Origin of the sequence: Streptomyces sp. TRM68416 (assembly GCF_014596915.1) — a bacterium.
Classification (GTDB): Bacteria; Actinomycetota; Actinomycetes; order Streptomycetales; family Streptomycetaceae; genus Streptomyces.
The window spans coordinates 1-57671 of the sequence record NZ_JACVWU010000020.1; the positions used below are offsets into that span (position 1 = coordinate 1).

The 57671-nt window shown below is 71.2% G+C and carries 48 protein-coding genes, 1 tRNA gene and 1 pseudogene; 22 read left to right on the forward strand and 28 right to left on the reverse strand.

From position 1 onward, the window contains the following. Window positions 1-71 precede the first annotated feature (71 nt). The gene (locus ICC28_RS28330; protein WP_188291578.1) at window positions 72-806 is read right to left on the reverse strand and encodes a uracil-DNA glycosylase; all 735 of its coding nucleotides are present in this window, start codon (window positions 804-806) and stop codon (window positions 72-74) included. A gap of 54 nt (window positions 807-860) precedes the next feature. Here ICC28_RS28330 and ICC28_RS28335 point away from each other — a divergent pair, with 54 nt between their 5' ends. After that, window positions 861-1337: an RNA-binding S4 domain-containing protein gene (locus tag ICC28_RS28335; RefSeq protein WP_188291579.1), complete on the forward strand. Its 477-nt coding sequence runs from the start codon at window positions 861-863 to the stop codon at window positions 1335-1337. Between the two features lie 140 nt (window positions 1338-1477). Here the strand turns inward: ICC28_RS28335 and ICC28_RS28340 are convergent, their stop codons facing one another. Together ICC28_RS28340 and ICC28_RS28345 are read right to left on the reverse strand one after the other, a co-directional pair. Beyond that, window positions 1478-1924 carry a DoxX family protein gene (locus ICC28_RS28340; RefSeq protein WP_188291580.1) on the reverse strand — a complete coding sequence of 149 codons (447 nt, stop codon included), beginning with the start codon at window positions 1922-1924 and terminating at the stop codon, window positions 1478-1480. A 66-nt stretch (window positions 1925-1990) separates the two neighbouring features. Further along, on the reverse strand, window positions 1991-2914 hold the full coding sequence (locus ICC28_RS28345) for an acyltransferase domain-containing protein (RefSeq protein ID WP_188291726.1): 924 nt from the start codon (window positions 2912-2914) through the stop codon (window positions 1991-1993). Between the two features lie 71 nt (window positions 2915-2985). Here ICC28_RS28345 and ICC28_RS28350 point away from each other — a divergent pair, with 71 nt between their 5' ends. Next, a complete protein-coding gene (locus tag ICC28_RS28350) occupies window positions 2986-3246 on the forward strand; it encodes a DUF6343 family protein (RefSeq protein ID WP_188291581.1) in 261 nt (86 codons plus the stop codon). A 155-nt stretch (window positions 3247-3401) separates the two neighbouring features. Here ICC28_RS28350 and ICC28_RS28355 read toward each other — a convergent pair whose 3' ends face one another. From ICC28_RS28355 to rpsA, 4 genes are all read right to left on the reverse strand, one after another. Further along, window positions 3402-3782 (reverse strand): tetratricopeptide repeat protein, encoded by a 381-nt coding sequence (locus ICC28_RS28355; RefSeq protein ID WP_188291582.1) that lies wholly within the window; start codon window positions 3780-3782, stop codon window positions 3402-3404. Between the two features lie 28 nt (window positions 3783-3810). Beyond that, window positions 3811-4449: a dephospho-CoA kinase gene (gene coaE / locus ICC28_RS28360; protein ID WP_188291583.1), complete on the reverse strand. Its 639-nt coding sequence runs from the start codon at window positions 4447-4449 to the stop codon at window positions 3811-3813. 31 nt (window positions 4450-4480) lie between these two features. Then, window positions 4481-5419, reverse strand: a complete 939-nt coding sequence (locus tag ICC28_RS28365) for a PAC2 family protein (RefSeq protein ID WP_188291584.1) — start codon at window positions 5417-5419, stop codon at window positions 4481-4483. Window positions 5420-5616: 197 nt separating this feature from the next. Beyond that, complete coding sequence (gene rpsA / locus ICC28_RS28370) at window positions 5617-7116, reverse strand: 30S ribosomal protein S1 (protein WP_188291585.1); 1500 nt, start codon at window positions 7114-7116, stop codon at window positions 5617-5619. A 367-nt stretch (window positions 7117-7483) separates the two neighbouring features. Between rpsA and ICC28_RS28375 the strand changes: the two genes are divergently transcribed. Continuing rightward, a complete protein-coding gene (locus ICC28_RS28375; RefSeq protein ID WP_188291727.1) occupies window positions 7484-8296 on the forward strand; it encodes a class I SAM-dependent methyltransferase in 813 nt (270 codons plus the stop codon). A 4-nt stretch (window positions 8297-8300) separates the two neighbouring features. Beyond that, window positions 8301-10805, forward strand: coding sequence for an ATP-dependent helicase HrpB (gene hrpB, locus ICC28_RS28380; protein ID WP_188291586.1), 2505 nt, complete (start codon window positions 8301-8303; stop codon window positions 10803-10805). Here the strand turns inward: hrpB and ICC28_RS28385 are convergent. The 5 genes from ICC28_RS28385 to ICC28_RS28405 all read right to left on the reverse strand — a co-directional run bounded on the left by ICC28_RS28385 (window position 10787) and on the right by ICC28_RS28405 (window position 19041). After that, on the reverse strand, window positions 10787-15070 hold the full coding sequence (locus ICC28_RS28385) for a caspase family protein (RefSeq protein WP_188291587.1): 4284 nt from the start codon (window positions 15068-15070) through the stop codon (window positions 10787-10789). The genes hrpB and ICC28_RS28385 overlap by 19 nt on opposite strands. Then, window positions 15067-15951 carry an alpha/beta fold hydrolase gene (locus ICC28_RS28390; RefSeq protein ID WP_411158632.1) on the reverse strand — a complete coding sequence of 295 codons (885 nt, stop codon included), beginning with the start codon at window positions 15949-15951 and terminating at the stop codon, window positions 15067-15069. The genes ICC28_RS28385 and ICC28_RS28390 overlap by 4 nt, the downstream gene beginning before the upstream one ends. Before the next feature lie 39 nt (window positions 15952-15990). After that, entirely contained in the window at window positions 15991-16983 is a 993-nt protein-coding gene (locus tag ICC28_RS28395) for a DUF3068 domain-containing protein (protein WP_188291588.1), read from the reverse strand. A gap of 21 nt (window positions 16984-17004) precedes the next feature. Further along, window positions 17005-17139: an SPW_0924 family protein gene (locus tag ICC28_RS28400; RefSeq protein WP_188291589.1), complete on the reverse strand. Its 135-nt coding sequence runs from the start codon at window positions 17137-17139 to the stop codon at window positions 17005-17007. 138 nt (window positions 17140-17277) lie between these two features. After that, window positions 17278-19041, reverse strand: a complete 1764-nt coding sequence (locus ICC28_RS28405) for a lytic transglycosylase domain-containing protein (protein WP_188291590.1) — start codon at window positions 19039-19041, stop codon at window positions 17278-17280. A gap of 281 nt (window positions 19042-19322) precedes the next feature. Between ICC28_RS28405 and ICC28_RS28410 the strand changes: the two are divergent. Next, window positions 19323-20163 (forward strand): annotated as a pseudogene (locus ICC28_RS28410) (DUF4184 family protein). On the opposite strand, the gene ICC28_RS28415 reads toward ICC28_RS28410, so the two are convergent. Then, window positions 20096-20461 (reverse strand): hypothetical protein, encoded by a 366-nt coding sequence (locus ICC28_RS28415; RefSeq protein WP_188291591.1) that lies wholly within the window; start codon window positions 20459-20461, stop codon window positions 20096-20098. The pseudogene ICC28_RS28410 and the gene ICC28_RS28415 sit on opposite strands and share 68 nt — an antisense overlap. Before the next feature lie 519 nt (window positions 20462-20980). Next, window positions 20981-23707: a DNA polymerase I gene (gene polA, locus ICC28_RS28420; protein WP_188291592.1), complete on the reverse strand. Its 2727-nt coding sequence runs from the start codon at window positions 23705-23707 to the stop codon at window positions 20981-20983. Window positions 23708-24469: 762 nt separating this feature from the next. Here polA and ICC28_RS28425 point away from each other — a divergent pair. From ICC28_RS28425 to ICC28_RS28465, 9 genes are all read left to right on the forward strand, one after another. Next, complete coding sequence (locus ICC28_RS28425) at window positions 24470-26749, forward strand: FdhF/YdeP family oxidoreductase (RefSeq protein ID WP_188291593.1); 2280 nt, start codon at window positions 24470-24472, stop codon at window positions 26747-26749. A gap of 44 nt (window positions 26750-26793) precedes the next feature. Beyond that, complete coding sequence (locus tag ICC28_RS28430) at window positions 26794-27288, forward strand: PaaI family thioesterase (protein ID WP_188291594.1); 495 nt, start codon at window positions 26794-26796, stop codon at window positions 27286-27288. Window positions 27289-27358: 70 nt separating this feature from the next. Then, entirely contained in the window at window positions 27359-27745 is a 387-nt protein-coding gene (locus ICC28_RS28435) for a hypothetical protein (RefSeq protein ID WP_188291595.1), read from the forward strand. Then, window positions 27742-28428, forward strand: a complete 687-nt coding sequence (locus tag ICC28_RS28440) for a Tat pathway signal sequence domain protein (protein ID WP_188291729.1) — start codon at window positions 27742-27744, stop codon at window positions 28426-28428. The genes ICC28_RS28435 and ICC28_RS28440 overlap by 4 nt, the downstream gene beginning before the upstream one ends. Before the next feature lie 285 nt (window positions 28429-28713). Continuing rightward, a complete protein-coding gene (locus tag ICC28_RS28445) occupies window positions 28714-29943 on the forward strand; it encodes a branched-chain amino acid ABC transporter substrate-binding protein (RefSeq protein WP_188291596.1) in 1230 nt (409 codons plus the stop codon). A gap of 113 nt (window positions 29944-30056) precedes the next feature. Further along, window positions 30057-30989 carry a branched-chain amino acid ABC transporter permease gene (locus ICC28_RS28450; RefSeq protein WP_188291597.1) on the forward strand — a complete coding sequence of 311 codons (933 nt, stop codon included), beginning with the start codon at window positions 30057-30059 and terminating at the stop codon, window positions 30987-30989. A gap of 5 nt (window positions 30990-30994) precedes the next feature. Further along, window positions 30995-32824, forward strand: coding sequence for a branched-chain amino acid ABC transporter permease (locus ICC28_RS28455; RefSeq protein ID WP_188291598.1), 1830 nt, complete (start codon window positions 30995-30997; stop codon window positions 32822-32824). Window positions 32825-32829: 5 nt separating this feature from the next. Beyond that, a complete protein-coding gene (locus ICC28_RS28460; protein ID WP_188291599.1) occupies window positions 32830-33738 on the forward strand; it encodes an ABC transporter ATP-binding protein in 909 nt (302 codons plus the stop codon). After that, complete coding sequence (locus ICC28_RS28465; protein WP_188291600.1) at window positions 33735-34451, forward strand: ABC transporter ATP-binding protein; 717 nt, start codon at window positions 33735-33737, stop codon at window positions 34449-34451. The genes ICC28_RS28460 and ICC28_RS28465 overlap by 4 nt, the downstream gene beginning before the upstream one ends. Before the next feature lie 68 nt (window positions 34452-34519). Here ICC28_RS28465 and ICC28_RS28470 read toward each other — a convergent pair whose 3' ends face one another. After that, window positions 34520-35176 (reverse strand): ANTAR domain-containing response regulator, encoded by a 657-nt coding sequence (locus tag ICC28_RS28470; RefSeq protein WP_188291601.1) that lies wholly within the window; start codon window positions 35174-35176, stop codon window positions 34520-34522. Window positions 35177-35270: 94 nt separating this feature from the next. Between ICC28_RS28470 and ICC28_RS28475 the strand changes: the two genes are divergently transcribed. Continuing rightward, window positions 35271-35353, forward strand: a tRNA-Leu gene (locus tag ICC28_RS28475). Between the two features lie 89 nt (window positions 35354-35442). Continuing rightward, window positions 35443-36231: a helix-turn-helix domain-containing protein gene (locus ICC28_RS28480; RefSeq protein ID WP_188291602.1), complete on the forward strand. Its 789-nt coding sequence runs from the start codon at window positions 35443-35445 to the stop codon at window positions 36229-36231. Window positions 36232-36237: 6 nt separating this feature from the next. Here ICC28_RS28480 and pyk read toward each other — a convergent pair whose 3' ends face one another. Continuing rightward, window positions 36238-37674 carry a pyruvate kinase gene (gene pyk, locus ICC28_RS28485; protein WP_188291603.1) on the reverse strand — a complete coding sequence of 479 codons (1437 nt, stop codon included), beginning with the start codon at window positions 37672-37674 and terminating at the stop codon, window positions 36238-36240. Window positions 37675-37810: 136 nt separating this feature from the next. Next, a complete protein-coding gene (locus tag ICC28_RS28490; RefSeq protein WP_188291604.1) occupies window positions 37811-38539 on the reverse strand; it encodes an SIMPL domain-containing protein in 729 nt (242 codons plus the stop codon). 172 nt (window positions 38540-38711) lie between these two features. Between ICC28_RS28490 and ICC28_RS28495 the strand changes: the two genes are divergently transcribed. Continuing rightward, the gene (locus tag ICC28_RS28495) at window positions 38712-40517 is read left to right on the forward strand and encodes a bifunctional metallophosphatase/5'-nucleotidase (RefSeq protein ID WP_188291605.1); all 1806 of its coding nucleotides are present in this window, start codon (window positions 38712-38714) and stop codon (window positions 40515-40517) included. A 62-nt stretch (window positions 40518-40579) separates the two neighbouring features. Here the strand turns inward: ICC28_RS28495 and ICC28_RS28500 are convergent, their stop codons facing one another. From ICC28_RS28500 to ICC28_RS28525, 6 genes are all read right to left on the reverse strand, one after another. Further along, window positions 40580-42037, reverse strand: coding sequence for a lysine N(6)-hydroxylase/L-ornithine N(5)-oxygenase family protein (locus ICC28_RS28500; protein WP_188291606.1), 1458 nt, complete (start codon window positions 42035-42037; stop codon window positions 40580-40582). Then, window positions 42034-43608, reverse strand: coding sequence for a pyridoxal phosphate-dependent decarboxylase family protein (locus ICC28_RS28505; protein ID WP_188291607.1), 1575 nt, complete (start codon window positions 43606-43608; stop codon window positions 42034-42036). The genes ICC28_RS28500 and ICC28_RS28505 overlap by 4 nt, the downstream gene beginning before the upstream one ends. A 109-nt stretch (window positions 43609-43717) precedes the next feature. Next, entirely contained in the window at window positions 43718-46204 is a 2487-nt protein-coding gene (gene pepN, locus ICC28_RS28510; protein ID WP_188291608.1) for an aminopeptidase N, read from the reverse strand. A gap of 56 nt (window positions 46205-46260) precedes the next feature. Further along, window positions 46261-46806 carry a two-component system response regulator gene (locus tag ICC28_RS28515; RefSeq protein WP_188291609.1) on the reverse strand — a complete coding sequence of 182 codons (546 nt, stop codon included), beginning with the start codon at window positions 46804-46806 and terminating at the stop codon, window positions 46261-46263. A 141-nt stretch (window positions 46807-46947) separates the two neighbouring features. After that, window positions 46948-47379, reverse strand: a complete 432-nt coding sequence (locus ICC28_RS28520) for a chorismate mutase (RefSeq protein ID WP_223189716.1) — start codon at window positions 47377-47379, stop codon at window positions 46948-46950. A 167-nt stretch (window positions 47380-47546) separates the two neighbouring features. After that, window positions 47547-48344, reverse strand: a complete 798-nt coding sequence (locus ICC28_RS28525) for a S1 family peptidase (protein ID WP_223189717.1) — start codon at window positions 48342-48344, stop codon at window positions 47547-47549. 162 nt (window positions 48345-48506) lie between these two features. Here ICC28_RS28525 and ICC28_RS28530 point away from each other — a divergent pair, with 162 nt between their 5' ends. After that, on the forward strand, window positions 48507-49391 hold the full coding sequence (locus tag ICC28_RS28530) for a hypothetical protein (RefSeq protein WP_188291610.1): 885 nt from the start codon (window positions 48507-48509) through the stop codon (window positions 49389-49391). 503 nt (window positions 49392-49894) lie between these two features. Here ICC28_RS28530 and ICC28_RS28535 read toward each other — a convergent pair. Both ICC28_RS28535 and ICC28_RS28540 read right to left on the reverse strand, forming a co-directional pair. Beyond that, on the reverse strand, window positions 49895-50806 hold the full coding sequence (locus tag ICC28_RS28535) for an SDR family oxidoreductase (protein ID WP_188291611.1): 912 nt from the start codon (window positions 50804-50806) through the stop codon (window positions 49895-49897). 1 nt (window position 50807) lies between these two features. Continuing rightward, complete coding sequence (locus ICC28_RS28540) at window positions 50808-51548, reverse strand: SDR family oxidoreductase (protein WP_188291612.1); 741 nt, start codon at window positions 51546-51548, stop codon at window positions 50808-50810. 53 nt (window positions 51549-51601) lie between these two features. Between ICC28_RS28540 and ICC28_RS28545 the strand changes: the two genes are divergently transcribed. The 4 genes from ICC28_RS28545 to ICC28_RS28560 are packed head-to-tail and all read left to right on the forward strand — an operon-like array spanning window position 51602 to window position 55015. Further along, window positions 51602-52426 (forward strand): enoyl-CoA hydratase family protein, encoded by an 825-nt coding sequence (locus ICC28_RS28545; protein WP_188291613.1) that lies wholly within the window; start codon window positions 51602-51604, stop codon window positions 52424-52426. Further along, complete coding sequence (locus tag ICC28_RS28550) at window positions 52423-53229, forward strand: CoA transferase subunit A (RefSeq protein WP_188291614.1); 807 nt, start codon at window positions 52423-52425, stop codon at window positions 53227-53229. The genes ICC28_RS28545 and ICC28_RS28550 overlap by 4 nt, the downstream gene beginning before the upstream one ends. Next, entirely contained in the window at window positions 53226-53942 is a 717-nt protein-coding gene (locus ICC28_RS28555; protein WP_188291615.1) for a CoA-transferase subunit beta, read from the forward strand. The genes ICC28_RS28550 and ICC28_RS28555 overlap by 4 nt, the downstream gene beginning before the upstream one ends. Then, window positions 53942-55015, forward strand: a complete 1074-nt coding sequence (locus tag ICC28_RS28560; RefSeq protein ID WP_188291616.1) for an NAD(P)H-dependent flavin oxidoreductase — start codon at window positions 53942-53944, stop codon at window positions 55013-55015. The genes ICC28_RS28555 and ICC28_RS28560 overlap by 1 nt, the downstream gene beginning before the upstream one ends. A gap of 18 nt (window positions 55016-55033) precedes the next feature. Here ICC28_RS28560 and ICC28_RS28565 read toward each other — a convergent pair whose 3' ends face one another. The 3 genes from ICC28_RS28565 to ICC28_RS28575 are packed head-to-tail and all read right to left on the reverse strand — an operon-like array spanning window position 55034 to window position 57630. Then, window positions 55034-56191, reverse strand: a complete 1158-nt coding sequence (locus ICC28_RS28565; protein WP_188291617.1) for an acetyl-CoA C-acetyltransferase — start codon at window positions 56189-56191, stop codon at window positions 55034-55036. Between the two features lie 26 nt (window positions 56192-56217). Beyond that, window positions 56218-56829 (reverse strand): TetR/AcrR family transcriptional regulator, encoded by a 612-nt coding sequence (locus ICC28_RS28570; protein ID WP_188291618.1) that lies wholly within the window; start codon window positions 56827-56829, stop codon window positions 56218-56220. A 15-nt stretch (window positions 56830-56844) separates the two neighbouring features. Continuing rightward, the gene (locus tag ICC28_RS28575) at window positions 56845-57630 is read right to left on the reverse strand and encodes an SDR family oxidoreductase (RefSeq protein ID WP_188291619.1); all 786 of its coding nucleotides are present in this window, start codon (window positions 57628-57630) and stop codon (window positions 56845-56847) included. Between the last annotated feature and the right edge of the window lie 41 nt (window positions 57631-57671).

Sequence of the window (57671 nt, forward strand, 5' to 3'; positions counted from 1 at the left end):
TGCTCGGCCGCTTGGCCAGCGACTGCGGCTGCGGCTGCGGCTGCGGCTGCGGCTGCGGCTGCGGCAGGAGGTCATCGCGGGCCGGCTCCGTCCCGGCGGCCCTGACCGTCGTACGGCACCGTCGTCAGGCCCGCCTCCGTGGCCGCCGTGCGCAGCACCCCCCGCAGCATCTCGGGGGTCAGCCGGCCGGTGAAGGTGTTGCGCTGGCTGACGTGGAAGCAGCCGAAGAGGCCGAGCCCGTCGAGGGGGACCCGTGCCCCGTGGGCGAAGACCGGGCGCGGTCTCGGCACTTGCCGGCCCGCCTCCGCCAGCGCGGGCAGCGTCGCCTGCCAGCCGAACGCGCCGAGCGCGACGACCGCCCGCAGGGTCGGCCGGAGCAGCCGCAGCTCCTGGACGAGCCAGGGGCGGCAGGTGTCGCGTTCCCCGGGTGTCGGCTTGTTGGCGGGCGGCGCGCAGTGCACGGGCGAGGTGACCCGCACGCCGTGCAGCTCCAGGCCGTCATCCGCGGCCACCGATGTGGGCTGCGACGCCAGACCGAGGTCGTACAGCGCCCGGTACAGCACGTCCCCGGACCGGTCGCCGGTGAACATGCGCCCAGTGCGGTTGCCGCCGTGCGCGGCCGGGGCGAGCCCGACGATCAGCAGCCGGGCGTCGGGCGGCCCGAAGCCCGGTACCGGGCGCCCCCAGTACGTCTGGTCCGCGAAGGCCGCCCGCTTGGTGCGGGCCACCTCCTCGCGCCAGGCGACCAGCCGAGGGCAGGCGCGGCAGCCCGCGATCCGCCGGTCCAGCTCGGCGAGAACGTCCATGCCCCCACCGTAGGGCCCGGCCGGGCGCCGGGCTCAGCGGCTAAGGTCGGGAGCATGACGTTGCACGGTGACGAGGACAAGTCCGCGGCCGACCGGAAGAGCGCCGCAGCCGCTGCCGCCGACGCCGCCGGTCCGCAGTCCGGCGAAACCGTGCGCATCGACAGCTGGATCTGGGCCGTGCGGCTGATCAAGACGCGTTCGCTGGGCGCCGCCGCCTGCAAGGGCGGGCATGTGCGGGTGAACGGCGAGCGGGTCAAGCCCGCGTACGCCGTGCGCGTCGGCGACGAGGTGCGGCTGCGGCACGAGGGCCGCGAGCGGATCGTCGTGGTCAAGCGCCTGATCCGCAAGCGGGTCGGCGCCCCGGTGGCGGTCCAGTGCTACGTCGACAACTCCCCGCCTCCCCCGCCCCGCGAGGCCGTCGCACCGGCCGGCATCCGCGACCGCGGCGCGGGCCGCCCGACCAAGCGCGACCGCCGCGACCTGGAGCGCCTGCGCGCCCTGGAGAAGGGCGGCCGCCCCGGGGCACGGTGACGCCGGCCGGACACGCGATGACGGGGACGTACATGCGGTGACGAGGACGTACGTGCGGTGACGGGGACGTACGTGCGGTGACGGCCGCGCCCGCGGGACAAGTCCCCTGCCGGGCGCGACCGTCACCGTACGTACGCCGCTCACGCGCCGCGCCGCACCAGCCGCAGCAGCTCCGCGTTGTGGCCGCGCCGCGCCCAGGCGATCAGGGCGAGCGGGACGATCAGGATGAGCGGGGTGGCCGCGTTCTCCCCGTCGAGGAGGGAGAGCTGGACGACGAACGCGCCGACCATGAGCGCGCTGAGCGCGATCCCCGCCAGCGACCGCAGCACCGGGATCAACAGGGCGACGGCTCCGGCCAGTTCGAGCAGGCCGATGGTGTACATGCCCGCGCTGCCCCAGCCCATGTCGGCGAACACGTCGACGGCCGAGGAGTGCGCGATCAGCTTCGGCATCGCGCCCGCGACGGCGAAGAACAGCGCGAGCAGGATCTCCAGGCCGCGCAGGGCGATCCGGGCGCGGCGGCCGCGGGCGGTCGCGGACTCGGCGACGACGGTACGGGCGGGGGCGGGAGCGGTGGTCTCGGACATGAGGCTCTCCTGGGGCAGTCGGTCCGTGGTGCTGTCGGAGAGGTAGACCGTCCCCCGGGGCGGAACTCATCGCTGTCCGCCGGAAGTTGCTGACCCGTCCGACCGGGCGAGCGGGAACCACCCGTGTCCGACGTACCAGTGACCGCCCGCCCGCAGATGGTCTCCCACGGCCCGCTCGACGGCCGTACGCCGGGGCAGGCGCTCGACCGCCGACTCCGGGTCCCCGAACACGAATCCGACGGGATCGGTGTCGGCCGGTTCCGTGTCCTCGTGGGTGGGGCGGAAGCGCTCCTGGAAGCGGACGATGTTGGAGTCGGCCGGCAGATACCGCTTGAGCTGCGGATCGAGCAGCCAGGAGTGGCAGGTCACCACCCGGTGCTTCTCCTCCGGGTAGTACCGGGCGAAGAACTCCCCGGCCAGCGCCACGGACCGGTCGCAGGCGGCCGGGGACAGCGGTCCGTGGCAGTCGGGGACGTGCACGTTCAGACACGGCGTGCCGGGCGCAGAGCCCACTCCCGCCGCGGTCCGCCCGCCCAGCCGCGTCCGCTCGAACTGGAGCCGCCCCAGCTGGTACAGCTCCCCGCGGAAGTGATGCGTCAGCCAGCGCGGGACCAGCACGCCCGCGCTGCCGTGCCGCCTGCGGTGCAGCGCCATGTTCCGCCCGAGATCGGCGAGGGTACGCCGGGACACGTCGGCGGGGATGCCGCGCTCGCGGTGGTACGCGCGCGTGTACGGCAGCGTCGCGACGAAGACGTAGAGGGGGAAGCAGCGCTGCAGCGGGCCCGAGGGCCAGTCCGGCTCCAGCAGTTCGACGGCCGCGCCGGTCTCTCCCATTCCCCGGACGAGTTCCTCGACCGACGCCTCCAGAAAGCGCCGCAGCTCCGGATCGTCGGTGACGCGGCGGCCCATGCGGGCGAGTTCGTTGATGTCCTCGTGCGGGACGCCCAGGTCGATCAGGATCTCGGGCAGAGCGTCGCCGTCCGGCAGCAGCACGACAGAAGTCCCCTCTTTGTGAACGCCTCCTTCGCAGAGTACGGTCCACAGCAGGAGCGGTGACGGCGATGCGTACGGGCAGTGAGCCCAGGACCGCGCGCAGTGCCCTGCGGATGCGGTTCTGGCTGAGCGTGTGGGGGCTGGTCTGGGCGCTCTTCGGGACGGTGGCGTTCGCGCTGGCCGGGCGCATCGGCTGGGCCGTGGCCTGCGGGGTGCTGACGCTGGTGGTCACCGTCGACATGGCCGTGATCGTCCGGCACATCCGGCAGGGCCCGCACTACCAGCCGGGCCCGGACATCCCGCCGTACCGGCCGCTGGACGACCGATGACACCGCCCGCCGGAGGCCCACCGGCACCACCGCCCGACCGAGGTCCACCGGCGCCACCGCCCGACCGACACCACCGCCCCCCCGAGGCCCACCGGCACCACCACCCCGGGATGCCCGCCGGCACCACCGGCACCACCGGCACCACGGCCCTCCCCTCACGACTCGAACCGCGCCGCCTTCAGATACTGCGGGTTCGGGTCCAGCGCGGCGGCCAGCCGGAAGTGGCGTACTGCCTGCTCGTCGCGCCCCTGGCGCTCGTAGGTGCGGGCGAGCGCGAAGTGCGCGAACGCGTTGTCCGGCTCGCGCTCCAGCACGATCGTGAACTCCAGCTCGGCGGGCCGCAGTTGAGCGGCGGCGAAGAAGGCGCGCGCCCGCAGCAGCCGGGCAGCGGTGTTCTCCGGGTGCGCGGCGATCACGCCGTCGAGCAGCTTCACCGCACCCCGCGGGTCCCGCGCGGCCAGCAGGTGCTCGGCGGCACGGAAGTCGATGACATGCGTCTCCGGAGTACGTCCGGTCGAACCGCTGTTCTCGGGCACGGCAGAGTCCTTCCCTTGCTGGAAGGGTTCAACGCCCCGACGGGGTGCGGCTATTCCCGCCCGCCCCGGGGCCGTGCGCCCTGCGCACCAGCTCCGCCCACACGTCGTTCACCCGCTGCTCCAGCTCCGGCAGGGGTACGTCGTTGTCGATGACGATGTCGGCGACGGCCCGGCGCTGCTCGCGGGTCGCCTGGGCGGCCATGCGCGCGCGGGAGTCCTGCTCGGTCATGCCGCGCAGCCGGACCAGTCGGTCGAGCTGGGTCTCGGGGCTCGCGTCGACGACCACCACGAGGTCGTACAGGGGCGCCAGGCCGTTCTCGGTGAGGAGCGGGACGTCGTGGACGACGACGGCGTCCTCGGCGGCGGCCTCCTCCAGCTCGCGGGAGCGGGCGCCCACCAGGGGGTGCACGATCGCGTTGAGGACGGCGAGCTTCTCCGGGTCGGCGAAGACGATGGAGCCGAGCTTCGGCCGGTCCAGGCTGCCGTCGGCGGTGAGCACCTCCTCGCCGAAGGCGTCCACGACCGCGGCGAGGCCGGGTGTCCCGGGCGCCACGACCTCGCGTGCGATGCGGTCCGCGTCGATCAGCACGGCCCCGTGCGCCACGAGCAGCCGCGACACCTCGCTCTTGCCGGCGCCGATGCCGCCGGTCAGGCCCACTTTCAGCATGACCGGCAGCTTACGGCCCGGCCCGCGGGCGTCAGCCGTCGCCCTCCCGCTCCGCCAGGAACTTCTCGAACTCCCGCCCGATCTCGTCCGCCGACGGGATGTCCACGGGCTCGGCGAGCATGTTCCCCCGCGTCTCGGCCCCGGCCGCGGCGTCGTACTGGTGCTCAAGGCCCTGCACGAGCGCCACGAGTTCCTCGTCGCCCTCGCGGATCTGCCGGTCGATCTCGGTCTGCGTGCGGTGGGCGTCGGTGCGCAGGGCGTGCGCGACGCCGGGGAGCACCAGGCCGGTGGCGGCCGTGATGGCCTCCAGGACGGTGAGGGCCGCGTCCGGGTACGGGGAGCGGGCGATGTAGTGGGGCACGTGCGCGGCGACGCCCAGGACCTCGTGCCCGGCCTGCATCAGGCGGTACTCCAGCAGCGACTCGGCGCTGCCGGGGACCTGTGCCTCCTCGAAGGGGCTGCGGTGGCCCGGGACGAGGTCGACGCGGTTGCCGTGCGGGGTGAGGCCGACGGGGCGGGTGTGCGGGACGCCCATGGGGATCCCGTGGAAGTTCACGGAGAGCCGGACGCCGAGCCGCTCCACGATCTGCTGCACGGCGGCCGCGAAGCGCTCCCACTCCACGTCGGGCTCGGGGCCGGACAGCAGCAGGAAGGGCGCCCCGGTGGCGTCCTGGACCAGCCGTACCTCGATGGCCGGCACCTCGTAGTCGGTCCACTGGTCGCGCTTGAACGTCAGCAGCGGGCGGCGGGCGCGATAGTCCACGAGCCGGTCGTGGTCGAACCGGGCCACGAGCTGGTGGGGCAACGAGTCGAGCAGCCGGTCGACGATCTGGTCGCCGGTCTCGCCCGCGTCGATGTATCCGTCGAAGTGGTAGAGCATGACAAGTCCGGCCGACTCCTGGGCGAGCGCCATGTCGACGACGGCCAGGCCCTTCGGCTCCCAGGCGTACAAATCCTGCGGATCAAGCACAGTGACCGCTCCTCCTCGTGTTCACAGTGAACAACGCGGAGGACCGGACGGGCATTCCCGTGATCTTGGCCGTCGGGGACCTTCTTGACCGGAGTCGACCGGAGGTCGAGGGACTCTCCCGGGGAACGACCGAGGGGCCGCACCCTTTCGGGTGCGGCCCCTCAAGCCGTCAACTGCCCATCAGCCAGAAGCTGACGTCAGCTCTGACCACCGGCCAGCTTCTCGCGCAGCGCGGCCAGCGCCTCGTCCGAGGCCAGCGCACCGGAGTTGTCCGGGCCCTCGGAGGAGTACGAGCCACCACCGGACGCGGCCGGAGCCGCACCCGCCGCGTCGCCGCCCTCGGCCGCGGCAGCGGCGTCGGCCTCGCGGGACTTGATGACCTGCTGCTGGTGCTGCTCGAAGCGGGACTGCGCCTCGGCGTACTGGCGCTCCCACTCCTCACGCTGCTTCTCGTACCCCTCGAGCCAGTCGTTGGTCTCGGGGTCGAAGCCCTCGGGGTAGATGTAGTTGCCCTGGTCGTCGTAGGACGCGGCCATGCCGTACAGGGTCGGGTCGAACTCGACCGCGGCCGGGTCGGCGCCGAAGGACTCGTTGGCCTGCTTCAGCGAGAGGCTGATGCGGCGGCGCTCCAGGTCGATGTCGATGACCTTGACGAAGATCTCGTCGTTGACCTGGACGACCTGCTCCGGGATCTCCACGTGGCGCTCGGCCAGCTCGGAGATGTGGACCAGGCCCTCGATGCCCTCGTCCACGCGGACGAACGCACCGAACGGAACGAGCTTGGTGACCTTACCCGGGACGACCTGACCGATCTGGTGGGTCCGGGCGAACTGCTGCCACGGGTCTTCCTGGGTCGCCTTCAGCGACAGGGAGACACGCTCGCGGTCCATGTCGACGTCGAGGACCTCGACGGTGACCTCCTGGCCGACCTCGACAACCTCGGACGGGTGGTCGATGTGCTTCCAGGACAGCTCGGAGACGTGGACCAGACCGTCGACGCCACCCAGGTCCACGAAGGCACCGAAGTTGACGATCGAGGAGACCACACCGGAGCGGACCTGACCCTTCTGGAGGGTCGTGAGGAACGTCTGGCGGACCTCGGACTGGGTCTGCTCCAGCCAGGCACGGCGGGACAGGACCACGTTGTTGCGGTTCTTGTCCAGCTCGATGATCTTGGCTTCGAGCTCCTTGCCCACGTAGGGCTGGAGGTCGCGGACGCGGCGCATCTCGACCAGGGAGGCCGGGAGGAAGCCACGGAGGCCGATGTCGAGGATGAGACCACCCTTGACGACCTCGATGACGGTACCGGTGACGATCCCGTCCTCTTCCTTGATCTTCTCGATGGTGCCCCAGGCACGCTCGTACTGGGCGCGCTTCTTCGAGAGGATCAGGCGGCCTTCCTTGTCCTCCTTCTGGAGGACCAGGGCCTCGATCTCGTCACCGACGGCGACGACCTCGTTGGGGTCGACGTCGTGCTTGATCGAGAGCTCGCGGCTCGGGATAACGCCTTCGGTCTTGTAACCGATGTCGAGCAGGACCTCGTCCCGGTCGACCTTCACGATGACGCCGTCGACGATGTCGCCGTCGTTGAAGTACTTGATCGTCTCGTCGATCGCGGCGAGGAAGGCTTCCTCGTTACCGATGTCGTTGACCGCTACCTGCGGGGTGGTGGCGGTGGTCTCGGTGCTGCTCGTCATGTGGGAAAGGGCTCCGGTACGGACATTGAAGTCGTAGGTACTGCTACGCCGGGAGCCCGTATCGCTCTGAAGACGCCGGACAGCCAAGGAAGCGCCCCACCGGCGAACCGGTGATGCGCCTCGACAACCGAGGGGACATACAACAGATGCGAGCGCAGCCTGCTACGTCTGAGGTGCGCAGGCCCGCAGCGCAACTTGTAGCATACGGGGGCAGCCGGACAGGGTCAATGCGCGAAGGCGCACACCCGGGGCGGATCGCCGCATTCCCGGCACAAGAACCGTCTCTGGAGGCCGCACAGGCCCGAGACACCCCTCCCGTGACACCCCGTGGGAACGAGTTGGAGGGAAGAGTACGACGAGGGAGCCGATCATCCAAGAGCGTGAGTCGTTCGAACCGGAAGCCACCCGTCGGGCGGCCGACGTCGCCGAGAGCTCCCGGGCCAACCGGGGCTGGTGGGACCGGAACGCGGACGAGTACCAGGTCGAACACGGCACCTTCCTCGGCGACGACCGCTTCGTGTGGGGTCCCGAGGGTCTGGACGAGGTGGAGGCCGAGCTGCTCGGCCCGCCGGAGGAGCTGAAGGGCAAGGACGTCCTGGAGATCGGCGCGGGCGCGGCCCAGTGCGCGCGCTGGCTGGCCGCGCAGGGCGCCCGGCCCGTCGCCCTGGACATCTCGCACCGCCAGCTCCAGCACGCGCTGCGCATCGGCGGCTCGTTCCCCCTGGTGTGCGCCGACGCCGGCGCCCTCCCCTTCGCCGACGGCTCCTTCGACCTGGCGTGCTCGGCGTACGGGGCGCTCCCCTTCGTCGCCGACCCGGCGCTGGTGCTGAAGGAGGTGCGCCGGGTGCTGCGCCCCGGCGGCCGCTTCGTCTTCTCCGTCACCCACCCCATCCGCTGGGCCTTCCCGGACGAGCCCGGCCCGGAGGGGCTGAGCGTCTCCGGCTCCTACTTCGACCGCACGCCGTACGTCGAGCAGGACGACCAGGGCCGGGCGGTGTACGTCGAGCACCACCGAACCCTCGGCGACCGGGTCCGGGACGTGGTCTCGGGCGGCTTCCGCCTGCTCGACCTGGTCGAGCCGGAGTGGCCGGCCTGGAACACCTCCGAGTGGGGCGGCTGGTCCCCTCTGCGCGGGAACCTGATCCCGGGGACGGCGATCTTCGTCTGCGTACGAGACTGAGCGTGTGATCCGTTACGACGCCCTGGACGCCCTTCCCGTACGCAGTGCCCTTCCCGGGCTGACCGACGCCCTGGAGGGAGCCGGTGCGGCGGTCCTCGTGGCGCCGCCGGGCACGGGCAAGACCACCCTCGTCCCCCTGGCGCTCGCGGGGCTGCTGGGCGGTGACGTGCCCGCCCGGCGGGTCGTCGTGGCGGAGCCGCGCCGGACCGCCGCCCGCGCCGCGGCCCGGCGGATGGCGTGGCTGCTGGGCGAGAAGGTCGGCGAGAGCGTCGGGTACACCGTCCGCGGGGAGCGGGTCGTCGGGCGGCACGCGCGCGTGGAGGTTGTCACGACGGGTGTGCTGGTGCAGCGCCTCCAGCGCGACCAGGAGCTGGCCGGTGTGGACGTCGTGGTCCTCGACGAGTGTCACGAGCGGCATCTGGACGCGGACACGGCGGCGGCCTTCCTGTGGGACGTACGGCAGGCGCTGCGGCCCGAGCTGCGGCTGGTGGCCGCTTCGGCGACGACCGACGCGGAGGGCTGGGCGCGGCTGCTGGGCGGGGCGCCGGTGGTGGAGGCGGCGGGAGTGTCGCATCCGGTGGAGGTCGTGTGGGCGCCGCCGGCCCGCCCCGTACGGCCGCCGCACGGCATGCGTGTGGATCCGGCGCTGCTGGCGCATGTGGCGTCGGTGGTGCGGCGGGCGCTGGCCGAGCGGGAGGGGGACGTGCTGTGCTTCCTGCCCGGCGTCGGGGAGATCGCGCGGGTGGCGGGTCAGCTGGGCGACCTGGGCGGGGTGGAGGTGCTCCAGGTGCACGGCCGAGCCCCGGCTGCCGTGCAGGACGCGGTGCTGTCGGCCGGTGACCGGCGCCGGGTGGTGCTGGCGACTTCCGTGGCCGAGTCCTCGCTGACGGTTCCCGGGGTCCGGGTGGTCGTGGACTCGGGGCTGGCGCGGGAGCCTCGTGTCGACCACGCGCGCGGACTGAGCGCGCTGACCACGGTACGGGCCTCGCAGGCGGCGGCGCGGCAGCGGGCGGGGCGGGCCGGGCGTGAGGCGCCGGGGGCGGTGTACCGCTGCTGGTCGGAGGCGGAGGACGTGCGGCTGCCGCGTTTCCCGTCCCCGGAGATCAAGGTGGCGGACCTGACGGCGTTCGCGTTGCAGGCGGCCTGCTGGGGAGATCCGTCGGCCTCGGGTCTGGCGCTGCTGGACGCGCCGCCGGCGGGCGCGATGGCGGCTGCCCGCGCGGTGCTGTCGGCGATCGGGGCGGTGGACGAGTCGGGGCAGGCGACCGACCGGGGAGCGCGACTGGCCGGGCTCGGCCTGCACCCGCGCCTGGGGCGGGCTCTGCTGGACGCCTCCGGTGGCGGGGCGGAGGTCGTGGCCCTGCTGTCGGAGGAGGCGCCTCGGGAGTACGGCGACGATCTGGCGGCCGCGCTGCGTGCGGCTCGGCGTGGGGGTGATGCGTACTCGGGCCGGTGGCGGGCGGAGGTGCGGCGGCTGAAGGGGGTCGGCGGGGAGGCGGTTTCCGGAGGTTCCGGAGCGGGGGATGACGCGCTGGCCGGAACCGTCGCCGCACTGGCGTTTCCCGAGCGGGTCGGCAAGGTCGAGGGCGGGTCGGTGCTGATGGCCTCCGGGACGCGGGCCGAGCTGCGCGAGGGCTCGCCTTTGCGCGGGGCGCCCTGGCTGGCGGTCGCCGTGGCGGACCGTCCGGTGGGCAAGGGGCACGCGCGCGTGCAGCTCGCCGCGGTGGTGGACGAGGAGACGGCCCGCAAGGCTGCCGCCCCTCTCCACTCCGAGGGCGAGGAGGTCCACTGGGCGGACGGGGACGTGACCGCACGCCGGGTGGAACGCCTGGGCGCGATCGAACTGACCGTACGCCCCCTGCGGGACCCCGACCCCGCCCTCGTACGAACTGCGCTGTTGGAAGGGCTGCGGCAGGAAGGGCTGGGTCTGTTGCGTTGGTCGCCGGAGGCGGTCGTACTGCGGCAGCGGCTGGCGTTTCTGCGGATGCGGTTGGGCGCCCCTTGGCCCGATGTGTCCGACGACGCGCTCCACGCGCGCGTGGAGGAGTGGCTGGAGCCGGAGCTGAGCCGGGCGCGGCGGCGGAGCGATCTGGGGCGGATCGACGCGGGGGCCGGCCTCGGCCGCCTGCTGCCCTGGTCCTCCGGGGACGCGGCACGGCTGGACGAACTGGCACCCGAGCGGCTGACCGTCCCCAGTGGGTCCAGAATCCGAATCGACTACAGCGACCCCGAACAGCCCGTCCTCGCCGTGAAGCTGCAGGAGATGTTCGGGCTGCACGAGTCTCCGACGGTGGCGGGGCTGCCGGTGCTGGTACACCTGCTGTCCCCGGCGGGGCGCCCCGCGGCAGTCACCGCCGACCTCGCGTCCTTCTGGCGGGACGGGTACCGGGGCGTGCGGGCGGAACTCCGGGGGCGGTACCCGAAGCACCCGTGGCCCGAGGATCCGACGACGGCCGAGCCCACACGCCATACGGCGGCCCGGGCTCGGCGTCAGGGGGGCGGGAGCTGAAGGGCGAAGAGGCCGTTGGCGGTGGCTACGCCTATGACCTGGTCGTCCACGGGGGCCACGGACCAGATTTCCGAGCCGACGTAGACGTCTCCTACGGGGGTGGCGGAGCCCGGTGCGAACAGCAGGAGTCGTTCGTCCCGGGTGACGGCTACCAGGACGTCACGGGTGCCGACGAAGATCAGGTCGGTGATGTGCACGGCTGGGAGCTTCCAACCCTCCACGCGTCGGGGTTCGGCGAGGTCCTCGACGAGCAGTGATCCGCGGTCCTGGTCGCTCAGGTACGCAACGGAGGCTCTCCCCCGCCATTTGCCGAGGTCCAGGGCGCCTATGGATCTGTCCTCAAGGGGAATGGGATTCCCCCGCCGGACAGTGCTCTCTTCCGGGTAGCGGAAGACGGACACGACTCTCCTCGCTGTGATGAGCGGCCTCTGTACGTGGCACAGCCAAAGGACTCCTCCGGCTTCCACCGTGCGGAGGTCCGTGTCCCAGAGCGAAGCGTCTCCGGTCCACCGCTGGACCTCCTTGCCCTGGAGGTCCCACAGCACCACGGCCGCCCCTTTGTCCTTCACCCCGGCGAGCAGCCTACGCCCGCCCGAGCGAACGACGGTCAGGTGGGAGACGTTCGCACTCCTGCTCCCGTCGAGCCGGATCCGGCTCCCGCCGTCGGTGTCCAGCACCCTGGCCGCACATCTGGACAGGGTGCCACCCAGCGTGTCATGGAGCACCGGCGGCAGATCAGCGTCGGCGGTCCGGCCCAGCCAGTACGGTGCGCCATGGAACGCGCCCACTTGTCGGCCGGTGTACGCATCGTGGAACCTGACCCCCGCACCGCCGACAGCCAGCACCCGCTTGCCCTCGAACCGCGCGGCGACGCAGTGCGTTCCCAGACCTCGATGCACCCTGCGCGGCTTGCCTGCGGACTGTCCGATGCTCACGTCCCATACCCGCACGCCTCGGCCGTTGCCCACCGTCACCAGTTCCGTCCTGCCGGTCGGCGCCAGTGCCACCGCACACGCCTTGGTCGCGCCGCCTGTCGGTACACGGGCGGGCGGGCCGCCGTCAGGGGTTTGCAGCTCAAGAACGACGTCCAGGTCCCGGACGCACCACGTGGTGGCGCCGTCTCCTGCCACGAACGCCCGCACCTCATCGGTCGTTCCCGGGGAGTACCATTCCGTCACATCCGGGGCATGCCGAAGGTGTTTGTCCTTGTAGGACTCGAACCGGCGGTACTTGGCCGTAGTTGCCACGTGGACCGCGCCGCGCAGCACGGCGAGCGCCAGCACCTTGGGGCCGCGGCCCTTGAACCGATACCGGCGCGCGACGGACCAGTCGTGATGGGGGTCGAGCCACCAGGTGATCACACGACAGGGACGTCCGGAGTCGAGGACGTAGCGATCCCTCTGTCCCACGGCGGCAGCCAGAACCATCTGTCCATCCCGCCGCCCGAGCGCCACCTGGACCGTCTCGGTGCCCTCCGGTTCCGGCAGCTCACCGACCCGGGCGAGTTCCCGGCCCGTGAAGCCGTCCACCAGCCGCACCACGCTCGCCTCGCCGACCGCGACGACACAGGTGCCGTCCCACTCAGCCGCGGTCACCGCGTGCGCCGAGGCCGTCGTGTCCAGTCTCGGGCCCAGCGGCAGGCCCGTCTGCACGTCCATGACCAGGATGCCTCGCGCCGGACGTTCACACCGCACAAGCAGCCAGGGCTCTTCGGTATCGCCACAGGCAGCGATCGCCACCGGCGACACGGTCGGCGGCAGCGAGAACCCAGCCAGTTCCTCCCCGGTCGCCGAATCCCACACCCGTAGCCTTCCCCGCTCCTCAAGGGTCACGATCACCTCCCGCCCGTCCCGCTTGGCCACGACGACATCGCTGACCATCGCCTCCGGGTCCCCCAACGCCCGATAGGAAGCCGAAGCCGCAGTCATCCACAGCACCTGCCAGGGGCGGTCGGGGAACCGGGACATGATCGCCTTCGTAAGCGACTGCGCGTTCTCCTGCAGCGCCGCCATCTGAAGCTGAGCCGCCCGAGCCTCCACGCCCAGCCGCCGCGAAGCCAGAATCGGCGCGCAGCGCAGATACGCCGCACGGGCGGCCACGGACTCCGGCCGGGACACCGCAGGCAGGGCCCGCTGCAAGGCGACCGGCTCGGCGGTCAGCAGGAACTGTGGATCCAGGACCAGTTCGTCCAGCAGGCCCGCGCGAGCCGCGTGCGTGGCCGCGTGTGCCTTGAGGTAAGGGTCCGCGAGGCTCCAGTCGCGCACCCCCTTCTCCACCGGCACCAGCTCCAGCAGCGCCTCCGCGATCCGCTCTCCCGTCCCCGGGGCCGCCTGCTCGCGCAGTGCGTCCGCGAAGGACTCGTGGTACAGGCGATACACGGACCGGCCCGCCGCGTCCGTGTCCTCCACGATCAGCTCGGTGAGTTCGCCGTCCGCCGACAGCGCCCGCCGGATCTCCTCGGGGCTGACCGGGGCGCCCAGCACCGCTGTGGCCATTGCCTGCCACACGCCCGTCGCGGGTACGCCCTGGCCCTCGGCGAATGCCAGGGGCGTGAGGAGGGCGCGGGCGCGTTCCTCCTGGCGGGGCATGCGTTCGCGCAGGGCCCAGCCGAAGGCGGCCTCGACACCTGGACGGGCGATCTGCTGGGTGAGGGTGGGGAGTTGGCGCTCCCAGCCCTCCGCCGCCGTGTCCAGGGGGTGCGCCCTGCGCGCCAGCGGACGGGCTATCAGGCGGGCGCACAGGTAGTTGTCACCCGCCCGTGCGGACACCGCCTCCGCCACCGGAGCCGCCGACTCCGCCGTATACGGGCCGCTCGAACCCTCCCCGTCCGGCGCCAGCAGCAGCTTGCGGGCGTACCGTTCGATGTCGCCGGGGCCCAGCCAGCGGGGGTCGGCCAGGTCGATCCGGGTGAAGGACGGTCCCAGCGCGTCCGCGACGTGCGGGCGGGCGCCCACCAGGAGGCGTACGCAGGGTACTTCGGCCAGTTCGCGCAGGAACGAGCGGGCGATGGCCTGGGGTTCCTCGTCCGCCCCGGCCGTGCCCGCCTCGTCCAGCGCGTCCACGAGGACGACGAGCCGTTCCGTGCGCTCGCCGAGCGCCGCCAGCAGGTCGCGTCGCCCGGCCCCCGGCAGGCCCGCCGCGTCGGCCACTCCGGCGACGATGTCGTCCAGCAGCTTGTGCCGGGCGTGGATCGCGGTGTCGATGCCGGAGGCGGGGGCAGGAACCGAAGGGTCCACGTCGTCCAGGGCGGCCCTCGCCCGTGGGTCCGACAGCAGCAACAGCCGCCCGAGCAGGGACGACTTGCCCACCCCCGCGCCACCGGTGACCAGCACGCTGCGCCCCAGGTCCGGCGAGCCGTCGTCCAGCCATGCCGTCAGCTCGCGCAGCACAGCCGCGCGCCCGGTGAAGTACGACGCCGTCCCCGTCGTGACGTCGCTTCCCCGCCCCCGTGGGTCGAAGTGACTGGCCCGTTCCTCCTGGCGTCGTCGGGCCTCGCTGCTCAGCAGCCACACCCGTTGTTCCGCCAGGTCGAGCCCCGTCGGAGTGCCCGGCGCATAGCGCGGGTTGGGGAAGAAGGGGGTCTCGCCGTCCGCGATCAGGGTGCCGTGGACGGCTTTCTGGTGTTCGCCGCGGGTGCGCAGGGTGCCGTTGATGTGCTGGACGATGTCGCCCAGGTGCAGATGGCGTTGGTGCGGGCCGCCGAGGAGAGGGTCGGCCACCGCGTCGCGCAGTGCCGTGGCGAACGCCCCGTCCGTAGCCAGGTCCTGGGGTCTCGCCGCCGCGATGTAGGAGAAGTCCGTCATCCGGCCGGCGTCCACCGCGGGTGAGGCCAGGCTTCCGGCGAGGGCGCGCAGCGCATCCACGGCGCCCTGCCCGGCGTAGCACGTGTCGAGGATGAGGAGGATTCGCGTCAGGCCGTTCTCCGCCAGGATCTCCACGATCCGTTCCGACTCGACGGCGGAGCTGCGCAGTTGACCGGACTCGCTGTCACGGCACATCAGGAAGTGGCCCTTGTCATCGCGCTCGCCGTGGCCGGTGTAGTAGAGGACGACGACGTCCTCGCTGCGGTCGGCGCGGCGGGCCCAGTCGGCGAGGCCGCGTCTGAGGCCGTCGGCGGTGGGGTTGTGCAGGCGGTCGCCGTCCTCGTAGCCGAGGGTGCGGAACACCTCGGCGACGATGTCCATGTCCGGCAACGCGCGGGGCAGCGGGGGCAGTTCGTGGTCGTAGGAGTCGGTGCCGCTGACGACCACCGTGCGGCGGGTCATGGCAGGAGTCCGGCGGCCACGGCCGCTCCGGTGGGCGCGGCGGTGAGGTGGGGGACGAGGTCGTGGGCGTGGCTGCCGTTGTCGATCAGTACGTCGACCACGGCCTGGCCGTCGGGGGTCGTGAAGAGCGGGGAGAGTTGCTTGGTGAGGGCGACGACGTCCGCCCGGTCGCAGATGTTGGTCCAGTCGCGCAGGCCGGGGGGCCAGGTGGCGCTGGGGCGCAGGCGGTCCAGGACCAGGCGGGGGATGCCGAGCGGGGAGCCGAGGGTCACCAGGGCGCGCACCGGCCACTCGGGGTGCGCGCACAGGGCCTCGTAGGCGATGACGCTGCCGAGGGAGTGGGCGACCAGGACCCTGGTGTCGTCGGTGACGGATTCCGCGACGCTGCGCTGGACGCGTGCGCGGGTCTCGTCGTCGGTGAGGTAGTGGCGGACCTGCTTGAGGATGCCGATGAGGAAGCGGTCGGTGAAGCGGGAGGGCAGGAGGCGGCTGATCGCGTGCAGGGCGCGTTGCACGGTCTGCGGGGTCGCGGCCTTGGTGGTCCCGGCGGGGGCCGGTGGGGGTACTCGGTCGGGGGCGATACGGGCCGCCTCCTGCCACATGGCCATCAGCAGCTCGGTCTCGAAGCCGTCGGTCACATCGTGGTGGGTCCAGGCGTGGCTGTCGCTCTTCGCGCCCGGGGGACGGAACCAGTGGCCGTAGAAGGCCACTTCGATGTCCGTCGGCCTGAGCTGCGGGGCGCCGGCGACCTTCATGCCGTCCAGCAGTGCCGGTGCCACTCCCCCGTGCAGGGTGTGCGGTCCGAGGTACTGCTTCCCGATGCCGTGTACGACGACGACCTTGGCCATGGCGGCGGCCTCCCCCGATGCTGCGTACGTCATGCGGGATCGTACAACTCGGGGGTGGCTCGGGGGCCGGGCTCAGGCGTTGACGGGTTCCGTCGTGGTGGCCTGCGCCGGGGTGGGGTCCCCGGGGCGGCGGTTGCGGGCCTCCAGGTAGAGGGCCAGGGAGAGCAGGAGGATGCCGAGGGCCAGGAAGCCCCAGGGGAGGTACGAGGTCATCAGGAGGATGAGGGTGCGGTTGGTCTTGACCAGGTCGACCGTGTGCTCGATGTAGTCCTCGCGCATCTTCACGTGGCCGGCGAACGCCGTGACCTTGTCGCGGTCCCCGAGGAGGGTGCCGCCGCGCAGTTCCTCCTTGTGGATCTCCTCGCCGTAGACGGGGGCGCCGGTGAGGGGTTCCACCCAGAACCTGCGGACCGTGGTGTACCAGCGCGTCGTGCCGGTGTCGGCGAGCACCTCCGGGGTGATGCCCTCGACCGGGAGGGTCTTGGGGTACTTCACCTTCGTCCAGGGGACGGTCTGCTCGAAGTAGTAGACCTCCAGGCCGCGGAAGTCCTGGGTGCCCTTGTAGTGGATGGGGGCGGAGGTGCGGGTCTGGGCGTCGAAGTACTCGTAGTCCCGTTTCTCGGTCAGGAACGGCCACTTGAACTCGATGCCCTCGCGCCGCACGGGGTCGCCGTCGACCGATTCGCCGGGGGCGTGGACGGGGTCCTGGGTGTGGGCGTCGAAGATGTAGCGCTCGGGGATCCTGGAGACCATCTTCCCGTCGGGGCCCTCGACGTAGGACAGGCCGTCCCAGACGACCACGTCCCGGCCTGTCGTCCTCTCGATCCGCTCGGAGGCCTCCACGTTGCCCTTGAGGGTCTGCACGATGGTGACCTTGGGGACCTTGCGGGCCCGCATCGTGCCGTAGTCGAGGAGGGTGGCGTTCCTGGCCTCCAGGACCATGTCCTGGTACTCGTTGGCGGGGACCTTGGCCAGGCGCGGGAAGGCGTACCAGCGCAGCATCGGGGACAGCGTCGCGAAGAACACGGCGAAGGCGAGCAGGATCAGACTGGCCTTGCGGCGCATCTCGGCCTCCCTCCCGGGCGGTTACGGGTGTGCGGGCACCGTCGTCAGCAGCGGCTTCGGGGAGGTCTCGCCGGTCGGGGAGCCCAGTGCGGTGAGCGTGAACACCAGCGCGAGCGCTACGGCGAGACCGGTGGCGGCGGCGATCAGGGCACGCATGAGGCCTCCCCACGGGCCGGAGCTGATACCTCGTCAGATTCGGCACCGTAGCAACGGCCGGGCGAGATGAGAACACGTCGCGCACACACCGGCGGCGCCCCTCCGCGGGGAGGGACGCCGCCGGTGTCGTACGGGGTGTTACGCGCTCGGGCTCGGGCTCGCCGACTCCGAGGTGGACTCCGACGGAGTCGGAGTCGGAGTCGGGGTCGGGGTCGGCGACTCGGCCGCGGCCACGGTCAGTTCGACGGTGAGCGTGGCGCCGCCCGCGGTGTTGATGCGGAGCAGGAACGTGCCCGCGGTGTCGTCCGCGTACAGCTTCGGCAGGGTGAGCACACCCTCGGCGTTCGTCCTGAGCCCGGTCAGGGTGCGTACGGGGTTGCCGTCGGCGTCCTTGAAGTAGGGGCCCTCGGTGTTCTCGGCCGGGTCGTCCGCCGAGGTGATCAGCGTGGCCGTGGCCGCGACGCCGTCCGCCACGGCATCCTTGTACGTGGCCTTCACCTGCACCTGCTCGGCGAACTCACCGCCCGGCGTGCAGGTCAGCTCGGTGTCGCTGGTGCGGGCGAGGGCGTCGGCGACGCGCTCGGTGACGGTGGCCGTGTAGTCGAGGCCGGGCACCGAGCGGCCCACGACGGTGGCACGGACGACGAACGATCCGGTCCTCTCGCCCGCCTGGAGCGCGGGCGCGACGGCCGTGCCGCTGCTGTCGGTGAGGGCCGTGGCGTACCTCTCGCCGCCGGTGAAGGTGGCATCGGTGTTGCCGACGAGGGTGAACCGGATCCGCACCTTGGCGACGGCCTTGCCGGTCGAGGTCTCGGCGCGGATGCTGATCCGCTCCTCGAACGTGTCGCCCGCGACGGCGGAGAGCTTGTCGGTGCCGGCGTCCTCCAGGTGGTGCACCGTGTCGGTGGGGGTCTGCGGGGTCTCCGTGGCCGGCGGAGGGGTCGGCGACGGGGGCGGCGACGGGGGCGTCGGCTGCGGGCTGGTGGAACCGCCGCCGCTGGGCTTCGGGGGCTTCGACGCGGGGGGCGTCGGCGTCGGGGTGGGCGACGGCGTCGGGTTGGCCCCGTGTCCGTCGTCGCTGCGGTCCTCGGGGACCGTGCCGGTGCCGTCGGGGATCTCGTGGGTGCCCTTGCGGTAGTGCTCCAGCCACGCCAGGACGGTGTTCAGGTAGTCCGTGGAGTTGTTGTAGCTGAGGATCGCGCTCCTGAGATCGGAGGCCGTGGAGAGGTCCCAGCCGAAGCGGCACAGGTAGTGGCCGGCGGCGAGCGCGGCGTCGTAGACGTTGTTGGGGTCCTTCTTGCCGTCGCCGTTGCCGTCGCGTCCGGCCCACGCCCAGGTGGACGGGATGAACTGCATCGGCCCCACGGCCCGGTCGTAGGAGCTGTCCCCGTCGTAGGCTCCGCCGTCGGTGTCGCTGATGTTCGCGAAGCCGACGCCGTTGAGCTGCGGGCCGAGGATCGGCGAGGGCGTGGTGCCGTCGGCGTCGACGCGGCCCCCGCGCGCGTGGCCCGACTCGACGTGGCCGATGGCGGCGAGGAGTTCCCAGGGCAGGTTGCAGCCGGGCTTGGACTCCTGGAGCGAGGCGGCGGCCTTCTTGTAGGCGTCCAGGACGGTCGCGGGTATGCCGGACTCGCCGCCCGTGGATTCCGTCCCGCCACCGGCGCTCGGCGAGGGGTTGGGGCTGTCGAGGGGCGGCAGGTCCGTGTAGTACGGGGAGTTACCGGTCGCGCTCTCCTCGGCGGCGGCGTCGGGGCTGGGCTGGGAGTCGCCGGTGGTCCGTCTGCCCTGGTCGTCGACGCTCACTCCGGGAGCCTGGGACGCCGCCAGTGCCGCGACCGCCACTGCGGCAACGGCGGTGTTGGCCGCCCCCTTGCGCAGCCTCCTGCCGAAATGCGCCGACATAGAGTGAACCCCTCCCGCGGACGCCGAGCGCCCGTCTCTGCCTGTCCCGTCACTCTGTTGACGAACGACCCGCCGCGGTGGTTGCCCCCCGCCGGGCCGATCCCTGCTCGGCCCGCGCGGATCCGTCCGTATTTCTCCGCTCCTCGACGTGCTCCCCACGCCTCAACCCAAGTGACCCTACGACAACTTCCGCGCCGCGGGGACCCGTTCGCGCCCGATATTCACCGGTTGTGCATGCGTGATACTGAGCGGGTCGATCACGCCCCGCACAAGGAGCCGCGTTGCCGTTCACCCTGAGCCATGCGGCGGCGGTCCTGCCCGCCGTGCGCACCGACGGAACGGGCCGCGGCCGGCTGGTCCCCGCCGTCCTCGTCGCGGGCTCCTTCTGCCCCGACATGACCTACTACGCGGCGAGTGCGGTGCCCGGCGCGATGGAGTTCGGCGAGTTCACCCACTCCTTCCCGGGCGTCCTCACCTTCGACGTGGTCGTCGCCTGGGCGCTGGTGGGGCTGTGGCTGCTGGTGCGCGAACCGCTGGTGGCGCTGCTGCCCCGGGGGCGGCAGGGCAGGCCGGCCGCCCTGCTGCGCTGCGGGACGCCACGCGCGCGTGCGGCCGTCCCTGCTGCTGTGGTGGTACGTCTCCGCGGTCCTCGGCGCACTCACCCATGTGGTGTGGGACGCCTTCACCCACCTCGACCGCTGGGGCATGCGGCTCTTCCCGGTCCTGGGTGAGGAGTTCGCGGGCTCCCCGCTGTACTGGTACCTCCAGTACGGCGGTTCCGCGGTCGCCGCGGCCGTGATCGCGGTGTTCGTGGCGGCGGCGCTACGGCGGACTCCGGCGGCCCCCGTGGTCGGGGTGCCGGCGCTGTCCGTGCGGGACCGGTGGGTGGCGGGCGCGGTGCTCGGCGGCTGCGCGGTGGTGGGGGCGGTGCAGCGGGCGACGCGCTGGTGGGACTACTGGGGGTCGTCCGCGAAGCCGTGGGAGCTGATTCCGACGGTGTGCTTCGGGGCGGGCGCGGGGCTCGTGCCGGGGCTGCTCGTGTACGCCGTGGGCGTCAGGGTGTGGCGTCCGGTTCCTGCGGTGCCGGGCCGTTCCGGGGCGCCGGCTCGGGCGGTGCGCTGACGAAGACGGTGACCGTGCGGGTGCGGTCCGGCCGGGGCAGCCGGGCGAGGACGAGGTCGAGGCAGCCGCGGCCGACCTCGGTCCACAGGCGTCGGCGGGCGGCGACACGGAGGCGGGCGCGCCGGAGCGCGGTGGCTGTTCGGCGCAGGGTCGTTCTCAGGTCGGCGGGGACGCGGGCGGTGCTCGCGGCGGCGGCGAAGGCCGGGACCCGGAGGGGCGGGGCCGCGGCGGCGTCGGGGCGGGCCCCGGCGTGCGGCTCCGCGGGGGCCGTCCGGCGGTGGAGCAGACGTATACCCATGACCGCATCCTGACGGGGGGCGGGGGTGGGGGGCGTGTTTGCGGGGTCCACGCGGGTGACGGTTCCCTGCGGGGCGGGGCGGGGCGGGGCGGGCCGGGGCCGGGGTCGGGGCCGTGAGCGTCTGCCGGGTGCGGTTGTCGCGGGGTGCGGGTCGTGGGTGGCTGATCGCGCCCACGCGGCGGAGCCGCACATCGATACAGCCCCGCGCCCCCAAGAGGGGCGCGGGGAACCGCGCGCCGGCCATCACACCACCGGCGCCTCGGGCCAGGGCCTGTCCGGCGGATCAGGTCGCAGGAAAGCGGCGGTGACTCGTCGATGCCGGTGAGCGGGGCCATGGGGGTCCCCCGCGCGAGGCTGTTCGAGCGTGGGGGAGCGTGCAGCTGCAAGGCAGAGGAGGGCGTCGACGCGGAGCGTCGGCAACCGACGACAACGCGGCTGGGGGTCCCCCCACGCCTTTAGGGCAGTGGGGGAGGGCGTGCCAGGCCCCGCGTCTGCGGCATGATCCGCCGGACAGCACACCTAGTGCGCCGCCGACTCCCAGTCCGGGCCCACGCCCACCGAGACGCCCAGCGGGACGCTGAGCCGTACCGCGGCGGACATTTCACGGCGGACCAGGTCCTCGGCGGTGGCGCGCTCGCCGGGGGCGATCTCCAGGACGATTTCGTCGTGGACCTGCAGGAGCATGCGGGACTTGAGGCCGGCCTCGCGCAGCGCCTTGTCCACGTTGAGCATGGCGATCTTGACGATGTCCGCGGCCGTGCCCTGGATGGGCGCGTTGAGGGCCATGCGCTCGGCGGCCTCGCGGCGCTGACGGTTGTCGCTGTTGAGGTCGGGGAGGTAGCGGCGGCGGCCGAAGAGCGTCGCCGTGTAGCCGGTGGCCCGCGCCTCGTCCACGACGCGGCGCAGATAGTCCCGTACGCCGCCGAAGCGCTCGAAGTACGCCTCCATCAGCGCGCGCGCCTCGGCCGCCTCGATGTTCAGCTGCTGGGAGAGGCCGAAGGCCGACAGGCCGTACGCGAGGCCGTACGACATGGCCTTGATCTTGCGGCGCATCTCGGCGTCGACGGCGCCGGGCTCGACGGCGAACACCTGCGAGGCGGCCGTGGTGTGCAGGTCCTCGCCGGAGGTGAACGCCTCGATCAGGCCTTCGTCCTCGGACAGGTGGGCCATCACACGCAGCTCGATCTGGCTGTAGTCGGCCGTCATGAGCGATTCGAAACCCTCGCCGACCACGAAGCCGCGGCGGATGGCCCGGCCCTCGTCGGTGCGGACCGGGATGTTCTGCAGGTTGGGGTCCGTCGAGGACAGGCGGCCCGTGGCGGCGACCGTCTGGTTGAAGGTCGTGTGGATGCGGCCGTCCGCCGCGATCGTCTTGATCAGGCCCTCGACCGTGACGCGCAGCTTCGCCTGCTCTCGGTGGCGGAGCATGATGACCGGCAGTTCGTTGTCGGTCTGGCCGGCGAGCCAGGCCAGGGCATCGGCGTCGGTGGTGTAGCCGGTCTTGGTCTTCTTGGTCTTCGGCAGGCCCAGCTCGCCGAAGAGGACCTCCTGGAGCTGCTTGGGCGAGCCCAGGTTGAACTCGTGCCCCGCGGCCGCGTGCGCCTCCTTCACCGCCTGCTGGACGGCGCCCGCGAACATCTGCTCCATGGCCTGGAGGTGGTCCCGGTCGGCGGCGATGCCGTGCCGCTCCATACGGGCCAGCAGGGCGGAGGTGGGCAGCTCCATGTCGCGCAGGAGGTCGGCCGCGCCGACGTCCCGCAGGCGGCCCTCGAAGGCCTCGCCCAGGTCGAGGATGGCGCGGGCCTTCACCATCAGCGCCTCGGCCTCGGCGGCGTCGTCCGCGCCGAAGGCCAGCTGGCCGTCGGCCGTCGCTGCGGGGGCCAGCTCGCGGCCCAGGTACTCCAGGCAGAGCGCGTCCAGGTCGAAGGAGCGGCGGCCGGGCTTGACCAGGTAGGCGGCGAGGGCGGTGTCCATGGAGACGCCGTCGACGCTCCAGCCGTGCTCGGCCAGGACGCGCATCGCGCCCTTGGCGTTGTGCAGGACCTTGGCGCGGCCGGCGTCGGCCAGCCAGGCCGCGAACGCCGTCTCGTCGGCCTCGTCCAACTGGGAGGGGTCGAACCAGGCCGCCGCTCCGCCGGCCGCGGCGAGCGCGACCTCGGCCACCGAGCCGGTGCCCAGCGCCCAGGTGTCGACCGTGGCGAGACCGAGGGGCTCACCGGCGTGCTCGGCCAGCCAGCCGGCCAGCTCACCGGTGCCCAGCACCGTGCCGTCCACGTCCACGCCGGGCGCGGCGGCCGGGGTCTGCTCGGCCTCGGCGGCGCCCGGGTCCACGGCCAGCAGGCGCTCCCGCAGGGAGGGGTTGCGGATCTCCAGGGTGTCGAGGACCAGCGCGACCGCGGTGCGGTCGTAGGGGGCACGCTCCAGGTCGGTGACCGTCTTGGGCAGATCGACGGTGCGCACCATCTCGGTGAGGCGGCGGTTGAGCTTGACCGCCTCCAGGTGGTCGCGGAGGTTCTGCCCGGCCTTGCCCTTGACCTCCTCGACGCGCTCGACCAGCTCCGCGAAGGACCCGAACTGGTTGATCCACTTCGCGGCGGTCTTCTCGCCGACGCCGGGGATGCCGGGGAGGTTGTCGGACGGGTCGCCGCGCAGGGCGGCGAAGTCGGGGTACTGCGCGGGCGTCAACCCGTACTTCTCGACGACCTTCTCCGGAGTGAACCGGGTCAGCTCGGAGACGCCCTTCGTCGGGTAGAGCACGGTGGTGTGCTCGCTGACGAGCTGGAAGGAGTCCCGGTCGCCGGTGACGATCAGCACCTCGAAGCCCTCGGCCTCGGCCTGGGTGGCGAGCGTGGCGATCACGTCGTCGGCCTCGAAGCCGTCGACCGCGAAGCGGGAGACGTGCATCGCGTCGAGCAGCTCGCCGATCAGCTCGACCTGGCCCTTGAACTCGTCCGGGGTCTTGGAGCGGTTCGCCTTGTACTCGGTGAACTCCTCGGAGCGCCAGGTCTTGCGGGACACGTCGAAGGCCACCGCGAAGTGGGTGGGCGCCTCGTCGCGCAGCGTGTTGGCCAGCATCGAGGCGAAGCCGTAGATCGCGTTCGTCGGCTGGCCCGTCGCGGTCGTGAAGTTCTCCGCGGGCAGCGCGAAGAACGCGCGGTAGGCCAGGGAGTGCCCGTCCATGAGCATCAGCCGCGGGCGGCTGCCGCCGGGGGCGCTGTCGGTCTTCTTCGATGCTGTCTCTGCCACGTCCCCGATCCTGCCACGTGCCACTGACACTCCGGGCCGCACGGCCCCTCCGGGGAGGCGGTGCGGCTCCGCCGGGGACGCGGTGCGGCTCCGCCGGGGACGCGGTGCGGCTCCGCCGGGGACGCGGTGCGGCTCCGCCGGGGACGCGGTGCGGCTCCGCCGGGGACGCGGTGCGGCTCCGCCGGGGACGCGGTGCGGTGGCCGTCGCGGGGCGCGCGGGCTGAGCCGGAGGCTGCGGCTGCGGCGGGATGCGGGGGCGGGAACGGCAGGTGCGGGGCGCAGGGGCGGAATCGGAAGCTGCGGCAGGTGCGGGGCGCGTCGAGTCCGGCGCCGCCGCCCCGCCGACACCACCGCGCCTCCCTCGCCGCGGGGCGAAGTGCGTGCCCTGGGCCGTGCGCGGCTCCGGGCCGCACCGCATGCCCGGCGCCCGCGCGAGCGGGGCCGCCTTCTGTGCCTTTCACCCGCGGGAGCCGAACATCACCGCGCCCCCGCAGGAGCCGAGCGTCACCGCCCCCGCGGGAGCCGAACACCACACCCCCCGCGGGAGCCGAGCATCACCGCCCCCGCAGAAGCCGAACGTCACCGCCCCCCACCCCCACGGAAGCCGAACCTCACCCCCACGGAAGCCGAACCTCCCCGCCACGGAAACAGGCTCGCAAACTCTGCCCGCGATCTCCGTCATCCCTCCCGGGATCGTTGTCACTGACACGTGCGAGGATCGGAGACGTACCTCACACACGCAGTCGCAAGGGAGAGCGTGCGATGGCAACGAAGCCGCCCAAGGGTGACCCGGTCCAGGACGCGCCGAGGGTCGCCGAGCCGAAGCACGCGGCTGCGGGACTGCCGGCCATCGGGCACACCCTGCGCATGGCACAGCAGCAGATGGGCGTGAAGCGCACGGCGCTGACCCTGCTGCGGGTCAACCAGAAGGACGGCTTCGACTGCCCGGGCTGCGCCTGGCCGGAGCCGGAGCACCGGCACACCGCCGAGTTCTGCGAGAACGGCGCGAAGGCGGTCGCCGAGGAGGCCACCCTGCGCCGGGTGACCCCGGAGTTCTTCGCCGCGCACTCCGTCGCCGACCTGGCGACCCGCAGCGGCTACTGGCTCGGGCAGCAGGGGCGCCTGACGCACCCCATGTATCTCCCGGAAGGGGGCGAGCACTACGAGCCGGTCACCTGGGAGCGCGCCTTCGACATCATCGCGGAGGAGCTCACCGCACTCGACTCCCCCGACGAGGCGCTCTTCTACACCTCCGGGCGCACCAGCAACGAGGCCGCGTTCCTCTACCAGCTGTTCGCCCGCGAGTTCGGCACGAACAACCTGCCGGACTGCTCCAACATGTGCCACGAGTCCTCGGGTTCGGCGCTGAGTGAGACCATCGGCATCGGCAAGGGCAGCGTCCTGCTGGAGGACCTCCACCGGGCCGATCTGATCATCGTCGCCGGGCAGAACCCGGGCACGAACCACCCGCGCATGCTCTCCGCCCTGGAGAAGGCCAAGGCGGGCGGCGCCAGGATCATCAGCGTCAATCCGCTGCCCGAGGCGGGCCTCGAACGGTTCAAGAACCCGCAGACCCCGCAGGGCATGCTCAGGGGCGCCGCGCTCACCGACCTGTTCCTGCAGATCCGCATCGGCGGCGACCAGGCGCTGTTCCGGCTGCTGAACAAGCTGATCCTGGAGACGGAGGGCGCGGTCGACGAGGAGTTCGTCCGCGAACACACCCACGGCTACGAGGAGTTCGCGGCGCAGGCCCGAGCCGCCGACTGGGACGACACCCTCACGGCGACTGGTCTGACCCGGCCGGAGATCGAGGAGGCCCTCGCCATGGTCCTCGCCTCCGAGCGCACGATCGTGTGCTGGGCGATGGGCCTCACCCAGCACAAGCACTCCGTCCCGACCATCCGCGAGGTGGTCAACTTCCTTCTGCTGCGCGGCAACATCGGCCGCCCGGGCGCGGGCGTGTGCCCGGTGCGCGGCCACTCCAACGTGCAGGGCGACCGCACGATGGGCATCTTCGAGCGGCCCGCGCCCGCCTTCCTGGACGCCCTGGAGAAGGAGTTCGGCTTCGCGCCGCCGCGCGAGCACGGCTACGACGTCGTACGGGCCATCCGCGCGCTGCGCGACGGCGAGGCGAAGGTGTTCTTCGCGATGGGCGGCAACTTCGTGTCGGCGTCGCCCGACACGGAGGTCACCGAGGCGGCGATGCGCCGCGCCCGGCTGACGGTGCACGTGTCGACGAAGCTGAACCGCTCGCACGCGGTCACGGGCGCGCGCGCCCTCGTCCTGCCGACCCTGGGGCGCACGGAACGCGATCTGCAGGACAGCGGCGAGCAGTTCGTGACCGTCGAGGACTCCATGGGCATGGTGCACGCCTCGCGCGGGCGGCTGGAGCCCGCGAGCAGGCACCTGCTGTCGGAGCCGGCGATCGTGTGCCGGCTGGCGCGCCGGGTGCTCGGCGAGGCCAGCGCCACGCCCTGGGAGGAGTTCGAGAAGGACTACGCGACGGTCCGGGACCGTATCGCGCGGGTGGTCCCCGGCTTCGAGGACTTCAACGCGCGCGTGGCCCGCCCGGGAGGCTTCGCCCTGCCCCACGCCCCGCGCGACGAGCGCCGCTTCCCGACCGCCACCGGCAAGGCCAACTTCACCGCCGCGCCGGTGGAGTACCCGGAGCTGCCCGAGGGCCGGCTGCTGCTGCAGACGCTGCGCTCGCACGACCAGTACAACACCACGATCTACGGGCTCGACGACCGTTACCGGGGGATCACCAACGGCCGCCGGGTGGTGCTGGTCAACCCGGAGGACGCCCGGCGGCTCGGGGTCGCCGACGGCTCCTACGTGGACCTCGTGAGCGAGTGGCGCGACGGCGTCGAGCGGCGCGCTGCCGGCTTCCGGCTGGTGCACTACCCGACGGCCCGGGGCTGCGCGGCCGCCTACTACCCCGAGACCAACGTCCTGGTGCCGCTGGACGCCACCGCGGACACCAGCAACACCCCGGCCAGCAAGTCCGTCGTGGTCCGTCTGGAACAATCGGCGGCCGACTGAGCGTTTGCTCAGTCGATCGATCCCGACGAATGGAGCCGGACCCCATGGGCGAGCAGCAGCAGGTGAAGTTCCCGCAAGAGGTCATCGACGAGTACGCCGAGCTCGGCGTCGACCTGCCCGCCCTGTTCTCCGCCGGGCACCTGGGCACGCGCATGGGCGTGCAGATCGTCGAGGCGTCGGCGGACCGGGTCGTCGGGACGATGCCGGTGGAGGGCAACACCCAGCCGTACGGCCTGCTGCACGGCGGCGCCTCGGCGGTGCTCGCCGAGACGCTCGGCTCCGTGGGGTCGATGCTGCACGGCGGCAGCTCCAGGATCGCGGTGGGCGTCGACCTGAACTGCACGCACCACCGCGGGGTGCGCTCCGGCCTGGTGACCGGAGTGGCGACGCCCGTGCACCGGGGCCGCTCGACGGCGACGTACGAGATCGTGATCAGTGACGAGGACGGACGGCGGGTGTGCACCGCGCGGCTGACCTGTCTGCTGCGCGAGGTGAACCGCGGCGACGCGGAGCGCGTCAGCGGCGGCACCGCCGCCTGAGAGGCCGCGCCGCCCGGCAGTCGCCCCGTTCCGCTGGCTCAACCCGCCCGGTACTGCCTAGCGTTGGGGCATGGCGATGGGACGGGTCCTACGGGCCGGGGCGGTGCTGCTGCCGGCGCTGCTGGCCGCCGGTGCGGTCACGGGCTGCGCCGCGGCGGGCCCGCCTGCCGCGAGCGCCTCGCCGTCCCCGCGGACCACACCGCCCGAGGAGCTGTGCACCCGGCTGGTCGCGCACTGGTCCCGGGAGGTCCTGGACGGCGACACCTACGGCGACTACCAGTCGATGGGGCTGTCGAACGGGCAGTACGAGATCCTGCGGGAGGTCGTGGACGCGGCGCGGGCGGAGCGGAAGCGCCGCGGCGAGCGGGCGGCGGAGGCGCTGATCGACCGCCGGGCCCGGGCCGGCTGTGTCGACTGGTACCGCACCGGCGGCCCGAGCAACGGCCCGTGGCAGTGAGCGGTGTCGGGCCCGTCGAGCCGGGCGAAGGGACGCACGCGCACGAGCCCGCCGAGGCGCCCGCGAGCGTGCCGCGCGGACGGGCGGCCTCGCCGCTGCGGCTGCTCGGCCGGGCGGCCCTGCCGTCCCGGCTGTCCCGGTTGTCCGACCGGCACCGCCGCGCCGCCGTCTCGGTCGCGACGGCGGCCGCGCTCCTCGCCGGCGGCGGCTATCTGTACGCCACCCGGCCGCAGCCCTCCCCCGTCCCCACACCGGCCCCCACCCCCACACCCAGCGTCACCGTCCCGCCGTATCCGTCCCAGGTCGTCGACCTCGTCTATCTGACCGAAACCGTCTCCCGCACCCCCGCCGGGACCGAGGGCTTCCGCTTCGACGTCCTGCTCAGCGTGGTGTCGGGACCGCCCGTGACCGTGACCCGAATCGCCCAGCCCTACGCCGGACTCTCCGTGATCTCCTCGCCGAGACCGCCCTTCCGGACAGCGGCGGGATCCTCCCGCGAGATCACGATCACGCTGCGAGTGACGGATTGCGAAAAAGCGCCGGGGAACCCCGGACTTCCTTTCCTGGACGTAACTCTACGTAATACGCGCGCAATACAAACCCACAGTTTCATCCTGGGATCCCGCTACGCGGAGCATCTCTCACAGGCTCTGCAAGTAGCCTGCAGCAACAAATCCGGGTAATCACCAAAACGCCCGAGACACCTGAACTACCCTTGCGGGGCCTGGGAATTCTCACCATGTGGACGGGGCGAACCATCCCCAATCCCACAGTTCTGCCCAGTCAGTACCGCTCTGCATTACGTCGTGTCATAACAAGAGCGTCACAGCCTTCGTCAGGTACTCCTCCACGTTCCCCTCACACGCTTAGAGTCACGCCCAGTCACCGCGCCGTCGGATTGTCACTTCGACCAGCGTTCGACTCGGCCGCTTCCAGAGGGAAGGGCTGTGCCAGGGAAAGGACTGATCGTGCGTCAACGTTCGCTCATCGCCATCACCGCCGCGCTGGCGGCGGGAGCACTCACCCTCACCGCCTGCGGCTCGCGCGACGACGACGGCGGCTCGGACTCCAGCAACGGTGACACCAAGGTCATCATCGGTGTCGACGCGCCCCTGACCGGTGACCTCTCCGCGCTGGGTCTCGGCATCAAGAACTCCGCCGACCTCGCGGCCAAGACGGCCAACAAGGAAAACTTCGTCGACGGCGTCACCTTCGAGATCAAGGCTCTCGACGACCAGGCGCAGCCGTCCTCCGGCCAGCAGAACGCCTCCACGTTCGTCGCCGACAAGAACGTCATAGGCGCGGTCGGTCCGCTGAACTCCAACGTCGCCGAGTCCATGCAGAAGGTCTTCGACGACGCCAAGCTGGTCCAGGTCTCCCCCGCCAACACCGGCCCCGGCCTCTCCCAGGGCGCCGACTGGCAGACCAAGAAGGCCCGCACCTACAAGTCGTACTTCCGCACCTCCACCACGGACGCCATCCAGGGCCCGTTCGCCGCGCAGTACGTCTACAACGACAGCAAGAAGTCCAAGGTCTTCGTCATCGACGACAAGAAGACCTACGGCGCCGGCCTCGCCGCCACCTTCACCGACGAGTTCAAGAAGCTCGGCGGCAAGGTCGTCGGCACCGAGCACATCAACCCCGACACCAAGGACTTCTCCGCGGTCGCCACCAAGGTGAAGAACTCCGGCGCCGACGTCGTCTACTACGGCGGCGAGTACCCGCAGGCCGGCCCGCTCAGCAAGCAGATCAAGGCCGCGGGCGTCAAGGTCCCGCTGGTCGGCGGCGACGGCATCTTCGACCCGAAGTTCATCGAGCTGGCCGGCAACAACAGCGACGGCGACCTCGCCACCTCCGTCGGCGCCCCCATCGAGGAGCTCGACTCCGCCAAGAAGTTCGTCGAGGACTACAAGGCAGCCGGCTACAAGGAGGCCTTCGCGGCCTACGGCGGCTACTCCTACGACGCCACCTGGGCGATCATCGAGGCCGTGAAGAAGGTCGTCGAGGACAACGACGGCAAGCTGCCCAAGGACGCCCGCGCCCAGGTCACCGCGGCCGTCCAGAACGTCAGCTTCGACGGCGTCACCGGCAAGGTCGCCTTCGACGAGTTCGGCGACACCACCAACAAGCAGCTCACGGTCTACGCCGTCGAGAACGGCGAGTGGAAGGCCGTCAAGTCCGGTACCTACACCGGCTGACCCACCCCAGCACCACCCCTTGAGCCGCGCGGGGCGCCGCACCACAGGCGCCCCGCGCGGACTCACATCCGGCCCCCATCCACTCGACATCCGAACGTCTCGGAGGACATGCGGTGAACGAACTGCCGCAGCAGCTGGTCAACGGCCTGCTACTGGGATCCATGTACGGGCTGGTCGCCATCGGCTACACAATGGTCTACGGCATCGTCCAGCTCATCAACTTCGCCCACGGCGAGATCTTCATGACCGGGGCCTTCGGCGCCATCACGGTCTATCTCTACATCCTGCCCGACGGCACCTCCATGGCCATCGCCCTCCCCCTGATGCTGATCGGCGCCATGATCGTCGCCGCCACCGTCGCCGTAGGAGCGGAACGATTCGCCTACCGGCCCCTGCGTGGCGCACCACGCCTGGCCCCCCTCATCACCGCCATCGGCCTCTCCCTGGCCCTCCAGCAGGCGGTCTGGGCCTGGTACCCCGAGGCCGACTCCCCCCTCAGGTTCCCGCAGATCGAGGGCGGCCCCTTCGAGATCGGCAACGTCACCATCCAGACCGGTGACATCTTCCTGCTGATCGCCGCCCCCGTCAGCATGGCGATCCTCGGCTACTTCGTCATGAAGACCCGCACCGGACGCGGCATGCAGGCCACCGCCCAGGACCCCGACACCGCCAAGCTCATGGGCGTCAACACCGACCGCATCATCGTGATCGCCTTCGCCGTCGGCGCCGTCTTCGCCGCCGTCGGCGGCGTCGCCTACGGACTCAAGTACGGCCAGATCGACTTCCGCATGGGCTTCATCCTCGGCCTCAAGGCCTTCACCGCGGCCGTCCTCGGCGGCATCGGCAACATCTACGGAGCCATGCTCGGCGGCCTCGTCCTCGGCATCGCCGAATCCCTCTCCACCGCCTACATCGCCGACATCCCCGGCATGGACAAGTTCGGCAGCCAGTCCTGGGCCGACGTCTGGGCCTTCGTACTCCTCATCCTCGTACTGCTGTTCAGGCCACAGGGCCTGCTCGGCGAGCGCGTCGCGGACAGGGCGTGACACCGATGACCACACAGACCACCGCACCCGAGAACGCCGGCACCCCCACCCCCGGCGCACCCACCGGCCTCATCGGCATCCCGCCGCACATCGGACGCGCCCTCGCCACCGGCGGCGGCGCCCTCACCATCGCCTCCACCTTCCTCGCCTGGACCTGGACCGCCGAATTCCCCGGCAAACTCACCATCTACGGCTACCCAGGCGGACTCCAAGTCCTCGTCCTCATCTGCGGCGCCCTCACCACCCTCTTCGGCCTCGCCTCCTACGGCATCAAGGGCCTCGGCTGGCTCACCCCCGCCGGCGCCGACAGCGCCCTCAAACTCTCCGCCACCGGCGCCTTCGCCGCCGCCTGGTACACCGTCATCGCCATCAGCACCAAACTCGGCGGCGTCGTCAACCTCGAACCCGGCGGCTACATCGTCGCCACGGTCACCCTCATCGCCCTCCTGGGCGCACTCGCCCTCCCCTTCGAGCGGCCCGAGCCCGACCCCATCGACCCCGACGACACCGCCTGGGAACACTTCCGCCACAACACCCGGCACAACCTCACCGTCCTCCGAGCCGCCTTCGCCACCGGCCCCGTCAAGGCCCCGGCCCGCACCCTCCCCGCCTACGCCGAGATCCTCGTCATCGTCGCCGCCCTCGCCGTCGGTCTGACCGTCTTCACCTACGGCATCGGCACCGAGTACGACGAACTCTTCATCGGCTTCCTCATCACCGCGGGCTTCGGCTTCGCCGCCGTCGCCAAGGCCGGACTCATCGGCCGCATCTCCGGCATCACCGCCAAGCACCGCAACATCACGATGATCGGCGCCTTCGTCGCAGCCGCCGCCTTCCCCTTCACCCAGTCCGACGACCGGTACGCCACCATCGGCGTCTACATCCTCATCTTCGCCACCGTCGCCCTGGGCCTGAACATCGTCGTCGGCCTCGCCGGCCTCCTCGACCTCGGCTACGTCGCCTTCCTCGGCGTCGGCGCCTACACCGCGGCCATGGTCTCCGGCTCCCCCTCCTCACCCTTCAGCCTCCACCTGCCGTTCTGGGCCTCCGCCCTCCTCGGCGCCGCCGTAGCCATGGTCTTCGGCGTCATCATCGGCGCCCCCACCCTGCGACTGCGCGGCGACTACCTCGCCATCGTCACCCTCGGCTTCGGAGAAATCTTCCGCATCACCGTCCTCAACATGGACGGCACCTCCGGACCCGACATCACCAACGGCTCCAACGGCATCTCCTCCGTACCCAACCTCAACATCCTCGGCTTCGACTTCGGCCAGCCGCACACCATCCTCGGCGTCGAAATCGGCCGCTTCTCCAACTACTTCCTGCTGATGCTCCTGATCACCCTCGTCGTCGTGGTGGTCTTCCGACGCAGCAGCGACTCCCGCATCGGCCGCGCCTGGGTCGCCATCCGCGAGGACGAGACCGCCGCCGAAGCCATGGGCATCAACGGCTTCCGCGTCAAACTCATCGCCTTCGCCCTCGGCGCCGCCCTCGCCGGCCTCGCCGGCACCGTCCAGGCCCACGTCACCTACACCGTGACCCCCGAGCAGTACCAGTTCGCCCACGTCGTCCCGCCCAACTCCGCCTTCCTCCTCGCGGCAGTCGTCCTCGGCGGCATGGGCACCATCAGCGGCCCCCTCGTCGGCGCCGCCCTGCTCTACCTCATCCCCGCCAAGCTCCAGTTCCTCGGCGACTACCAGCTCTTCGCCTTCGGCCTCGCACTCGTCCTCCTGATGCGCTTCCGACCGGAAGGCCTCATCCCCAACCGACGCCGCCAGCTCGAATTCCACGAAGAGGCAGAACCGCCCACAGTCCTCAGCAAGGCAGGGGCCTGACCACCATGACTACCGACACCACCACCCAGAACACCCAGGACACCGCCGACCCCGGCACCCCCGTCCTCGACGCACGCGGCGTCACCATGCGCTTCGGCGGCCTCACCGCCGTACGCAACGTCGACCTCACCGTCAACAAGGGCGAGATCGTCGGCCTCATCGGCCCCAACGGCGCCGGCAAGACCACCTTCTTCAACTGCCTCACCGGCCTCTACATCCCCACCGAGGGAGAAGTACGCCACCAGGGCAACGTCCTGCCGCCCAAGTCCTTCAAGGTCACCGCCGCCGGCATCGCCCGCACCTTCCAGAACATCCGCCTGTTCGCCAACATGACGGTCCTGGAAAACGTGCTCGTCGGCCGCCACACCCGCACCAAGGAAGGCCTCTGGTCCGCCCTCCTGCGCGGCCCCGGCTTCCACAAGGCCGAGGCCGCCTCCCGCGAACGCGCCATGGAACTCCTGGAGTTCGTCGGCCTCGCCGCCAAGTCCGACCACCTCGCCCGCAACCTCCCCTACGGCGAACAACGCAAGCTCGAAATCGCCCGGGCACTGGCGAGCGAACCCAGCCTGCTCCTCCTCGACGAGCCCACCGCCGGCATGAACCCCCAAGAGACCCGGGCCACCGAAGAACTCGTCTTCGCCATCCGGGACAAGGGCATCGCCGTCCTCGTCATCGAGCACGACATGCGGTTCATCTTCAACCTCTGCGACCGCGTCGCCGTCCTCGTCCAGGGCGAAAAACTCGTCGAAGGCGACAGCGCCACCGTCCAGGGCGACGAACGCGTCGTCGCCGCCTACCTCGGCGAACCCTACGAAGACGCTCCCGGCGCCGCCGAAGTCGCCGAAGTGGAGGCCGCCGAAGCACACGCCGACGCCCCCACGGACGCCGCGCCCGGCAAGGAGAACGACCGATGACCGCACTGCTCGAAGTCGAAGACCTCCGAGTCGCCTACGGCAAGATCGAAGCCGTCAAAGGCATCTCCTTCAAGGTCGAAGCAGGCCAGGTCGTCACCCTGATCGGCACCAACGGCGCCGGCAAGACCACCACCCTGCGCACCCTCTCCGGCCTCCTCAAGCCGGTCGGCGGCCAGATCAAGTTCAACGGCAAGTCGCTGAAGAAGTTCCCGGCCCACCAAATCGTCTCCCAGGGACTCGCCCACTCCCCCGAGGGGCGGCACATCTTCCCCCGCATGAGCATCGAGGACAACCTCCGCCTCGGCGCCTTCCTGCGCAACGACAAACCCGGCATCGAAAAGGACATCGAGCGCGCCTACGACCTCTTCCCCATCCTGGGCGAACGCAGGAAGCAGGCCGCGGGCACCCTCTCCGGCGGCGAACAGCAGATGCTCGCCATGGGCCGCGCCCTGATGTCCCAGCCCAAACTGCTCATGCTCGACGAACCCTCCATGGGCCTCTCCCCGATCATGATGCAGAAGATCATGGCCACCATCGCCGAGCTGAAGGCCCAGGGCACGACCATCCTCCTGGTCGAACAGAACGCCCAGGCCGCCCTCTCGCTCGCCGACCAGGGCCACGTCATGGAAATCGGCAAGATCGTCCTGTCCGGCACCGGCCAGGACCTCCTCCACGACGAATCGGTCCGCAAGGCCTACCTCGGCGAGGACTGACCCGCTCTACGCCTCGGGCCCGCACCCCTGACAAGGGGTGCGGGCCCGACTCGTACAACCGTCAGGGCTCAGCCCTTACCGGCCTTCTTCTCCTCGGCATCCTGAATGACGGCCTCGGCGACCTGCTGCATCGACATCCGGCGGTCCATGGACGTCTTCTGAATCCACCGGAACGCGGCCGGCTCGGTCAGCCCGTACTCCGTCTGAAGAATCGACTTCGCCCGGTCCACGAGCTTCCGCGTCTCCAGACGCAGGGTGAGGTCCGCGACCTCCTTCTCCAGCTCCTTCAACTCCGTGAAGCGGGAGACGGCCATCTCGATCGCCGGAACGACATCACTCTTGCTGAACGGCTTCACGAGATACGCCATGGCCCCGGCGTCCCGGGCCCGCTCCACGAGGTCACGCTGCGAGAAGGCCGTCAGCATGAGCACCGGGGCAATGCTCTCCTCGGCGATCTTCTCGGCCGCGGAGATACCATCCATCTTCGGCATCTTCACATCGAGAATCACCAGGTCCGGCTTGTGCTCACGCGCCAGCTCAATGGCCTGCTCACCGTCACCGGCCTCACCGACGACGCTGTACCCCTCTTCTTCGAGCATCTCTTTCAGATCGAGCCGGATCAACGCCTCGTCCTCGGCAATGACGACACGGGTCGTCAGCGGAGGCACGTGCGACTTGTCGTCGTCGGGCGCGTCTACGGGCTGGGGCGACTCGGGGGCGGTCACGGGGGCTCCTCGGTAGGGCAGGGGTGCTGCTCCCAAGAGCCTACCTAGCTGCGACGCACTAAGGTCACCCGGTACACTCCTCTGGGGTTGGCCAGCCGGGTTGGCGGAATGGCAGACGCTGATGTCTCAAACACATCTGTCCGAAAGGACGTGCGGGTTCGAATCCCGCACCCGGCACCTCTGATCCAGAAAGCGGATGTCCACGTTCTCGTGAACATCCGCTTTTTGCTGCGCACGGTCGCAATTTGGTAACGCAGAGTGTCCGCATGAACTCCCATGGCACTGAGGTGCGACAGAAGGCGCTGACGCTACTGCGCGGAGGCGCGAAGAACGCGGACGTGGCCCGCAAGCTCAACGTCCCCAAGGGGACGATCAGCTACTGGAAGCACATGGACCGAGCCAAGCGAGGCGAGTGCCCTGGCAGACACGACCCGAGGTGCCCCCGGTGCGATGGGTGTGAGCTCGACGAATCGGCGTACAGCTATCTGCTCGGCTTATACCTGGGGGACGGCCACATCAGCCACTACTCAGAGCATCGCGTACCTAACCTCATGATCACCTGCGCCGAATCATGGCCAGGACTCATGGACGACTGCGAGCGGGCCATGCGCGCGGTCTTCCCCGACAATGCCGTCTGCCGTGTCCGCAAGGTGGGCTGCCGCAACGTGAAGGTCTACTCGAAGCACCTCCACTGCCTCTTCCCCCAACACGGCCCCGGCAAGAAGCACGAACGACGCATCATCCTCGAACCCTGGCAACAGGAGATCGTCGACGTCCAACCCTGGGGATTCATCCGCGGCCTCATCCACTCCGACGGCTGCCGTATCACCAACTGGACGACCCGTATGGTCAGCGGTGAGCCCAAACGCTACGAATATCCTCGCTACCTCTTCGCCAACAAGTCGGATGACATCCGGAAGCTCTTCACCGACACCCTCGACAAGGTCGGTGTCGGGTGGACGTGCCTCGCGCGCGGCAGCGATCCTTTCAACATCTCCGTCGCCCGCAAGGCCTCCGTAGCCCTCATGGACGTGCACGTGGGTGCCAAGTACTGACAGTGGCTACCGGGGGCTGTCGTCCTCGCCGATGTGGTGCACTCGGACCATGTTCGTGGAGCCCGACACCCCCGGGGGCGAGCCGGCCGTGATCACCACGGTGTCGCCCTTTTGGCAGCGGCCGTATTTGAGGAGCAGTTCGTCGACCTGGTTGACCATCGCGTCTGTTGAGTCCACGTGGGGGCCGAGGAACGTCTCCACGCCCCACGTGAGGCTCAGTTGTGAGCGTGTCGCCGTCTCCGGGGTGAAGGCCAGGAGGGGGATCGGGGAGCGGTAGCGGGAGAGGCGGCGGGCTGTGTCGCCGGACTGGGTGAAGGCGACGAGGAACTTGGCGCCGAGGAAGTCGCCCATTTCGGCTGCCGCGCGTGCCACCGCGCCGCCCTGGGTGCGGGGCTTGTTGTGTTCTGTCAGGGGTGGGAGGCCCTTGGCCAGGATGTCTTCCTCGGCCGCTTCGACGATCTTGGCCATGGTGCGGACCGTTTCGATCGCGTACTTTCCTACGCTGGTCTCGCCGGAGAGCATGACCGCGTCCGTGCCGTCGATGACCGCGTTGGCGACGTCGCTCGCCTCCGCCCTTGTCGGGCGGGAGTTGTCGATCATTGAGTCGAGCATCTGGGTGGCGACGATGACCGGCTTGGCGTTGCGCTTGGCGAGTTTGATGGCGCGTTTCTGGACGATGGGGACCTGTTCGAGGGGCATTTCGACGCCGAGGTCTCCGCGGGCGACCATGATGCCGTCGAAGGCGGCGACGATGTCGTCGATGGCCTCTACGGCCTGCGGTTTTTCGACCTTGGCGATGACGGGGAGGCGTCGGCCCTCTTCGTCCATGATGCGGTGGACGTCCTCGATGTCCCGGCCGGAGCGGACGAAGGACAGGGCGATGACGTCGAAGCCGGTGCGCAGGGCCCAGCGCAGGTCGGCCTCGTCCTTTTCGGAGAGGGCGGGGACGGAGACGGCGACGCCGGGGAGGTTGAGGCCTTTGTTGTCGGAGACCATGCCGCCTTCGACGACCGTGGTGTGGACGCGGGGGCCGTCGATGTCGGTGACTTCGAGGCAGACTTTGCCGTCGTCGACGAGGATGCGTTCGCCGGGGGTGACGTCGGTGGCGAGGCCGGGGTAGGTGGTGCCGCACTGTTCGCGGTCGCCTTCGGCGCCTTCTTCGACGGTGATGGTGAAGGTGTCTCCGCGTTCAAGGAGTACGGGGCCTTCGGTGAAGCGGCCGAGGCGGATCTTCGGGCCTTGAAGGTCGGCGAGGGTTCCGACGCTGCGGCCGGATTCGTCGGAGGCCTTTCGTACGCGCTGGTAGCGCTCCTCGTGTTCGGCGTATCCGCCGTGGCTGAGGTTGAAGCGGGCGACGTCCATTCCGGCTTCGACCAGTTCCTTGATCTGGTCGTACGAGTCGGTGGCGGGCCCCAGGGTACAGACGATCTTTGCTCGGCGCATGTTTCGAGACTAGGGCTTACTTGCCGGTAACGAATTGGCCGCGCATGACTGTTCAACAACCTTTGAGTGAAGGGCTATTGACAAGTGTTGAATTGTGCGCCGGGGCGCTCTGATGAGCGAGTTTCGGAGAATTGCGCTACAACTGCGGCGGCCGCATGGTGAATCGGGCATTGACCTGTGCGTAGATGTGCTGGCGTTCCGGTTCGAGGTCGAGCGCGGTCGCGGTGTCTTCGGCGGATTCGGCGGATTCGGCGAAGGCCATGGTGCGCATGCGGCTCGCGGCCTGCATCGGGTGGGGGCCGCCGTCCTCCGTGCCGATGTCGGCGAGTTCGACGAGGGCGGCCAGTGAGGTGCCGAGTGCGGCGGCGTATTCGCGGGCGCGTTGGACGGCTTCGCGGACGGCCTGTTCGCGGGCTCGGCGGTGGGCGGGTGAGTCGGGGCGCAGGTCCCACCAGGGGCCGTCGACGCGGGTGAGGTCCAAGTCGGCGAGGCGGGTGGTGAGTTCGCCCAGTGCGGTGAAGTCGGTGAGTTCGGCGGTGAGGTGGACGGTGCCGTGGTAGGTGCGGATGCGTTCTCCGCGGCCGTGTTTGGTGAGTTCGGGGCGGACGGAGAAGGCGCCGGTTTCCAGGCGTTCCACGGCGTCTCCGTAGGATTTGACCAGGTCGAGGGCGGTGGTGTTGCGGCGGGTGAGGTCTTCCAGGGCGGAGCGGCGGTCTTTGCCGCGGGAGGCGACGGTGATGCCGATGCGGCCGATTTCGGGGTCGACCTCCAGGTGGGCTTCGCCGCGGACGGCGATGCGTGGGGCGTCGGGGGTGCCGTAGGGCAGGGCGGGTGGGAGGGCTTCGGTTCCGGGGGGTGTGGCCATACGCCCTACTGTGTCAGTTCTTGACCGGTTCAGGGTCAGGGACGCACGGCTTCGGTCATCAGATCGAAACCTGGGGGGCCTATTGCGGTTCGGCGTGCCCGGGTCAGAATCTACGCGCGTCGGTCTCTGTATCTACGCGCGTCATCGTCGCTTCCCGAGGAGAACCCGAACCATGCCCCTCAACCGTCGGAAGTTCCTGAAGAAGTCCGCCGTGACCGGAGCGGGGGTCGCGCTGGCCGGCGCGGCGGCGGCTCCGGCGGCCGAGGCCGCGGAGGCGAAGAAGGGTCCCAAGCCGGCCAAGCGGTACTCCCTGACGGTGATGGGCACGACCGACCTGCACGGCAACATCTTCAACTGGGACTACTTCAAGAACGCGGACTACACCGACGCCCAGGGCAACGCCAAGGGCCTGGCCCGCGTCGCGACGCTGGTCGAGCAGGTCCGCAAGGAGAAGGGCCGCCGCAACACCCTTCTCATCGACGCCGGTGACACGATTCAGGGCACCCCGCTGACGTACTACTACGCGAAGGTGGACCCGATCACCGCCCCGGGCGGGCCGGTCCATCCGATGGCGCAGGCCATGAACGCCATCGGCTACGACGCGGTGGCGCTCGGCAACCACGAGTTCAACTACGGCATCGAGACGCTGCGCAAGTTCGAGGAGCAGTGCGACTTCCCGCTGCTCGGCGCCAACGCGCTGGACGCGAAGACGCTGAAGCCGGCCTTCCCGCCCTACTTCATCAAGAAGTTCCACGTGAAGGGCGCCCCGCCGGTCAAGGTCGCGGTCCTCGGTCTGACCAACCCGGGCATCGCGATCTGGGACAAGGCCTACGTGCAGGGGAAGATGGTCTTCCCCGGTCTGGAGGAGCAGGCGGCGAAGTGGGTGCCGAAGCTGCGCTCGATGGGCGCGGACGTGGTGGTCGTCTCGGCGCACTCCGGCTCCTCCGGCACCTCCTCCTACGGCGACCAGTTGCCGTACATCGAGAACTCCTCGGCGCTGGTCGCGCAGCAGGTGCCGGGCATCGACGCGATCCTGGTGGGTCATGCGCACACGGAGATCGCCGAGTTGAAGGTGACGAACGAGCAGACCGGCAGGACGGTGGTCCTGTCGGAGCCGCTGGCCTACGCCGAGCGGCTGTCGCTGTTCGACATCGAGCTGGTCTTCAGCAAGGGGCGCTGGACGGTCGAGTCGGTCGCGGCTTCGGTGCGTGACTCCAAGACGGTCGCCGACGACCCGGAGATCACCAGGCTGCTGCAGGACGAGCACGACCTGGTCGTGGCGTACGTCAACCAGGTCGTCGGCACCGCCACGGAGCCGCTGACGACGGTCGAGGCCCGTTACAAGGACGCTCCGATCATCGACTTGATCACCAAGGTGCAGGAGGACGTCGTCAAGGCGGCGTTGGCGGGCACCGAGTACGCCGCGCTGCCGGTGCTCTCGCAGGCTTCGCCGTTCTCGCGCACCTCGGAGATCCCGGCCGGTGACGTGACCATCCGGGATCTGTCGAGCCTGTACGTGTACGACAACACGTTGGTCGCCAAGTTGATGACGGGCGCGCAGTTGAAGGCGTACCTGGAGTATTCGGCGGAGTACTTCGTGCAGACGGCGCCGGGTGCGGCCGTGGACGTGGCCAAGCTGACGAACGCGAACAACCGCCCGGACTACAACTACGACTACGTGTCGGGGCTTTCGTACGAGATCGACATCGCCGAGCCGGCGGGTTCGCGGATCAAGAACCTGACCTACGAGGGTGCCGCGCTGGAGGACGACCGGCAGTTCGTGTTCGCGGTGAACAACTACCGTGCGAACGGCGGCGGTGCCTTCCCGCATGTGGCTTCGGCCAAGGAGCTGTGGTCGGAGTCGACGGAGATCCGTACCCGGATCGCGGAGTGGGTCACCGCCAAGGGTGTGCTGGACCCGAAGGACTTCGCGTCGGTGGACTGGAGGCTCACGCGGAACGGTACGCCCGTGTTCTAGGGCTTGCGCAGGATGAGGTCGACGGCGTCGGTGCGAGGGTTCTCGCGTCGACGCCGTCGTCGTCAGCGGCCCTCGACGAGGGGGGTGAGGGCGGGGGCCTGGCGTGCGGGCGGGATCTGCGGCGGCTGCTGCTGTTCGAGGCCGAAGGTGGTGAAGGCGGTGCGGGTGGGGAGCGGGTAGGTCTCCTTGCCGGTGAGGGAGTTGAGGACGGTTGCGCTGCGCCAGGCGGCGAGGCCGAGGTCGGGGGTGCCGACGCCGTGGGTGTGGCGTTCGGCGTTCTGGACGTAGACGTGGCAGCCGGAGCCGGTGACGGACGGGTCGAGGACGAGGCGGAAGTGTTCGTCGACGCGGGGGCGTTCGCGGCTGTCGCGGCGCAGGTAGGGGTCGAGGCCGGCGAGGATGCGGTCGAGGGGGCGTTCGCGGTAGCCGGTGGCGAGGACGACGGCGTCGGTGGTGAGGCGGGAGCGGGTGTTCTGCTGGGTGTGTTCCAGGTGGAGTTCGACCTTGGTGGTGGCGACGCGTCCTGCGGTGCGGACGCGGACGCCGGGGGTGAGTACGGCGTCGGGCCAGCCGCCGTGCAGGGTGCGGCGGTAGAGCTCGTCGTGGATGGCGGCGATGGTGTCGGTGTCGATGCCCTTGTGGAGTTGCCATTGGGCGGTGACGAGGCGGTCCCGGACGGGTTCGGCGAGGGCGTGGAAGTAGCGGGTGTAGTCGGGGGTGAAGTGCTCCAGGCCGAGTTTGGAGTACTCCATGGGGGCGAAGGCCTCGGTGCGGCCGATCCAGTGCAGGCGTTCGCGGCCGGCGGGGCGGTTCTTGAGCAGGTCGAGGAAGATCTCGGCGCCGGACTGGCCGGAGCCGACGACGGTGACGTGTTCGGCGGCGAGGAGTGTCGCGCGGTGGGCGAGGTAGTCGGCGGCGTGCAGGACGGGGACGGCGGGTGCTTCGACGAGTGGTCTGAGCGGGTCGGGGACGTAGGGCTCGGTGCCGATGCCGAGGACGATGTTGCGGGTGTAGGTGCGGCCGAGGGCCTCGGCCTCGCCGTCGGTGTCGAGTTGGGTGAAGTCGACCTCGAACACGTCTCGTTCGGGGTTGAAGCGGACGGCGTCGACTTGGTGGTGGAAGTGCAGGGCGGGCAGGTTCTCGGCAACCCAGCGGCAGTAGGCGTCGTATTCGGCGCGCTGGATGTGGAAGCGCTCGGCGAAGTAGAAGGGGAAGAGTCGGTCGCGGGACTTGAGGTAGTTGAGGAAGGTCCAGGGGCTGGCGGGGTCGGCGAGGGTCACCAGGTCGGCGAGGAAGGGGACTTGGACGCGGGCGCCGTCGATGAGCAGGCCGGGGTGCCAGTGGAAGGCGGGGCGCTGTTCGTAGAAGACGGTGTCGAGTTCGGCGAGGGGGTGGGCGAGGGCGGCGAGGGAGAGGTTGAACGGTCCGATGCCGATGCCGACCAGGTCGCGGGGTGCGTCGGGCTCGTGGCGTGGGGGTCGGGGGGCGGGGGCGGGGGCGGGGCCGGGGCCGGTGGTCATCGGGGGGTGGTTCCTTCCACGAGTTTGAGGAGGGCGGCCAGGTCGTCGGGCCGGGTGTGGGGGTTGAGGAGGGTGGCCTTGAGCCAGAGGCGGCCGTCGAGCCGGGCCCGGCCGAGGGCGGCGCGGCCGTTGGTGAGGAGGGTTCGGCGTACGGCGGCGACGGTGGTGTCGGTGGCGGTGGTGGGGCGGAAGAGGACCGTGCTGATGGTGGGGCGGTCGTAGAGCTCGAAGGCGGGGTTTGCGGCGATGAGGTCGGCGAACTCCTGTGCGCGGGCGCAGACTTGGTCGACGAGGCGGCCGATGCCGTTGCGGCCGAGGGTTTTCAGCGTGACCGCGATCTTGAGGATGTCGGGGCGGCGGGTGGTGCGCAGGGAGCGGCCGAGGAGGTCGGGCAGGCCGGCCTCGGTGTCGTCGTCGGCGTTGAGGTAGTCGGCGTGCTGGTGGAGGACGGTGAGGTCGCGGGCGTCCCGGACGGCGAGTAGGCCCGCGGCGACCGGCTGCCAGCCGAGTTTGTGCAGGTCCGTGGTGACGGTGTCGGCGGCGTCGAGGCCGGTGAGCTTGGGGCGGTGGCGGTCGCTGAAGAGGAGCGGGCCGCCGTAGGCCGCGTCGATGTGCAGGCGTGCGCCGTGTGCCGCGCACAGGGCGGCGATCTCGGGGAGGGGGTCGATGAGGCCTGCGTCGGTGGTGCCTGCGGTGGCGGCGACGAGGTGTGGGCCGGGGAGGTGGGTGAGTGCCTCGTCGAGGGCGGCGGGGTCGAGGGTGCCGGCGGGCGCGGGGATGATCACGGGGTCGGGGAGGCCGAGGAGCCAGGTGGCGCGGGTGAGGGAGTGGTGGGCGTTGGCGCCGCAGATCAGCCGGGTGCCGGGGTGTGCCTCGCGGGCGAGGAGGAGGGCGAGTTGGTTGGCCTCGGTGCCGCCGCTTGTTACGAGGCAGTCGGGGGTGACCTGGGTGCCGGGCGTGGCGATCGCCGCGGGGTGGGACGCGCAACCCGGCGCTATCGGGGTGCCGCCCGCGCCCACCCGTGCCGCCCCAGGCGGCACGACTGCCCGCGGATGGGCGGGAGTTGCTGCCCGCGGGTCGGCGGGGGTGGCTGCGCGCGGATGGGTGGGGGTGGTTGGGTGCGGGTGGGTGGGGGTGGTTGGGTGCGGGTCAGCGGGGGTGTAGATCGTTGTTGCTAGTGCCTGGGTCAGTAGGTGTTCCAGTTCCGAGGTGCCTGGGGACTGGTCCCAGGAGTCCTGGGAGGGGTTGAGGGTGCTGGTGGCCAGGTCTGCGGCGGTGGCTGCTGCCAGGGGTGGGCCGTGGAGGTGGGCCGTGCAGTGGGGGTGTGCCGGGTCCGCCGCGGTTTCGGCGAGGGTTCGTACGACCGTGTAGAGGGCGTCCGGGGTGCCCTCCTGCGGGAGCACGTCGCCCACCGCGGACCGTACGCGTGCGGCGACTGCGTCCGGGCCGCCCGCGGGCAGCGGGCCGCCGCGGGCGAGCGTGCCGTCCCTGAGAGCCTCCAGGACCGTGTCGAGCAGCGGGCCGAGGGCGTGCGGGCCTTGGGGTCCGGAGGCGAGGGGTGGCGTGCTCATGGGTGCCAGCTTGTACGCCGATGGGGCGGCGTGTCCGAAAAGCCCGGCGATCGGAACCCGAAAGAGGTATGGAGGGGCGGGCGTCCCCGTCCCCTCCGTGCTCAGGTGGCTACGCCTTGCGCACGCGCAACGCCCGCCCCAGGTCGTCGAGTTGGTCGACGAGCTTGCGGCGCAGTGCCGGGATGGGTTCGGCTTCGCGCAGGCAGTCCTCGCCCAGGCGCAGTGTCTCCGGCTCCACCGCGTGCACCGGGAAGGCCCAGCGGCCCACGACGTCGGCGATGGCGGGGCCGCGCCGGGCGGCGACGGCGACGGCGTCCTCGTAGAAGCGTGGCACGTACTGCCGTACGAGGTCGGCCTGTTCCGGTTGCCAGAAGCCCTGGGCGGTGGCGGTGAGCAGGTAGTTGGAGAGGTCGTCCGTGGCGAACATCGACGCCCAGGCCCTGGCCTTGGCGTCCTCGTCCGGCAGTGCGGCGCGGCAGCGGGCGGCGCCTTCCTGGCCGGTGGCGCTCGGGTCGCGTTCGAGTTCGGCGGCGATCGTCGCCTCGTCGGTCGCGCCGAGGACCGCGAGCCGGGACAGCACGCGCCAGCGCAGCTCGGGGTCGAGTTCCGGCCCGCCGGGCACGGTGCCCTCGGCGAGCCAGGAGGCGATGGGCTCGGGGTGGGCGGCGACGTCGATGAGGTGGCGTACGGCGATCAGGCGCAGGCCGGGGTGGTCGCCGTCCTCGGTGCGGCGGACGAGGTCGCGGCAGAGGGAGGAGAGGGTGGCCAGGGCCGCCGGGCGCTGCTCGGGGGTGAGGTAGCGGTCGGCGATCTGTGTGGCGGCGAAGGCGAGGACGCCTTGGACGAGGGCCAGGTCCGTCTCGTGCGGGAGGTGGGCGCGGGCGGTCTCCAGGTAGGCGGTGGCGGGGAGTTCGCCGTCGCGGACGGCGTCCCGGAGGGCGTTCCAGACGACGGCGCGGGTGAGCGGTTCGGGCAGTCCGGACAGGCCGGTGCGGACGGCTTCGAAGGATTCGGGGTCGAAGCGGACCTTGGCGTAGCTGAGGTCGCCGTCGTTGAGCAGGAGCAGTGCCGGTCGCTTGCCGATGGGTTGGGGGGCGGTCTGCGGGATGTCGAGGTCGAGGCGCTCGCGCAGCAGGAGGTGGCGGCCCTCGTCGGCGACGTCCTGGTCGTAGAGGCCTACGGCGATGCGGTGCGGGCGGCTGCCGGTGTGTTCGACCTGGAGTGTGTACGTGCCGTCGTCGGTGCGGGAGACGTGTGGGGTGAGGGTGTCGACGCCGGTGGTGCGCAGCCAGGCGTCGGCCCAGGCGTGGACGTCGCGTTCGGTGTTGGCGGCGAGGGAGTCGATGAAGTCGGCGAGGGTGGCGTTGGCGAACTTGTGGCGGGTGAAGTGGGTGTTGATGCCGGCGAGGAAGTCCTTCTCGCCGAGCCAGGCGACGAGTTGGCGCAGTGCGGAGGCGCCCTTGGCGTAGGAGATGCCGTCGAAGTTGAGGAGGGCGGCGGCGGTGTCGTCGACGGCGTCGGGGGCGACGGGGTGGGTGGACGGGCGCTGGTCGGCGTCGTAGCCCCAGCCCTTGCGCATGACTCCGAAGTCGGTCCAGGTGTCGGTGAAGCGGGTCGCCTCGGTGAGGGTCTGGTAGCCCATGTACTCGGCGAAGGACTCGTTCAGCCAGATGTCGTCCCACCAGCGCAGGGTGACGAGGTCGCCGAACCACATGTGGGCCATCTCGTGGGCGATGACCATGGCGCGGGTCTGGCGTTCGGCGTCGGTGACGGCGGAGCGGTAGACGAACTCGTCGCGGAAGGTGACGAGTCCGGGGTTCTCCATGGCGCCGGCGTTGAACTCGGGGACGAACGCCTGGTCGTAGGAGTCGAAGGGGTAGGGCTCGGCGAACTTCTCGTGGTAGCGGTCGTAGCACTGCCGGGTGATCTCGAAGAGTTCGTCGGCGTCGGCGTCGAGGTGTTCGGCCAGGGAGCGGCGGCAGTGGATGCCGAAGGGCAGGCCGCGGTGCTCGGTGGTCACGGAGTGCCAGGGGCCGGCGGCGACGGCGACGAGGTAGGTGGAGATCAGCGGGGTGGGAGCGGCCTGCCAGTGTCCGTCGCCGAGGTGTTCGGTGATGCCGTTGGCGAGGACGGTCCAGCCTTCGGGGGCCTTGACCGAGAGGTCGAAGACGGCCTTGAGGTCGGGCTGGTCGAAGGCGGCGAAGACGCGCTGTACGTCGTTCATGAACAGCTGGGTGTAGACGTAGGTCTCGCCGTCGGTGGGGTCGGTGAAGCGGTGCATGCCCTCGCCGGTGCGGGAGTAGCGCATGCTCGCCTCGACGCGGAGTTCGTGCTCGCCCGCGGTGAGGTTCTTCAGGGGCAGCCGGTTCTCGTCCAGGGTCTCCGGGTCGAGGGGCTGTCCGTCCAGGGTCACGGAGCGCAGTTCGGCCGGCTTGACCTCGACGAAGGTGTCCGCGTCGGCGCGTGAGACGAACCGGATGACGGTACGGGAGTCGAAGGTGTCGTCCCCGGTGGTCAGGTCGAGTTCGATCGTGTAGTGGCGGACGTCGAGGAGCTGGGCACGGGTCTGCGCTTCGTCGCGCGTCAGTACGGACATGCAGGACATGCTGCCTGATGGCACCGGGCAGGCACAGGGGCGGATCGGTACGCGGCCTATGTCCGGTCCGGCGCCGGCTCGGTGCCCGCGGTGTCGCGCTGCGGCGGGACGCGGGGCTCGGGGTGGGGCAGGGCGCGGCGGGTGTCGGGGGCGCCGGCCTCGGCGGGTCCTTTGACGAGGGCGCGCAGTTCGCGCACCTCCTCCTCCAGGGCGTGGTGGCGGCGGTGGGCGTCGTACAGGTAGCGGACCTTGGTGCGCAGCGCCCAGGGGTCCACTGGCTTCATGACGAGGTCGGCGACGCCGAGCCGGAAGGCGGTGGAGGTCAGCTCGTGGTCGGGGCCGAAGCCCGTGAGTAAGACGACCGGGATGTGCTGGGTCTGTTCCAGGCGCCGCATGTAGCGGACCACGTCGAGGCCGCTGACGCCGGGCATGCGTACGTCGAGCACCAGGAGGCCGACCTGGCCGCGGAGCACCTGTTTGAGGGCCTCGTCGCCGGTGGTGGCGCGGCCCAGGCGGTAGCCCAGCGGGGCCAGCGCGCTCTCCAGCGCGTACAGCGTGTCCTCGTGGTCGTCGACGATGAGGATCTTTGCATCCGACGGCATGGCCCGACGTCCCTCCCGCATGGGACAACCAGCTTATGTCCGTGACGCTGACGGGGTGTGCCCGTCGGCTGACAAGGGGTGCACAGCGCAGCATGCCCCGCGCGGGCGCCGCTGTCACGCCCTCGGCGGGGGCGTGGGGGGTCAGTTCGCCGTGGGCGCAGAGCCGTTGACGGGGCTGGGGGCGTGCTCGGCGTGCTCGGCGTGCTCGGCGTGCTCGATGTTCTCCGGGCTGTCGGCGCCTTCGGCGTTCTCGGCCGTCTCCGCGATGCTCTCGTGGTGCCGGATCACCTCGGCGATGATGAAGTTGAGGAACTTCTCGGCGAAGGCCGGGTCCAGTTTGGCGTTCTCGGCGAGGGTGCGCAGCCGGGCGATCTGGCGGGCCTCGCGGGCCGGGTCGGCGGGCGGCAGCTGGTGCGCGGCCTTGAGGTGGCCGACCTGCTGGGTGCACTTGAAGCGCTCGGCGAGCATGTGGACGACGGCCGCGTCGATGTTGTCGATGCTGTCACGCAGCCGTGCGAGCTCCTCGCGGACGGCGGGGTCGACGTCACCGGTTCCGTTGTTGCTGGTGGTCATGGGGGACCACATTAGTGGTCATGGGGGACCACATTACGGGGGTGTGCCGGCGCGGTGGGAAGGGCGGGCGGGGTCGTCGTGGCCGGTGCCGCGCGCGGGGGCCGTTGCGGCGCTTCGGTGGGGGATGAGCCGCGGGCCGCCTCCGAGAAGGCCCGCGGCTCACGTCCCTACAGGGTCGAGGCGGCCCGGGCTATGTCCGCGGCGAACGTGTTCACCTGGGTGTAGACGCCCGGCACGCCCGCGCGTGCGCAGCCGTCGCCCCAGCTGACGATGCCGACCTGGATCCACTTGCCCGCGTCGTCCTTGCGGAACATGGGACCGCCGGAGTCACCCTGGCAGGTGTCGACGGAGCCGCGCGTCCAGCCGGCGCACATCTCTTCCTTCGCCACCAGCCGGTTGCCGTAGTGCCGCTTGCACACGCGGTCGGCGACGAAGGGCACGCTGGCCTTCTGGAGCTTGGTGGTGCCGGTGCCGGCGCCCTCCCGGGTGTCGCCCCAGCCGGCGATCGTGAACATGCCGCGGTTGTAGCGGTCGGTCGTGGCGATCTTCAGCGTGGGCTTGTTGATGGGCTTGGCCAGCTTGATCAGCGCCCAGTCCTTGCCGATGCCGTTGTAGCCGGGGGCCACCTTGACCTTGGTCGACTTCACCTTGATCGCGGCGGAGGAGTTGAGGTCGTTGGCGCCCGCGGTCACGGTGATGCGGCTGTTGTTGCCCGAGCCGGGCAGGCAGTGGGCCGCGGTCAGGACGACGTCCTTCTTGTAGAGCGCACCGCCGCAGCCCATGGAGAGATGGACCATGAAGGGGAACTCGTTCTGCACCGCGGGTGTGCCACCGATGACGCGGGCGTCGGCGGCGTGCGCGCTCAGCGGCTGGAGGGAGGCGACGGCGAGGGCGACGGCGCTGATGGCCGCGGCTCGCTTCGCCAGGGTCAGGCCGCCGTTTCTCTTCGGCGTGTTATGGGTCAACGCATATCCTTTCGTGGGGGGTTGGGCGGCCCGCAGTATGGGGATCAAGGAGGGTCCATGACAAGGACGGATCTCACGCCCCTCGCGTGGAACCTCGCCAGGGAAAATCCCCTCACATCCCCGTAGAGTGGAATCGGGTTCAGGCGTCTTGGGGGTTCAGGCGTGGCGAACGGCGGACCGGTCGAGCACGGCTACCCACACCTGGAGACGGTGCGGGCGGCGATCACCGCGCTGTACAGGCGGCTGTCGTACGACACGATCCAGACGTTCGCGGGCAGTGTGGTGCCCGCCGATGTCGCGTTCTGCGACACCGACGATCTGTATCTGGGCACGCAGCGGGTGGCTCGGGAGCTGGTGCGGCACTATCGACTGCCGGATGCCCGGATCATCGTGAGCTTCCGTGAGATGACGCATGCGGCGAATGTCGAACTCGCTGCGGGGCCTGAGTACTTCGTGGAGCTGAACGACCGGTTCCGGACGCATCGGCGGGATATCGGGGCGGCGCTCGCGCACGAGATCATGCATGTGTATCTGCACCGGCTGGATCTGTCGTTCGCGGGGACGCGGGACAACGAGATCCTCACGGACACGGCGGCGACGTATCTGGGGGCGGGGTGGCTGCTGCTGGACGCGTACCGGGAGGACGGGGCGTCGTCGCAGAAGCTGGGGTATCTGACGCCGGAGGAGTTCGGGTATGTGCTGGCCAAGCGGGCGCTGGTGTTCGGGGAGGATCCGTCGGTGTGGTTCACCAGTGCGCAGGCGTATGCGGCGTATGTGAAGGGGCGGGCGGAGGCGCGGCGGGATGGGGAGCAGCCGCCGTTGACCGCGGCGGGGTGGGCGGGGCGGCGGCGGTATGCGCGGGACCGGAAGCAGGGGGGTGGTGGGGTGGGGGTGGGGGTTCCGTATGCCTTCACTCCCGATGGTGGGGGGCGGCTTCGGGTCTCGTTTCCGTGTCCTACGTGTCTTCAGCGGATTCGGGTGCCGGTGCGGGGGCGGGTGCGGGCTCGGTGTGCGTTGTGTCGGACGGTGCTGGAGTGTGACACGTAGGTGTTCTTCGCCCCCGCCGCCCTTACCCGTCCCATCCCCAGGGGCTCCGCCCCTTCGACCCCGCCAGGGGGCTGCGCCCCCTGGACCCCCGCGGGGCTTCGCCCCTGCACCCCACCGGGCTCCACCCCCCTGGACACCGGCGGGGCCTCGCCTGCACCCCGCCGGGCTCCACCCTGAACACCGGCGGGACCTCGCCCCTGCACCCCACCGGGCTCCACCCTGAACACCGGCGGGACCTCGCCCCTGCACCCCGCCAGGCTCCACCCTGAACACCGGCGGGACCTCGCCCCTGCACCCCGCCAGGCTCCACCCTGAACACCGGCGGGACCTCGCCCCTGCACCCCACCGGGCTCCACCCCCTGCACCCCAGCGGGGCCTCGCCCACCCCGCCGGGCTCCCTCCTGGGCCCCGCGGGGCTTCGCCCCTGGACCCCCGTCGGCCTGGACGGCCTCGTCCTCATGCGCCGGACGGGCTGTTGCCCGAACCGGCGTTGGCGAGAGCGGCTAGAGCTGTTCTCCGTAGACGGGTTCCGGTGGGTCGGCCTGCTCTGTGAGTTTGCGGGCTGTTTTGCCTGCGTCCTGGGGGGTCCAGCGGGCGTGTTTCTCGGCGGTGGGGCCGCGTCGCCAGCCGTTCATGACGGTGATGCGGCCGCCCTCCGCCTCGAAGACCCGGCCCGTGACGCCCGCGCTCGCCTCGGAGCCGAGCCAGACGACCAGGGGGGACACGTTGTGCGGGGACATCGGGTCGAAGCCGGTGTCGGGGGCGGTCATCGACTCGGCGAATACCTGCTCCGTCATTCTTGTGCGGGCCGCGGGGGCGATGGCGTTGACCTGGACGCCGTAGCGGGCGAGTTCGGCGGCGGCGACCAGGGTGAGGGCGAGGATGCCGGCCTTGGCGGCGCTGTAGTTGGCCTGGCCCACCGAGCCCAGCAGTCCGGCTCCGCTGCTGGTGTTGACGATCCTGGCCACGGGCGGTCGGCCCGCCTTCGCTTCCGCCCGCCAGTGGGCGGCGGCGTGCTTCAGGGGGAGGAAGTGGCCGGTGAGGTGGACGCGTACGACGGCGTCCCAGTCGTCCTCGTCGAGGTTGACGAGCATGCGGTCGCGCAGGAAGCCGGCGTTGTTGACGAGGGTGTCGAGGCGGCCGTAGGTCTCCAGGGCGGTGCGGACGAGGGAGGCGGCGCCGTCGGTGGTGGCGATGTCGCCGCCGTGCGGGACCGCCTGTCCGCCCGCCGCGCGGATCTCCTCGGCCACCTGCGCGGCCGGGCTGTCGGGGTCGGGGGTGCCGTCGAGGCCGGTGCCGAGGTCGTTGACGACGAGCCGTGCCCCCTCGGCCGCGAAGGCGAGCGCGTGGGCGCGGCCGAGGCCGCGGCCCGCGCCGGTGACGGCCACGACCCGGCCGTCGCAGATTCCGGTCATCTCAGCTCCCTTTGTTGACGGTTGCCGCGTCCAGGAAGGCGGGGCGCTCTCCGCCGCCGTGCACCAGCAGGCTCGCCCCGGTGATGTAGGCGGCGGCGTCGGAGGCGAGGAAGACCGCGGCCGCGCCCACGTCGGACGGTTCGGCGAGGCGGCCCAGTGGGACCGTGCGGGAGACGGCCGCGACGCCGGCGGGGCCGCCGTAGTGCGCGTCGGCCGCGTCCGTGCGGGCCAGGCCGACGACCAGGGTGTTCACGCGGACCTCGGGTGCCCACTCGACGGCCATCGAGCGGGCCAGGCTCTCCAGGCCCGCCTTGGCCGCCCCGTACGCCGCCGACCCGGGCGACGGGCGGCCGCCGCTGACGCTGCCGATCATCACGACGCTCCCCCGGGACCGCCGCAGGTGCTCGTACGCGGCGAGCGAGACGGTGAGCGGGGCGGTGAGGTTGAGGTCGATCACGCGCACGTGGCGCTCGGCGTCCGCGTCGGCCAGGAGCCGGTAGGGGGTGCCGCCCGCGTTGTTGACGAGGACGTCGAGGCGGGGCAGGTCGGCGAGGAGGCGGTGTACGGCCTGGGGGTCCCGGACGTCGACCGCCCTGAACTCGGCGTCCTTCAGGGGTGTTTCCGGCGGTCTGCGGGCGCAGACGACGACCTGGGCGCCCGCCTCGGCGAAGGCGCGGGCGAGGCCGGCGCCGAGGCCGCGTGTGCCGCCGGTGACGACGGCGACCTTCCCGTTCAGCTCCATCCGCTGCTACCTTCCACCTAACAAACGTTAGGTGGAAGGTAGCTGATGCGGCCATGGGTGTCTCCACCTCGTCCCCGGAAAAGGGGATCCGTCTGGTCACGGTCGACTTCCCGCCGGTGAACGCCCTGCCGGTGGCCGGCTGGTTCGCCCTCGCGGACGCCCTGCACGCGGCCGGCCGCGACCCGCAGGTGCGCTGCGTGGTGCTGGCCGCCGCCGGGCGCGGGTTCAACGCGGGCGTGGACATCAAGGAGATCCAGGCGCGCGGGCAGAGCGCGCTGCTCGGCGCCAACCGGGGCTGCTCCGCGGCATTTTCGGCGGTCTACGACTGCGAGGTGCCCGTCGTCGCCGCGGTGCAGGGGCACTGTCTGGGCGGCGGAATCGGGCTGGTGGGCAACGCGGACGCGATCGTCGCGAGCGAGGACGCGACCTTCGGGCTGCCCGAGCTGGACCGGGGGGCGCTGGGTGCCGCCACCCATCTGGCCCGGCTGGTCCCCGGGCACCTCATGCGCGCCCTGTACTTCACCTCGCGCACCGTCACCGCCGCCGAGCTGCAGGCGCACGGCTCGGTGTGGCGGGTGGTGCCGGGTGAGCAACTGCGGGCGGCTGCGCTGGAGTTGGCCAGGGACATCGCCGCCAAGGACGGGGAGCTGCTCCGGCTCGCGAAGGCGGCCATCAACGGTATCGACCCGGTCGACGTCCGCCGCAGCTACCGCTTCGAGCAGGGCTTCACCTTCGAGGCGAGCGTGAGCGGGGTGGCCGACCGGGTGCGGGACACCTTCGGGGACCGGTCCGGGGCGTCCGCGGAGGAAGACCGGTCCGGGGCGTCCGCGGAGGAAGACCGGTCCGGAGCACCCGCGCAGAAGGAGGCGGGCAGGTGAGCGACAAGACGATGACCGCCGAGGAGGCCGTCGCGCGGCTGGCCGACGGCATGACCCTCGGCATCGGCGGCTGGGGCTCCCGCCGCAAACCGATGGCCCTGGTCAGAGCACTGCTCCGGTCCCGGGTCACCGATCTGACGGTCGTCTCCTGCGGCGGTCCGGACGTCGGCATGCTCGCCGCCGCCGGTCGGGTGCGCAGGCTGGTCGCCCCGTTCGTCACCCTGGACTCGATCCCGCTGGAACCGCACTACCGGGCGGCCCGCGAGCACGGCACCCTCGACCTGACCGAACTCGACGAGGCGATGTTCCTGTGGGGCCTGCGCGCCGCCGCGAACCGGCTGCCGTTCCTCCCGGTGCGGGCCGGCCTGGGCTCGGACGTCATGCGGGTCAACCCGGGCCTGCGCACGGTGACGTCGCCGTACGAGGACGGCGAGACGTTCGTCGCCGTGCCCGCCCTGCGGCTGGACGCGGCCCTGGTGCACGTCAACCGCGCCGACCGGCGGGGCAACGGCCAGTACCTGGGCCCCGACCCGTACTTCGACGACCTGTTCTGCGAGGCGGCGGACTCGGCGTACGTCTCCTGCGAACGGATCGTGGACACCGCCGAGTTGACCAAGCAGGGGCCGCCGCAGAGCCTGCTGATCAAACGGCACACGGTCACCGGCGTGATCGAGGCCCCGAACGGGGCGCACTTCACCTCCTGCGCCCCGGACTACGGCCGGGACGAGGCCGTACAGCGGGAGTACGCGACCACGCCCTGGGCGCAGTTCGCCGAGCGGTACCTCGACGGGAGGACGCCATGAGCGCGACGCGGAGCGAGTACTGCGTGATCGCCTGCGCCGAGGCCTGGCGCGGCGCGGGCGAGATCCTCGCCAGCCCCATGGGCCTGATCCCCTCCGTCGGCGCGCGGCTGGCCCGGCTCATCTTCGCCCCTGAACTGCTGCTGACCGACGGCGAGGCGATGCTCGTCGGCGCGGACGGCACGGTCGAGGGCTGGCTGCCGTACCGCCAGCACCTCGCCCTGGTCACCGGCGGGCGGCGGCACGTGATGATGGGCGCGAGCCAGATCGACCGCCACGGCAACCAGAACATCGCCTGCATCGGCCCCTGGGAGCAGCCGCGGCGCCAGCTCCTGGGCGTGCGCGGAGCGCCGGTCAACACGCTGAACAACCCGACCAGTTACTGGATCCCCAAGCACTCCCGGCGGGTGTTCGTCGAGCGGGTCGACATGGTGTGCGGGGTGGGCTACGACCGGGCCGGCGGCGCGCGTTACCACCGCATCCCGCGGGTCGTCTCCGACCTCGGCGTCTTCGACTTCGCGACCCCGGACCGGTCGATGCGGCTGGCCTCGCTGCATCCGGGGGTGACGGTCGAGGAGGTCCGGGAGGCGACCGGTTTCGCGCTCACGGTGCCGGACGAGGTGCCGTACACCCGCGACCCCACCCCGGCGGAACTGCGGCTGATCCGCGAGGTGATCGACCCGGAGAACACCCGCGCGCGGGAGGTGGACCGCTGATGGAGACCGCGCTCACCCGGCTGGTCGGGGTCCGGCATCCGATCGTGCAGACCGGGATGGGATGGGTGGCCGGTCCCCGGCTGGTCTCCGCGACGGCCAACGCGGGGGCGCTCGGCATCCTGGCCTCCGCGACGATGTCGGTGGACCGGCTGCGCGAGGCGGTCCGCGAGGTCAGGTCCCGTACGGACGCGCCGTTCGGGGTCAATCTCCGCGCGGACGCCGCGGACGCCGGCGACCGCGTCAGGGTGATCGTCGAGGAGGGGGTGCGGGTGGCCTCCTTCGCCCTCGCCCCCTCCCCCGGGCTGATCGCCGAGCTGAAGGAGGCCGGCGTGGTGGTGATCTCGACGGTGGGCGCCCGGCGGCACGCGGAGAAGGTCGCGGCCTGGGGCGCGGACGCGGTGATCGTGCAGGGCGGGGAGGGCGGCGGGCACACCGGCGAGGTGGCGACGACGGTGCTGCTGCCGCAGGTGGTGGACGCGGTGCGGATCCCGGTGGTGGCGGCGGGCGGCTTCTTCGACGGGCGGGGCCTGGTGGCGGCGCTGGCCTACGGGGCGGCCGGGGTCGCCATGGGCACCCGCTTCCTGCTCACCTCGGACTCGACCGTCCCGGACGCGGTGAAGGCCCGCTATCTGGCGGCGACGGTCCGGGACGTCACCGTCACCACGGCGGTCGACGGTCTGCCCCACCGCATGCTCCGCACGGACCTGGTGGAGTCACTGGAGAACGCCACCCGCGCGCGGGCCCTGGTTCAGGCCGTACGGCGGGCGGCGGCCTTCCGGAAGCTGTCCGGTCTGACCTGGCGCCGCATGCTCCAGGACGGCCGCGCCCTCAAGCACGGCAAGGACCTGACCTGGAGCCAGGTCCTGCTCGCCGCGAACACGCCGATGCTGCTCCGGGCCTCGATGGTCGACGGGCGGACCGACCTCGGGGTGATGGCCTCGGGGCAGGTCGCCGGCGTGATCGAGGACCTCCCGTCCTGCGCCGAGCTGGTGGAACGGATCCTGGCCGAGGCCGGGGAAGCCGTGGCCGCCCTGACCGCGACCACAGCCACCACCACAACCACAACCAGCTGACGCCCCTCGATCGGCCCCTCACAGCCTCTCGATGATCGTCACGTTGGCCTGGCCACCGCCCTCGCACATCGTCTGCAGGCCGAACCGGCCGCCGGTGCGCTCCAGTTCGTGCAGCAGGGTCGTCATGAGGCGTACGCCGGTGGCGCCGAGGGGGTGGCCGAGGGCGATGGCGCCGCCGTTGACGTTGACGCGGTCGGGGTCCGCGCCGGTTTCCTTGAGCCAGGCCAGGACGACCGGGGCGAAGGCCTCGTTGATCTCGACGAGGTCGATGGCGTCGAGGGTCATGCCGGTCTTCTTCAGGGCGTGCGCGGTGGCCGGAATGGGGGCGGTGAGCATGCGGATGGGGTCCTCGCCGCGCACCGAGAGGTGGTGCACGCGCGCGCGTGGCGTCAGCCCGTGTTCGCGTACCGCCCGCTCGGAGGCGAGCAGCATGGCCGCCGCGCCGTCGGATACCTGCGAGGAGCAGGCGGCGGTGATGGTGCCGCCGTCGATGACCGGTTTCAGGGCGGCCATCTTCTCCAGCGAGGTGTCCCGGCGCGGCCCCTCGTCGGCGGTCACGGAGCCGTACGGCACCACCTCGCGCGCGAAGCGGCCCTCGTCGATCGCGCGTACCGCCCGCTCGTGCGAGCGCAGCGCGAACTCCTCCTGGTCGCGCCTGCTGATCCCCCACTTCGCTGCGATCATCTCGGCGCCGGCGAACTGGTTGACCGGCTTCGTCCCGTACCGGGCCCGCCAGCCCTCGCTGCCCGCGAAGGGCCCGGCCGTCAGCCCGAGCGGTTCGGCGGCCTGCCGGGTGGCAAAGGCGATGGGGATCATCGTCATGTTCTGCACGCCGCCCGCGACCACCAGGTCCTGGGTGCCGGACAGCACGGCCTGCGCCGCGAAGTGCACGGCCTGCTGCGAGGACCCGCACTGCCGGTCGACGGTCACGCCCGGTACCTCCTCGGGCAGTCCGGCCGCCAGCCAGCAGGTCCGGGCGATGTCCCCGGCCTGCGGTCCCACGGCGTCCAGGCAGCCGAACACGACGTCCTCGACGGCGGCCGGATCGATGCCCGCACGTGTGACGAGTTCCGTCAGCACCCGCGCGCCGAGGTCGGCCGGGTGCACCCCGCCGAGCCCTCCCCCGCGCCGCCCCACGGGCGTACGGACCGCTTCGACGAGGTAGGCCTCGGCCATGGCAACTCCCCAGAATCGTCAGTGGGTTACGTACGTACGGCGATCCCGTCCAGCACCATCGACAGGTACTGCCGGGCGATCTCCTCCGGGCTGTGGTGTCCGCCGGGCCGGTACCAGGACGCGGCGACCCACACCGTGTCCCGCACGAACCGGTAGGTGAGCCGGACGTCGAGGTCGGCGCGGAAGACCCGGGCCGCGACGCCGCGCTCCAGCGTGGACAGCCACGCCTTCTCGAACCTGCGCTGGGACTCGGCGAGGAACGCGAACCGCTCCTGCGCCACCAGCTGCCTGCTCTCCTTCTGGTAGATCGCGACGGCGGCGCGGTGCCGGTCGATCTCCCGGAACGACTCGGTGACCAGTGCTTCGAGGGTCTCGCGGGGCCCGAGCCCTGCGCCCAGGACGGCGTCGTAGCCGCTCCAGAGCTCGTCGAGGAAGGTCCGCAGGATCTCTTCCAGCATCGACTCCTTGGAGTCGAAGTGGTAGTAGAGGCTGCCCGCGAGCATGCCCGCGTGGTCCGCGATCTTGCGTACGGTGGTGGCGTTGTAGCCCTGTTCGGCGAAGACCTCGGCGGCGGTGTCGAGGAGTTCGCGGCGGCGGGCGGGCGCGGCGGTCACCTGGGGCTTCTTCTTGGTCGGCACGGACACATTGTCGTCCTACGGGTGCCGGTCGCTGACGGAGACGACCTCTCCGGTCAGGTACGAGGAGTAGCCGGAGGCCAGGAAGACGATCACGTTGGCGACCTCCCAGGGCTCGGCGTACCGCCCGAAGGCCTCCCGCGCGGTCAGTTCCGCGAGGAGTTCGGCCGAGGTCACCTTCACCAGGTGCGGGTGCATGGCGAGGCTCGGGGCCACGGCGTTGACGCGTACGCCGTACTCGGCGGCCTCGACGGCCGCACAGCGGGTCAGGGCCATCACGCCGGCCTTGGCGGCGGCGTAGTGCGCCTGCCCGGCCTGGGCGCGCCAGCCGACGACGGAGGCGTTGTTGACGATCACGCCGGACCGGGTCTCCCGCATGGCGCGCAGGGCGGCCCGGGTGCACCGGAAGGTGCCGTTCAGCGTGACGTCCAGGACGCGGGACCACTGGTCGTCGGTCATGTCGACGAGGGGTGCGGTCCCGCCGAGTCCGGCGTTGTTGACGACGACGTCGAGCCGGCCGTGCAGACGGACGGCCGTCTCGAACAGGGTCCGCACCTGGGGCTCGTCGGTGACGTCGCAGGGGACGGCCGCCACGGCTCCGGGGAACTCCCGGGCCAGCGCCGCCTCGTGCTCCTTGAGGCGGCGCTCGTGGGCGTCGCTGATCAGGACGCGGGCGCCCTCCTCCAGGAAGCGGCGCGCGGTGGCCCCGCCGATGCCCGCGCCCGCGGCCGCCGTGATGACGGCGGTACGGCCTCTCAGCAGCCCGTGCCCGGGCTCGTAGGCCGGGCTCTCGACGCCTGTCATAGGGGCACGCTAACCTACCAAACACTTGTTAGGGAAGGAGC

Coding starts and splice junctions, on each gene's coding strand:
- ICC28_RS28515 (WP_188291609.1), bottom strand. CDS start 46,806: ATGCCGTCGGATGCAAAGATCCTCATCGTCGACGACCACGAGGACACG.
- ICC28_RS28425 (WP_188291593.1), top strand. CDS start 24,470: ATGGCAACGAAGCCGCCCAAGGGTGACCCGGTCCAGGACGCGCCGAGG.
- ICC28_RS28390 (WP_411158632.1), bottom strand. CDS start 15,951: ATGACGTACGCAGCATCGGGGGAGGCCGCCGCCATGGCCAAGGTCGTC.
- ICC28_RS28435 (WP_188291595.1), top strand. CDS start 27,359: ATGGCGATGGGACGGGTCCTACGGGCCGGGGCGGTGCTGCTGCCGGCG.
- ICC28_RS28330 (WP_188291578.1), bottom strand. CDS start 806: ATGGACGTTCTCGCCGAGCTGGACCGGCGGATCGCGGGCTGCCGCGCC.
- ICC28_RS28405 (WP_188291590.1), bottom strand. CDS start 19,041: ATGTCGGCGCATTTCGGCAGGAGGCTGCGCAAGGGGGCGGCCAACACC.
- ICC28_RS28555 (WP_188291615.1), top strand. CDS start 53,226: ATGAGCGCGACGCGGAGCGAGTACTGCGTGATCGCCTGCGCCGAGGCC.
- ICC28_RS28480 (WP_188291602.1), top strand. CDS start 35,443: ATGAACTCCCATGGCACTGAGGTGCGACAGAAGGCGCTGACGCTACTG.
- ICC28_RS28350 (WP_188291581.1), top strand. CDS start 2,986: ATGCGTACGGGCAGTGAGCCCAGGACCGCGCGCAGTGCCCTGCGGATG.
- ICC28_RS28545 (WP_188291613.1), top strand. CDS start 51,602: ATGGGTGTCTCCACCTCGTCCCCGGAAAAGGGGATCCGTCTGGTCACG.
- ICC28_RS28400 (WP_188291589.1), bottom strand. CDS start 17,139: ATGCGTGCCCTGATCGCCGCCGCCACCGGTCTCGCCGTAGCGCTCGCG.
- ICC28_RS28575 (WP_188291619.1), bottom strand. CDS start 57,630: ATGACAGGCGTCGAGAGCCCGGCCTACGAGCCCGGGCACGGGCTGCTG.
- ICC28_RS28340 (WP_188291580.1), bottom strand. CDS start 1,924: ATGTCCGAGACCACCGCTCCCGCCCCCGCCCGTACCGTCGTCGCCGAG.
- ICC28_RS28500 (WP_188291606.1), bottom strand. CDS start 42,037: ATGACCACCGGCCCCGGCCCCGCCCCCGCCCCCGCCCCCCGACCCCCA.
- ICC28_RS28490 (WP_188291604.1), bottom strand. CDS start 38,539: ATGGCCACACCCCCCGGAACCGAAGCCCTCCCACCCGCCCTGCCCTAC.
- ICC28_RS28415 (WP_188291591.1), bottom strand. CDS start 20,461: ATGGGTATACGTCTGCTCCACCGCCGGACGGCCCCCGCGGAGCCGCAC.
- rpsA (WP_188291585.1), bottom strand. CDS start 7,116: ATGACGAGCAGCACCGAGACCACCGCCACCACCCCGCAGGTAGCGGTC.
- ICC28_RS28385 (WP_188291587.1), bottom strand. CDS start 15,070: ATGACCCGCCGCACGGTGGTCGTCAGCGGCACCGACTCCTACGACCAC.
- ICC28_RS28455 (WP_188291598.1), top strand. CDS start 30,995: ATGACCACACAGACCACCGCACCCGAGAACGCCGGCACCCCCACCCCC.
- ICC28_RS28460 (WP_188291599.1), top strand. CDS start 32,830: ATGACTACCGACACCACCACCCAGAACACCCAGGACACCGCCGACCCC.
- pepN (WP_188291608.1), bottom strand. CDS start 46,204: ATGTCCGTACTGACGCGCGACGAAGCGCAGACCCGTGCCCAGCTCCTC.
- pyk (WP_188291603.1), bottom strand. CDS start 37,674: ATGCGCCGAGCAAAGATCGTCTGTACCCTGGGGCCCGCCACCGACTCG.
- ICC28_RS28540 (WP_188291612.1), bottom strand. CDS start 51,548: ATGGAGCTGAACGGGAAGGTCGCCGTCGTCACCGGCGGCACACGCGGC.
- ICC28_RS28560 (WP_188291616.1), top strand. CDS start 53,942: ATGGAGACCGCGCTCACCCGGCTGGTCGGGGTCCGGCATCCGATCGTG.
- ICC28_RS28565 (WP_188291617.1), bottom strand. CDS start 56,191: ATGGCCGAGGCCTACCTCGTCGAAGCGGTCCGTACGCCCGTGGGGCGG.
- ICC28_RS28535 (WP_188291611.1), bottom strand. CDS start 50,806: ATGACCGGAATCTGCGACGGCCGGGTCGTGGCCGTCACCGGCGCGGGC.
- coaE (WP_188291583.1), bottom strand. CDS start 4,449: ATGCTGAAAGTGGGCCTGACCGGCGGCATCGGCGCCGGCAAGAGCGAG.
- ICC28_RS28395 (WP_188291588.1), bottom strand. CDS start 16,983: ATGCGCCGCAAGGCCAGTCTGATCCTGCTCGCCTTCGCCGTGTTCTTC.
- ICC28_RS28430 (WP_188291594.1), top strand. CDS start 26,794: ATGGGCGAGCAGCAGCAGGTGAAGTTCCCGCAAGAGGTCATCGACGAG.
- ICC28_RS28505 (WP_188291607.1), bottom strand. CDS start 43,608: ATGAGCACGCCACCCCTCGCCTCCGGACCCCAAGGCCCGCACGCCCTC.
- ICC28_RS28335 (WP_188291579.1), top strand. CDS start 861: ATGACGTTGCACGGTGACGAGGACAAGTCCGCGGCCGACCGGAAGAGC.
- ICC28_RS28520 (WP_223189716.1), bottom strand. CDS start 47,379: ATGACCACCAGCAACAACGGAACCGGTGACGTCGACCCCGCCGTCCGC.
- ICC28_RS28465 (WP_188291600.1), top strand. CDS start 33,735: ATGACCGCACTGCTCGAAGTCGAAGACCTCCGAGTCGCCTACGGCAAG.
- ICC28_RS28495 (WP_188291605.1), top strand. CDS start 38,712: ATGCCCCTCAACCGTCGGAAGTTCCTGAAGAAGTCCGCCGTGACCGGA.